The 56,173-nt window shown below is 65.6% G+C and carries 54 protein-coding genes, 1 pseudogene and 1 riboswitch (2 of these 56 running past the window's edge); of the genes and pseudogenes, 29 read left to right on the top strand and 26 right to left on the bottom strand.

Annotation, left to right across the window (positions count from 1 at the left end; genetic code table 11):
* Both QA635_RS21205 and QA635_RS21210 read left to right on the top strand, forming a co-directional pair.
* A protein-coding gene (locus tag QA635_RS21205; protein WP_283061294.1) for an SRPBCC family protein crosses the window boundary here: on the top strand, positions 1–225 show its end. It extends 435 nt beyond the left edge of the window; only the last 225 of its 660 coding nucleotides appear in the window; the start codon falls outside the window, past its left edge; it ends in the stop codon at positions 223–225.
* 93 nt (positions 226–318) lie between these two features.
* Positions 319–687: an ArsR/SmtB family transcription factor gene (locus QA635_RS21210; RefSeq protein WP_283061296.1), complete on the top strand. Its 369-nt coding sequence runs from the start codon at positions 319–321 to the stop codon at positions 685–687.
* Between the two features lie 34 nt (positions 688–721).
* Here QA635_RS21210 and gltA read toward each other — a convergent pair whose 3' ends face one another.
* Positions 722–2,023, bottom strand: coding sequence for a citrate synthase (gene gltA / locus QA635_RS21215; protein ID WP_225647497.1), 1,302 nt, complete (start codon positions 2,021–2,023; stop codon positions 722–724).
* 160 nt (positions 2,024–2,183) lie between these two features.
* Positions 2,184–3,605, bottom strand: a complete 1,422-nt coding sequence (gltX, locus tag QA635_RS21220; RefSeq protein ID WP_283061297.1) for a glutamate--tRNA ligase — start codon at positions 3,603–3,605, stop codon at positions 2,184–2,186.
* A gap of 177 nt (positions 3,606–3,782) precedes the next feature.
* Here gltX and QA635_RS21225 point away from each other — a divergent pair, with 177 nt between their 5' ends.
* The 3 genes from QA635_RS21225 to QA635_RS21235 all read left to right on the top strand — a co-directional run bounded on the left by QA635_RS21225 (position 3,783) and on the right by QA635_RS21235 (position 6,544).
* On the top strand, positions 3,783–5,462 hold the full coding sequence (locus QA635_RS21225) for a glutamine--tRNA ligase/YqeY domain fusion protein (RefSeq protein WP_283061298.1): 1,680 nt from the start codon (positions 3,783–3,785) through the stop codon (positions 5,460–5,462).
* 45 nt (positions 5,463–5,507) lie between these two features.
* Positions 5,508–5,894 (top strand): YybH family protein, encoded by a 387-nt coding sequence (locus QA635_RS21230; protein ID WP_283061300.1) that lies wholly within the window; start codon positions 5,508–5,510, stop codon positions 5,892–5,894.
* A 287-nt stretch (positions 5,895–6,181) separates the two neighbouring features.
* Positions 6,182–6,544, top strand: coding sequence for an SPW repeat domain-containing protein (locus tag QA635_RS21235; protein WP_225647504.1), 363 nt, complete (start codon positions 6,182–6,184; stop codon positions 6,542–6,544).
* A 315-nt stretch (positions 6,545–6,859) separates the two neighbouring features.
* Here the strand turns inward: QA635_RS21235 and QA635_RS21240 are convergent, their stop codons facing one another.
* Positions 6,860–8,188, bottom strand: coding sequence for an MFS transporter (locus QA635_RS21240; RefSeq protein WP_225159022.1), 1,329 nt, complete (start codon positions 8,186–8,188; stop codon positions 6,860–6,862).
* 432 nt (positions 8,189–8,620) lie between these two features.
* Here QA635_RS21240 and QA635_RS21245 point away from each other — a divergent pair, with 432 nt between their 5' ends.
* Positions 8,621–10,906, top strand: coding sequence for a ComEC/Rec2 family competence protein (locus QA635_RS21245; RefSeq protein WP_283061302.1), 2,286 nt, complete (start codon positions 8,621–8,623; stop codon positions 10,904–10,906).
* Here QA635_RS21245 and QA635_RS21250 read toward each other — a convergent pair.
* The 9 genes from QA635_RS21250 to QA635_RS21290 form a co-directional block, all read right to left on the bottom strand.
* On the bottom strand, positions 10,903–11,130 hold the full coding sequence (locus tag QA635_RS21250; RefSeq protein WP_092077331.1) for a hypothetical protein: 228 nt from the start codon (positions 11,128–11,130) through the stop codon (positions 10,903–10,905). The genes QA635_RS21245 and QA635_RS21250 overlap by 4 nt on opposite strands.
* Positions 11,131–11,275: 145 nt before the next feature.
* Positions 11,276–11,704, bottom strand: coding sequence for a hypothetical protein (locus tag QA635_RS21255; RefSeq protein WP_026192810.1), 429 nt, complete (start codon positions 11,702–11,704; stop codon positions 11,276–11,278).
* A 255-nt stretch (positions 11,705–11,959) separates the two neighbouring features.
* Entirely contained in the window at positions 11,960–12,664 is a 705-nt protein-coding gene (gene lexA / locus QA635_RS21260) for a transcriptional repressor LexA (RefSeq protein WP_016841600.1), read from the bottom strand.
* Positions 12,665–12,907: 243 nt separating this feature from the next.
* On the bottom strand, positions 12,908–14,119 hold the full coding sequence (locus QA635_RS21265; protein ID WP_283061306.1) for a molybdopterin molybdotransferase MoeA: 1,212 nt from the start codon (positions 14,117–14,119) through the stop codon (positions 12,908–12,910).
* Between the two features lie 26 nt (positions 14,120–14,145).
* The gene (locus tag QA635_RS21270) at positions 14,146–14,772 is read right to left on the bottom strand and encodes an HAD family hydrolase (RefSeq protein WP_283061308.1); all 627 of its coding nucleotides are present in this window, start codon (positions 14,770–14,772) and stop codon (positions 14,146–14,148) included.
* A gap of 435 nt (positions 14,773–15,207) precedes the next feature.
* Positions 15,208–15,363 (bottom strand): hypothetical protein, encoded by a 156-nt coding sequence (locus tag QA635_RS21275; protein ID WP_168855882.1) that lies wholly within the window; start codon positions 15,361–15,363, stop codon positions 15,208–15,210.
* A gap of 87 nt (positions 15,364–15,450) precedes the next feature.
* Positions 15,451–16,722 (bottom strand): serine hydroxymethyltransferase, encoded by a 1,272-nt coding sequence (locus QA635_RS21280; protein WP_283061309.1) that lies wholly within the window; start codon positions 16,720–16,722, stop codon positions 15,451–15,453.
* 36 nt (positions 16,723–16,758) lie between these two features.
* Positions 16,759–16,844, bottom strand: a riboswitch (ZMP/ZTP riboswitch).
* Between the two features lie 85 nt (positions 16,845–16,929).
* Positions 16,930–17,592, bottom strand: coding sequence for a response regulator transcription factor (locus QA635_RS21285; protein WP_283061310.1), 663 nt, complete (start codon positions 17,590–17,592; stop codon positions 16,930–16,932).
* Positions 17,589–19,019 carry a sensor histidine kinase gene (locus tag QA635_RS21290; protein ID WP_283061311.1) on the bottom strand — a complete coding sequence of 477 codons (1,431 nt, stop codon included), beginning with the start codon at positions 19,017–19,019 and terminating at the stop codon, positions 17,589–17,591. The genes QA635_RS21285 and QA635_RS21290 overlap by 4 nt, the downstream gene beginning before the upstream one ends.
* 236 nt (positions 19,020–19,255) lie before the next feature.
* On the opposite strand from QA635_RS21290, the gene QA635_RS21295 reads away from it, so the two are divergent.
* The 3 genes from QA635_RS21295 to QA635_RS21305 all read left to right on the top strand — a co-directional run bounded on the left by QA635_RS21295 (position 19,256) and on the right by QA635_RS21305 (position 21,798).
* A complete protein-coding gene (locus tag QA635_RS21295; protein WP_283061312.1) occupies positions 19,256–20,191 on the top strand; it encodes a DUF3280 domain-containing protein in 936 nt (311 codons plus the stop codon).
* Between the two features lie 131 nt (positions 20,192–20,322).
* Positions 20,323–21,234 (top strand): amino acid ABC transporter substrate-binding protein, encoded by a 912-nt coding sequence (locus QA635_RS21300; RefSeq protein WP_141343143.1) that lies wholly within the window; start codon positions 20,323–20,325, stop codon positions 21,232–21,234.
* A gap of 414 nt (positions 21,235–21,648) precedes the next feature.
* A complete protein-coding gene (locus QA635_RS21305; RefSeq protein ID WP_018271828.1) occupies positions 21,649–21,798 on the top strand; it encodes a hypothetical protein in 150 nt (49 codons plus the stop codon).
* A 54-nt stretch (positions 21,799–21,852) separates the two neighbouring features.
* Here the strand turns inward: QA635_RS21305 and QA635_RS21310 are convergent.
* A pseudogene (locus tag QA635_RS21310) lies at positions 21,853–22,038 on the bottom strand (hypothetical protein); the annotation flags it as partial.
* Between the two features lie 307 nt (positions 22,039–22,345).
* On the opposite strand from QA635_RS21310, the gene QA635_RS21315 reads away from it, so the two are divergent.
* Together QA635_RS21315 and QA635_RS21320 are read left to right on the top strand one after the other, a co-directional pair.
* Positions 22,346–23,698, top strand: coding sequence for an NADH:flavin oxidoreductase/NADH oxidase (locus QA635_RS21315; RefSeq protein ID WP_283061315.1), 1,353 nt, complete (start codon positions 22,346–22,348; stop codon positions 23,696–23,698).
* 153 nt (positions 23,699–23,851) lie between these two features.
* Positions 23,852–25,210 carry a S41 family peptidase gene (locus QA635_RS21320; protein WP_283061316.1) on the top strand — a complete coding sequence of 453 codons (1,359 nt, stop codon included), beginning with the start codon at positions 23,852–23,854 and terminating at the stop codon, positions 25,208–25,210.
* Between the two features lie 187 nt (positions 25,211–25,397).
* Here the strand turns inward: QA635_RS21320 and QA635_RS21325 are convergent, their stop codons facing one another.
* The 5 genes from QA635_RS21325 to QA635_RS21345 form a co-directional block, all read right to left on the bottom strand.
* Positions 25,398–28,130 (bottom strand): bifunctional diguanylate cyclase/phosphodiesterase, encoded by a 2,733-nt coding sequence (locus QA635_RS21325; protein ID WP_283061317.1) that lies wholly within the window; start codon positions 28,128–28,130, stop codon positions 25,398–25,400.
* Positions 28,131–28,287: 157 nt separating this feature from the next.
* A complete protein-coding gene (moaC, locus tag QA635_RS21330) occupies positions 28,288–28,815 on the bottom strand; it encodes a cyclic pyranopterin monophosphate synthase MoaC (protein WP_283061319.1) in 528 nt (175 codons plus the stop codon).
* A gap of 4 nt (positions 28,816–28,819) precedes the next feature.
* Entirely contained in the window at positions 28,820–29,641 is an 822-nt protein-coding gene (gene trpC, locus QA635_RS21335) for an indole-3-glycerol phosphate synthase TrpC (protein WP_283061321.1), read from the bottom strand.
* Positions 29,642–29,656: 15 nt separating this feature from the next.
* Positions 29,657–30,670: an anthranilate phosphoribosyltransferase gene (gene trpD / locus QA635_RS21340; RefSeq protein WP_028334043.1), complete on the bottom strand. Its 1,014-nt coding sequence runs from the start codon at positions 30,668–30,670 to the stop codon at positions 29,657–29,659.
* Between the two features lie 70 nt (positions 30,671–30,740).
* Entirely contained in the window at positions 30,741–32,642 is a 1,902-nt protein-coding gene (locus tag QA635_RS21345) for a peptidylprolyl isomerase (protein ID WP_283061323.1), read from the bottom strand.
* Between the two features lie 241 nt (positions 32,643–32,883).
* Between QA635_RS21345 and tpiA the strand changes: the two genes are divergently transcribed.
* Positions 32,884–33,636 (top strand): triose-phosphate isomerase, encoded by a 753-nt coding sequence (gene tpiA / locus QA635_RS21350; RefSeq protein WP_283061325.1) that lies wholly within the window; start codon positions 32,884–32,886, stop codon positions 33,634–33,636.
* Positions 33,637–33,853: 217 nt separating this feature from the next.
* Here tpiA and QA635_RS21355 read toward each other — a convergent pair whose 3' ends face one another.
* Together QA635_RS21355 and QA635_RS21360 are read right to left on the bottom strand one after the other, a co-directional pair.
* The gene (locus tag QA635_RS21355) at positions 33,854–34,384 is read right to left on the bottom strand and encodes a GNAT family N-acetyltransferase (protein ID WP_283061329.1); all 531 of its coding nucleotides are present in this window, start codon (positions 34,382–34,384) and stop codon (positions 33,854–33,856) included.
* 3 nt (positions 34,385–34,387) lie between these two features.
* Positions 34,388–34,954, bottom strand: coding sequence for a helix-turn-helix domain-containing protein (locus tag QA635_RS21360; RefSeq protein WP_283061330.1), 567 nt, complete (start codon positions 34,952–34,954; stop codon positions 34,388–34,390).
* A gap of 204 nt (positions 34,955–35,158) precedes the next feature.
* Here QA635_RS21360 and secG point away from each other — a divergent pair, with 204 nt between their 5' ends.
* Together secG and QA635_RS21370 are read left to right on the top strand one after the other, a co-directional pair.
* Positions 35,159–35,548 (top strand): preprotein translocase subunit SecG, encoded by a 390-nt coding sequence (gene secG, locus QA635_RS21365; protein ID WP_283061332.1) that lies wholly within the window; start codon positions 35,159–35,161, stop codon positions 35,546–35,548.
* A gap of 167 nt (positions 35,549–35,715) precedes the next feature.
* On the top strand, positions 35,716–37,347 hold the full coding sequence (locus tag QA635_RS21370; RefSeq protein WP_057016524.1) for a CTP synthase: 1,632 nt from the start codon (positions 35,716–35,718) through the stop codon (positions 37,345–37,347).
* A 23-nt stretch (positions 37,348–37,370) separates the two neighbouring features.
* Here QA635_RS21370 and QA635_RS21375 read toward each other — a convergent pair whose 3' ends face one another.
* From QA635_RS21375 to QA635_RS21385, 3 genes are all read right to left on the bottom strand, one after another.
* The gene (locus QA635_RS21375; RefSeq protein WP_283061333.1) at positions 37,371–38,033 is read right to left on the bottom strand and encodes a class I SAM-dependent methyltransferase; all 663 of its coding nucleotides are present in this window, start codon (positions 38,031–38,033) and stop codon (positions 37,371–37,373) included.
* Between the two features lie 216 nt (positions 38,034–38,249).
* On the bottom strand, positions 38,250–39,629 hold the full coding sequence (locus tag QA635_RS21380) for a sensor histidine kinase (RefSeq protein ID WP_283061334.1): 1,380 nt from the start codon (positions 39,627–39,629) through the stop codon (positions 38,250–38,252).
* Positions 39,626–40,300: a response regulator gene (locus QA635_RS21385; protein WP_283061335.1), complete on the bottom strand. Its 675-nt coding sequence runs from the start codon at positions 40,298–40,300 to the stop codon at positions 39,626–39,628. Before QA635_RS21385 ends, QA635_RS21380 begins: the two co-directional genes overlap by 4 nt.
* Positions 40,301–40,468: 168 nt before the next feature.
* On the opposite strand from QA635_RS21385, the gene QA635_RS21390 reads away from it, so the two are divergent.
* Complete coding sequence (locus tag QA635_RS21390) at positions 40,469–40,795, top strand: NIPSNAP family protein (protein ID WP_283061336.1); 327 nt, start codon at positions 40,469–40,471, stop codon at positions 40,793–40,795.
* A gap of 188 nt (positions 40,796–40,983) precedes the next feature.
* On the opposite strand, the gene QA635_RS21395 is transcribed toward QA635_RS21390, so the two are convergent.
* Positions 40,984–41,316 (bottom strand): PAAR domain-containing protein, encoded by a 333-nt coding sequence (locus QA635_RS21395; protein WP_283061338.1) that lies wholly within the window; start codon positions 41,314–41,316, stop codon positions 40,984–40,986.
* A 165-nt stretch (positions 41,317–41,481) separates the two neighbouring features.
* Here QA635_RS21395 and kdsA point away from each other — a divergent pair, with 165 nt between their 5' ends.
* From kdsA to glsA, 3 genes are all read left to right on the top strand, one after another.
* Positions 41,482–42,339, top strand: coding sequence for a 3-deoxy-8-phosphooctulonate synthase (kdsA, locus tag QA635_RS21400; protein WP_283061339.1), 858 nt, complete (start codon positions 41,482–41,484; stop codon positions 42,337–42,339).
* 15 nt (positions 42,340–42,354) lie between these two features.
* Positions 42,355–43,548, top strand: coding sequence for an MFS transporter (locus QA635_RS21405; protein WP_283061340.1), 1,194 nt, complete (start codon positions 42,355–42,357; stop codon positions 43,546–43,548).
* Between the two features lie 166 nt (positions 43,549–43,714).
* On the top strand, positions 43,715–45,565 hold the full coding sequence (gene glsA / locus QA635_RS21410; protein WP_283071740.1) for a glutaminase A: 1,851 nt from the start codon (positions 43,715–43,717) through the stop codon (positions 45,563–45,565).
* Positions 45,566–45,574: 9 nt separating this feature from the next.
* Here glsA and queF read toward each other — a convergent pair whose 3' ends face one another.
* Together queF and QA635_RS21420 are read right to left on the bottom strand one after the other, a co-directional pair.
* Complete coding sequence (gene queF / locus QA635_RS21415; RefSeq protein ID WP_283061341.1) at positions 45,575–46,036, bottom strand: preQ(1) synthase; 462 nt, start codon at positions 46,034–46,036, stop codon at positions 45,575–45,577.
* Between the two features lie 69 nt (positions 46,037–46,105).
* A complete protein-coding gene (locus tag QA635_RS21420; protein WP_028339706.1) occupies positions 46,106–47,089 on the bottom strand; it encodes a Vgb family protein in 984 nt (327 codons plus the stop codon).
* Between the two features lie 174 nt (positions 47,090–47,263).
* On the opposite strand from QA635_RS21420, the gene eno reads away from it, so the two are divergent.
* From eno to lpdA, 11 genes are all read left to right on the top strand, one after another.
* Complete coding sequence (gene eno / locus QA635_RS21425) at positions 47,264–48,547, top strand: phosphopyruvate hydratase (RefSeq protein ID WP_057016595.1); 1,284 nt, start codon at positions 47,264–47,266, stop codon at positions 48,545–48,547.
* 47 nt (positions 48,548–48,594) lie between these two features.
* Positions 48,595–49,731, top strand: coding sequence for a zinc-binding dehydrogenase (locus QA635_RS21430; protein WP_283061344.1), 1,137 nt, complete (start codon positions 48,595–48,597; stop codon positions 49,729–49,731).
* Between the two features lie 170 nt (positions 49,732–49,901).
* Positions 49,902–50,453, top strand: coding sequence for an NADPH-dependent FMN reductase (locus QA635_RS21435; protein WP_028339709.1), 552 nt, complete (start codon positions 49,902–49,904; stop codon positions 50,451–50,453).
* A gap of 140 nt (positions 50,454–50,593) precedes the next feature.
* Positions 50,594–50,905 (top strand): FtsB family cell division protein, encoded by a 312-nt coding sequence (locus tag QA635_RS21440; protein WP_028334062.1) that lies wholly within the window; start codon positions 50,594–50,596, stop codon positions 50,903–50,905.
* A gap of 166 nt (positions 50,906–51,071) precedes the next feature.
* The gene (pdhA, locus tag QA635_RS21445; protein ID WP_057016533.1) at positions 51,072–52,091 is read left to right on the top strand and encodes a pyruvate dehydrogenase (acetyl-transferring) E1 component subunit alpha; all 1,020 of its coding nucleotides are present in this window, start codon (positions 51,072–51,074) and stop codon (positions 52,089–52,091) included.
* 44 nt (positions 52,092–52,135) lie between these two features.
* A complete protein-coding gene (locus QA635_RS21450; protein WP_283061347.1) occupies positions 52,136–53,530 on the top strand; it encodes a pyruvate dehydrogenase complex E1 component subunit beta in 1,395 nt (464 codons plus the stop codon).
* A gap of 5 nt (positions 53,531–53,535) precedes the next feature.
* Positions 53,536–53,841 carry a DUF5076 domain-containing protein gene (locus QA635_RS21455; protein ID WP_018271806.1) on the top strand — a complete coding sequence of 102 codons (306 nt, stop codon included), beginning with the start codon at positions 53,536–53,538 and terminating at the stop codon, positions 53,839–53,841.
* A gap of 2 nt (positions 53,842–53,843) precedes the next feature.
* On the top strand, positions 53,844–55,208 hold the full coding sequence (locus tag QA635_RS21460) for a pyruvate dehydrogenase complex dihydrolipoamide acetyltransferase (protein ID WP_283061348.1): 1,365 nt from the start codon (positions 53,844–53,846) through the stop codon (positions 55,206–55,208).
* Positions 55,209–55,220: 12 nt separating this feature from the next.
* Entirely contained in the window at positions 55,221–55,397 is a 177-nt protein-coding gene (locus QA635_RS21465; RefSeq protein ID WP_168858567.1) for a hypothetical protein, read from the top strand.
* Positions 55,398–55,640 carry a hypothetical protein gene (locus QA635_RS21470; protein WP_283061349.1) on the top strand — a complete coding sequence of 81 codons (243 nt, stop codon included), beginning with the start codon at positions 55,398–55,400 and terminating at the stop codon, positions 55,638–55,640.
* Positions 55,641–55,657: 17 nt separating this feature from the next.
* Positions 55,658–56,173: the start of a dihydrolipoyl dehydrogenase gene (gene lpdA / locus QA635_RS21475; protein WP_283061351.1), read on the top strand. The gene runs 906 nt beyond the window's last position; the window shows 516 of its 1,422 coding nt (coding positions 1–516); it begins with the start codon at positions 55,658–55,660; the stop codon falls past the right edge of the window.

A 56,173-nucleotide genomic window follows, 5' to 3' on the forward strand; every position in this document is an offset into this window, starting at 1 on the left:
GGGCTCGCGCTCTATCTGGCCATGCCGCCCGGCGAGGAATTCGACCGCGCCGCCGCGTCCGCCTGGCCAGCCACCGACGACGGCAAGGAATTCATCCGCCACGCCAGCGAGGACTGGTGCAGGGCCTCGATCGCGGCGGGCACGGAGGAGGCTGCGGCGCGCAGATCGGCCGCAAACACCACGGCGGCCTATTGCGGCGAGCCGGAGCCGGGGAGCGGAGGCTAGAGCATGATCCGGAAAAGTGTGAAGCGGTTTTCCCTCGCGACAAACGCGAAGCGTTTGCGCGGAGATCATGCTCAAACCAAGAGCTAAAGCGGGATGACGATGCAGTCTCATCGCGCTTTAGCGACCTTGCACGCCTTCGACATCCTCGGCGATCCCGTCCGCCGGCGTATCCTGGAACTGCTTGCGACCGGCGAGCACAGTTCGGGCGACGTCGTTGCGGTCGTGCAGCGCGAGTTCGGGATCACCCAGTCGGCGGTGTCGCAGCAACTGCGGATCTTGCGGGACGCCGGCTTCGCGTCGGTGCGCGCCGACGGCACGCGCCGCATCTATGCGGTCGAGCCGGCGCGGCTGCGCGAGGTCGACGACTGGCTCGACCGGTTCAGGGCGTTCTGGCTGCCGCGCCTTGACGCGATCGCGACCGAAGTCGCGCGGGGCAAACGAAAACGGCGCCATCAGGAATGATGGCGCCGTCCCGGATTCGCTTCAGCGATGCCGCTTACTTGCGCTTGTCGATCTGCACATAGTCGCGGCGCGCGACGCCGGTGTAGAGCTGGCGCGGACGGCCGATCTTCTGCTGCGGGTCCTCGATCATCTCGCTCCACTGGCTGATCCAGCCGACGGTGCGGGCGACCGCGAACAGCACGGTGAACATCGAGACCGGGAAGCCCATCGCCTTCAGCGTGATGCCCGAATAGAAGTCGACGTTCGGGTAGAGCTTGCGATCGATGAAGTAGGGATCGCTGAGCGCGATCTTCTCGAGCTCCATCGCGACCTTGAGCATCGGATCGTCGCCGTGGCCGGTCTCCTTCAGCACCGCGTGACACATCTTCTGCATGATCTTGGCGCGCGGATCGTAGTTCTTGTAGACGCGGTGGCCGAAGCCCATCAGGCGAACTTCGCTGTTCTTGTCCTTCACCTTGGCGATGAAATCCGGAATGTTTTCGACCTTGCCGATGTCGTAGAGCATGTTGAGCGCGGCCTCGTTGGCGCCGCCATGCGCCGGGCCCCACAGGCAGGCGATGCCGGCCGCGATGCAGGCGAACGGGTTGGCACCCGAGGAGCCGGCGATGCGTACCGTCGAGGTCGAGGCGTTCTGCTCGTGGTCGGCGTGCAGGATGAAGATCTTGTCGAGCGCGTCGGCGAGCACCGGGTTGATCTTGTAGTCCTCGCAGGGCACCGCGAAGCACATGTTGAGGAAGTTCTCGGCAAACGAGAGCGAGTTCTTCGGATACACGAAGGGTTGGCCGACGGTGTACTTGTAGGCCATCGCCGCCAGCGTCGGCACCTTCGCGATCATCCGCATCGAGGCGATCATGCGCTGGCGCGGATCGTTGATGTCGGTCGAGTCGTGATAGAACGCGGCGAGAGCGCCGACCGCGGCGACCATGATCGCCATCGGATGAGCGTCGCGGCGGAAGCCCTGGAAGAACCGCGCCATCTGCTCATGCACCATCGTGTGATGGATCACGCGATGGTCGAAGTCCTTCTTCTGCGCCGGGGTCGGAAGATCCCCGTACAGCAGCAGGTAGCAGGTCTCGAGGAAGTCGCCGTGCTCGGCGAGCTGCTCGATCGGATAGCCGCGGTATTCGAGCACGCCGGCGTCGCCGTCGATATAGGTGATCTTCGACTGGCAGCTGCCGGTCGAGGTGAAGCCGGGGTCGTAGGTGAACACCCCGGCCTGGCCGTAGAGCTTGGCGATGTCGATGACATCAGGCCCAACCGTGCCGCTCAGGATCGGGAAATCGTAGTTCTTGTTGCCGATGGTGAGTGTGGCTGTCTTGCTGGATTTTGCGTCCATCGTGATATCCCCGATGAATTCGTTGCGAAAACCGACCTTGCCCAGTCGCTAAATTGCGGCCCATGGCGGGGCGGAACGGCTTGTGGAGAAAGCGTCCAGAATTGGGTAGCTCATTGCCATGTGCGCTGCAAGATGGACCCTGGAGGGGGTCCATGCAGGATCACGCCGCCTGATCGGCGAGGCGGGCAAGGCACTCCTGGCGTCCCAGCACGGCCAGCACGTCGAATATGCCCGGCGACGTCGTACGTCCCGTCAGCGCCACCCGCAGCGGCTGGGCGACGGCGCCGAGTTTCAGGTTGTTCTGCTCGGCGAAATTCCGCATCGCGGTCTCGGTGGTTTCCGCCGTCCAGTCGTTGACGGCTTCCAGCGCGGTGCGCAGGCGGCCGATCAACGCGCGCGTTTCCGGCGTCAGCAGCGCCACAGCTTTCGGGTCGAGCGCGAGCGGACGATCGGCGAAGATGAAATAGGCGCCCGAGATCAGCTCGATCAGCGTCTTGGCGCGCTCCTTCAGGCTCGGCATCGCCCGCAGCAATTGCGCGCGGGTGGTGTCATTGAGCTTGGCCTTCAGCGCGGCGCCCTCGGGAACATAATCCAGCACGCTCTCGAACTGGGTCACGAGGGATTGATCGTCGCTCTGCCGGATATAGTGACCGTTGAGGTTCTCCAGCTTGGCGAAATCGAACCGTGCCGCAGAACGGCCGATGCCCGAGAGGTCGAACGCGTCGATCATCTCCTGGGTCGAGAAGATCTCCTGATCGCCATGGCTCCAGCCGAGCCGGACGAGGTAGTTGCGCAAGGCGGCCGGCAGGTAGCCGAGGGCGCGGTAGGCGTCGACGCCGAGCGCGCCATGGCGCTTCGACAGTTTCGAGCCGTCGGGACCGTGGATCAGCGGAATGTGGGACATGCTCGGCAGTTCCCACTCCAGGGCGTCGTAGATCTGCTTCTGGCGCGCGGCGTTGATCAGGTGGTCGTCGCCACGGATGATGTGGGTGACGCCCATATCGTGGTCGTCGACCACGACCGCGAGCATGTAGGTCGGGGTGCCGTCGCCGCGCAGCAGGACGAGGTCGTCGAGGTTCTCGTTCTGCCAGACCACGCGGCCCTGCACCTGGTCCTCGATCACGGTTTCGCCGCTCTGCGGCGCCTTGAGGCGGATGGTCGGCTTGATGCCGGCGGGCGCGGTGGCCGGATCGCGGTCACGCCACATGCCGTCATAGAGGCGGGTGCGGCCCTCGGCGCGCGCCTTCTCGCGCATCGCGGTGAGCTCTTCCGGCGAGGCATAGCAGTAATAGGCGCGCCCGGCGGCGAGCAGGCTCTCGGCGACCTCGCGATGGCGGGCGGCGCGGCTGAACTGGTAGATGACCTCGCCGTCCCAATCGAGCTCGAGCCATTTCAGGCCGTCCAGGATGGCGTCGATCGCCTCCTTGGTCGAGCGTTCACGGTCGGTGTCCTCGATCCGGAGCAGCATCTTGCCGCCGAGCTTCCTGGCATAGAGCCAGTTGAACAGCGCGGTGCGGGCACCTCCGATATGGAGGAAGCCGGTCGGAGAGGGGGCGAAGCGGGTAACGACGGGTTTGGTCATGATCGAGCGAGACGTATGCTGAGACGGCGGTGGTGTATATCAGGAACCGAACATAACTAAACCCCCGGCTGACCTTTTGCCCACCAAACCAGGCCTCAAACCAGACTTGAAACCAGACTTGGCCGGACGGCACGAATTTGGCAGAAGGTTGAGCTGACTCCTCCAAGGAACCCTTTGATGACGACTGACACGACGGCAGAGGCAGGGCGCGACTTCATCCGCGACATCGTCCAGGCCGATCTCTCCTCCCACAAGCACAACCGGATCGTGACCCGTTTCCCGCCGGAGCCGAACGGCTACCTGCATATCGGTCACGCCAAGTCGATCGCCCTGAATTTCGGCATCGCGCAGGAGTTCGGCGGCCAGTGCAATTTGCGCTTCGACGACACCAATCCGACCAAGGAGGAGCAGGAATACATCGACTCCATCCAGGCCGACGTCCATTGGCTCGGCTACGACTGGGGAGCCAACCTGTTCTTTGCGTCGGACTATTTCGAGCGCCTGTACGATTGGGCCGAGGGCCTGATCAAGGCCGGCTATGCCTATGTCGACGATCAGTCGCAGGAGGAGATCCGCACTTCCCGCGGCACGCTGACCGAACCCGGCAAGAACTCGCCGTTCCGCGACCGCTCGGTCGAGGAGAACCTCGACCTGTTCCGCCGCATGAAGGCCGGAGAGTTCTCGAACGGCGCCCGCGTGCTGCGCGCCAAGATCGACATGGCCGCCGGCAACATCAACCTGCGCGATCCGGTGCTCTACCGCATTCTGCACGCCCATCATCCGCGTACCGGCGACAAGTGGTCGATCTATCCGAGCTACGACTACGCGCACGGCCAGTCGGACGCGATCGAGGGCATCACCCATTCGATCTGCACGCTGGAGTTCGAGGATCACCGCCCGCTCTATGAGTGGCTGCTCGACAAGCTGCCGGTGCCTTCGAAGCCGCGCCAGTACGAAATGGCACGGCTCAACCTGACCTATACGCTGCTGTCCAAGCGCGTGCTGACCCAGCTCGTCCGTGACGGCCACGTCTCGGGCTGGGACGATCCGCGCATGCCGACCATTGCCGGCTTGAAGCGGCGCGGCGTGCCGCCGGCGGCGGTGCGCGAATTCATCAAGCGCATCGGCGTCGCCAAGGCCAACAGCGTGGTCGATGTCGGGATGCTCGAATTCTGCATCCGCGAGGAGCTGAACCGCACGGCGCTGCGCCGCATGGCGGTGCTGCGGCCGCTCAAGGTGGTGATCGAGAATTATCCGGAAGGGCAGGTCGAGGAGATCGAGGCGATCAACCATCCCGACAATCCGGAAGCCGGCACCCGCAAGATCGCGTTCGGCCGCGAGCTCTATATCGAGCGCGACGACTTCATGGAGAGTCCGCCGAAGAAATTCTACCGCCTCTCGCCCGGCAACGAGGTGCGGCTGCGCTACGCCTACTTCATCAAGTGCACCGGCGTGGTGAAGAACGACGCCGGCGAGATCGTCGAACTCCGCGCGACCTACGATCCCTTAACCAAGGGTGGCAACGCGCCCGACGGCCGCAAGGTCAAGGCGACGATGCACTGGTTGCCGGCGGCGCAGTCGAAGCCGGCGGAGATCCGCATCTACAACCAGCTGTTCGCCAATCCGAGCCCGAACGCGGCCGATTTCGCCGCCGACCTCAATCCGCAGTCGCTCGAAGTGCTGAAGGATGCGCGCGTCGAGCCGGCGATCGCCGAGAGCAATTCACCCGATCCGGTGCAATTCGAGCGGCAGGGCTATTTCGTGCGCGACGCGGATTCGACGCCGGACCAGCTGGTGTTCAACCGCACCATCGGCCTGCGCGACACCTTCGCCAAGGAAGTCGGCGGCAAGGGCTAGCCGAGAGGAAGCGCGTCCCGCGCGGACAAGCGGACGGGGGGATCGATGCCTGACGAATCCGACGAGATCGCCTCCGCCATCATCGCCAGATGGTCGGCGGGTTTCAGCAGGCTCGATGCAAATGCGTTAAGCGCGCTCTATTCGAAGAGCGCGTTCTTCTTCGGCTCGAACCCGACGCTGTATCGCGGCCGCGACGGCGTCAAAGCCTACTTTGACGGTCTGCCGCGCTGGCACGCGCCGCGCGTTCAGTTCAGCGATGTCAGGGCAGAGCGGGTCAACGCCGATCTCGTCAACATGGCGGGCATCGCGTCATTCTTCCTCGACGGCGATGCGCCCTCGCTCGCCGTCAAGATCACCTGGGTGATCGCGCACGAGGACGGCGACTGGAAGATCGTCTGCCACCACGTCTCGTCGCAGACGCCGCTGATCTAGGCCTGGCGCTGGAGCTGACACAAAAAGTCGAGGGCCGGCGGGCCCTCGTAGTCAGGGAGGGTGCGCGGGGCCGGGCGCCTCGCGGCTGCACCCAACTCGCAGGCTATCCGGATCGCGCTGCATTGCGAGGAGGGACCAAGGTCGTAGGCTGCGGAGCGCGGCTTCCGGGCGCCCGGACGGCAGCATGGTCGTCGGCTCGCGGATAAGCAGCGGCAACACATCGCAGGTCGGATAGATGCTTTTTTGTCCGCGCCGCACCATATCTTCGGAAGAAGGAGGTGAGGATCATGCGCATTCAACACTGGCAGGATGCTGCCAGCCTGTTGGTAGGCGCCTGGCTGGTCGCATCGCCGTTTGCACTGGGCTTCTCCGGGGCAGCTCTCTGGATCTCCATCGCGCTCGGATTGGGCGTCGTGCTGTTCGCCCTGGAGGCATTCATCATTCCGTCCTATCTGGAGGAATGGGGCGAGATGCTGATGGGGTTGGCTCTGGTGGTCGCACCCTGGACGTTCAACTACCAGCAGGGATCGGTCACGACGAGCAGCGTGCTCGCCGGGGTCGCGGTGATCGTGCTCGCGTGCTGGGAGCTGACGATGGATCGTGATTTCGCCACCTGGTGGCACGATCGCTGGCATCACCGAGCTGGCTGAGAGGAAGCTGACTGAGACGTTGGCCTGACCGCCAACCAAAGGCGGCCGGAGCGGGGATTTGCGTGGCGCGGGATCCCCTCTGCCGCCCGATGCAGGTTCTACCGAGACATCACGCCAGAGACGGCGGGTACGGGACGATTCAGAAGCGTCGTCCCGCACTCGCTGGACGGCGGCCATGGCGCCTGCAGGGTGAGAGCGTTTTCGGGCGACGTGGATACCGGTTCGCGTAAGGAAAACGCGTCAAAACAAGATTCCAGGGGCCCGTTCCGATCCCATCGGAACGGGGTCTAGTCGCCCGTCAGCAAGGTGACTCCGTCACGATGCGGCTTTCGCCTCGATCTGCTCCCAAATTCTGGTCTTGCGTGTCTCGGGCATGATGAAGACGGCGATCACGAAGCACACCGCGGGAACGACAATCGGGTAGATCAGCGCATAGCCGATGCTGCCGGTCGCCGCGAAGGCGGCTGATGTGATGAACGGCACCAATCCGCCGCCCCAACCATTGCCGATATGATACGGCACCGAGACCGAGGTGTACCTGATCCTGGCCGGGAAAAACTCCGCCAGGAACGCGCCGACCGGCCCATACACCATCCCGACGTAACAGACGAGGATGAAGATGATGAAGACGGCGACCGGATAGTTGATGTGTCCCGGCTGCGTGACCATGCCGAGCCACAGATACAGCGGATAGTAGGTGATCGCGGCAAGCAGCATTCCTCCGAGGATCACGGACTTGCGGCCGATCTGATCCGACAGCCAACCAAAGAAGATCAGGCTCGGCGTTGCGATCAACAATGCGGCTCCCACGATGTAGGCCGAGGTAACCGCATCGACCTTGGAGACCTGCTGCAGGAAGTACAGTGCCCAGAATTGACCACTGTACCAGACCACGCCCTGTCCAATCAGGACGACGATAGCGATCAGGATGTACTTGATGTTGGCGCTGAGGAAAGCTTCCCGCCAGGGATTCCTGGTCATCTGTCCGCGCGCCTTGATCTCCTGGAAAATCGGCGTCTCCTGGAGTTGGAGGCGGATGTAGATGGCGATGGCCACCAGCAGGAACGAGACCAGGAACGGTACGCGCCACGCCCATTCGTCAAAGGCCTGATTGCCGGCCCAGGTTCGGGTCAGAACGATTACGGCCAGCGACACCACGATCCCGAGCGTCGGCGAGGTTTGTAGCCAGCCCGTGTAGTAGCCGCGGTGGTCATCCGGAACATGCTCGGCGACGTAGGTGATGGCGCCGCCATATTCGCCGCCCAGGCAGAGACCCTGGATCATCCGCAAGCCGAACAGAACGAATGCGGCCGTCAGGCCGATCGATTCATAGGTTGGGATGAGTCCGATCGCGCCCGTTCCCAGGCCCATTCCGCTCAAGGTAACAAGGAATGTATATTTGCGGCCGACCCGATCGCCCATCCATCCGAACAGGAAGGCCCCCAGCGGGCGGATCAGGAATCCCGCAGTGAACAGCGCGATCGTGCTCAGCAGGGCTGCGACGGGGTGGGATTGCTCAAAGAACTTGACCGACAGAACTGCGGCCAGGCTGCCAAAAATATAAAAGTCGTACCATTCAATGATGTTTCCCACTGACGCAGCGACAATCACGCGGCGAAAATCGCTTGGTACTTGAATTGCCATGTGCTGCTCCTCTCAAAAGCAAACGCTACTCCTCGCGTTTTTCAGCGATCTATCCGCTCGCGGAGTGCGCGTGGTGCGCGGCGTTACAGGCGAGATTTGCGCGTTCGTCCGCAACGCCTGATCTCAGGGGAGTTGTGGCCACCTGAGAGGAGCTCCAGCGGCCTTCAAGTGCCGCGAGCCGTCACTGCCTCATCCCCGTCTCTTTGGGAGTGGAGGCATCGGAACAGTCTATTCCTAATGTGATCGGTATCTTAGTGAGACTTTCGGCTCGATCGATTTGACGCAGGCGGCAGCCGTGGCCCGGCGCGAGCTAGGCAAGGCGCAGGACGATCCAGGTACCCGAGCGTTGCCGGTCCGTATTCTGCATCCGTTCCGCTAGTCGGGTGACGGGGCCATCCGCTAGCCTGCCGCCCGGCAGGGATCGCAAGCGGAATGGCGGAGCAGGGCACGACGCCGGGCGGCAAACGCGGCTACGCGGGGACGTGGCCGCCGCGCACGGCTGCGCCGGTCGGCGGCTTTCTCCCGGCGCGCGCCGGCATCTGGAAGCCTCTCGTCGAGACATTGCGGCAATGGGCGCGCGCCGAGGCCGGCGCTGGCCGCCTGTTGCCCTGGGTGCCGGTGGCGTTCGGCACCGGCATCGCGTTCTATTTCGCGGCCGAACACGAGCCGGTGCTGTCGGTCGCGGCCACCGTCGCAATCCTGCTCTGCCTGCTGGCGCTGCTGCTGCGGCGGCGCAGCGTGTTTCCCGTCATCGTGATGCTGGCCGCGGTCGCCGCGGGCTTTGCGACGGCGACCTGGAAGACGGCGCGCGTCGCTCACACGGTGCTGGCGCGGCCGATGTTCTCGGTGGCGCTGACCGGCTTCGTCGAGACGCGCGACATCCGCGAGAAGACCGATCGTTTCGTGCTGCGCGTGGTTTCGATGGAGAGCCCGCGCGACATGACGAAGCTCGATCGGGTCCGGCTCTCGGTGAAGAAGGGCACCGCGCCCGACGTCGGCAGCTTCGTTGAGTTGAAGGCGCGGCTGATGCCGCCGCTCGGGCCACAGCGCCCGGGCTCCTATGATTTCGGCCGTGACCTCTATTTCCAGGGCATCGGCGCCTCCGGCTTCGTGATGGGCGCGGTCAAGACCAGGGAGCCGCCTGCGACCGGCGGCTTTGCGCTGCGCTACGCCGCCTTCATGCAGGGCCTGCGCGACGCCATCGACGCGCGGATCCGCACCACGCTCGACGGCGACCAGCGCGCGATCGCAACCGCGCTGCTCACCGGCCGGCGCGACGCGATCTCGACGCCGGTCAACGATGCGATGTTCATCTCGGGGCTCGGCCATGTGCTGTCGATCTCTGGCTACCACATGGCCGTGGTCGCCGGCGTCGTGTTCTTCGCGGTGCGCGCGCTGCTCGCGCTGTTTCCGGCGCTGACGGCGGGGCATCCGATCAAGAAATGGGCCGCGGCGGCCGCGCTGGTCGCCGCGGCGTTCTATCTGTTGCTGTCGGGCGCGGAGGTCGCGACGCAACGGTCGTTCTTCATGACCGCCGTGGTGCTGCTCGCCGTGATCGTCGACCGCCGCGCGATCACCTTCCGGACGCTGGCGGTGGCAGCGCTGATCGTGCTCGCGATCGCGCCGGAGGCGCTGGTGCATCCCAGTTTCCAGATGTCGTTCGCGGCGACGCTCGGGCTGGTGGCGCTGGTGCAGATCGGACTGCCGAACCTGCTGGCGTCGCCCGACCATTCGCCGACCGCGCGCGTCGCGCTGTGGGGCGGGCGCGAGCTCACGATGCTGATGCTGGCCTCGCTGGTGGCGGGGCTGGCGACGACGCCCTATGCCGCATTCCATTTCCACCGCGTGACGCCCTACGGGCTGCTCGCCAACCTCGCGGCGATGCCGGTGGTCTCGGCGGTCGTGATGCCGGCCGGCCTGCTGGGGCTCGTCGCCATGCCGTTCGGCTTCGACGGCGTGTTCTGGGCGATCATGGGTCTTGGCATCGACTGGATGATCCTGGTGACGCAATGGGTCGCCGCACTGCCGGGCGCGGTCGGCCGCATGGCGGCGTTCGGCATCGGGCCGCTGATCGCAGCGAGCGCCGGCATCATCCTGCTCGGGCTGCTGCGCACGCCGCTGCGCTGGTCAGGCGCGGTGCTGCTGCTGGTGGCCTCGGTCTGGGCGCTCAGGGTGCCGCAGCCGGACGTGCTGATCTCGGGCGACGGCCGCAATGTCGCGGTGCGTGGCGGTGATGGACGGCTGCATCTGATGCACAGCGCCAAGGATGCATTTTTGGTCAAGGAGTGGCTGGCGGCGGACGCCGACGCGCGCACCGCCACCGATGCGTCGCTCGGCGAGGGCGTCTCCTGCGATGCCGGCGGCTGCGTGACCCAGGGACCCGGCGGCGCCTTCGTCGCGCTGGCGACCCGGCCGGAGGCCCTGGTGGACGACTGCGAGCGCGCAGGCCTGATCGTGACGACGCGGCCGGCGCCGCAGGGCTGCGCGGCATCGGTGATCGATGCCGAGCGGCTGCGCCGCCACGGCGCGCTGGTGCTGCGACGGAGCAGGGACGGCTACGCCGTCGATGCAGTCAAGCCCGGCGGGATCGACCGGCCGTGGTCGCCGGCGGTTCCCGGCGACGGCGAGAGCGAGACGACGCTGCGCGCGCCTGCCGCCGCGCCGCGGCCCGCGGTGGATGCGACGCCGGCCGAGACCGATCTGCAGGGCGATGATTAGCCGTGGTCCGGCGAGGGCGCGCTCGGCAGCTCGAACAGGCCGAGATGGTATTCGTCGGAATCGGGGCCGGCGTCGGGCTTCTTGACGAGAGTGAAGGAAGCCTCGGGAAATTGCTCCCAGACTTTCAGGTCGTCGGCCGTTACCGTCAGCCAACCGAACCGGAACATGTAGCGGCCCGGTTCCGTGACGCGTCCAGCCTTTTGCCATGTGACCTTATCGACCACCGCGCACGTCCTCCGTGCCCGATGATGCGCCAAGGTGCCGGCCGACGCAAATCTCCTTCTGCGCCCCGGAAGCGGGAGTCCGGGGTCGCCCGAAATTGCTTAGGTCATCCGCCGCCGAATAGCTCATTCCGCGGCGACGATGCGCTCAACCCAAAAACAGCGTTGCGAATGCGGAGGGCCGCCGCTCCACAACCTTCGGCTTCTGCTCGACCGGCGGATGCAGCGCCGGCAATTGCAGCACGCTAACGCGCTGTCCCTCGACCAGCTGGGTCACCAGCACATGGCTGCCGTCGGGGAATTCGACCGCGTCATGATGCCGATCAGGCACGTCGGGCTCGACTTCGTTGAACACGCCGACGCGATAGTTCAGCGTCTTGGTCCAGATCCAGCGGCTGTCGTAGCGAACGTTCTCGGCGAAAGCGAGCTCGGTGCCCGGCAGCATGCAGACCGCGACAGTGGGGTCATTCTCCGAAGCAAAGCCGCGGGTCGACGTGCCGCGGAACGTCGTCGTGATCAGCGTCTCTCCGACAATGGCGGGGCGCGATGCCACGGCGTGCAGACTATAGTCACACATCGGATGGCTCCTCATTTCGAGGTAGCGACCCGTGCCTCTCCTTGAGGCATTAGGGCCTCTACCAGAGTGGACGATAGCGAACGAGCGTCTGCTCGTTTCTGGGCGATTGTACGACTGGTCCGAGATCGCTCCGATCACAAACACGCGACGCTGCGGAGAGGTATCGGAGCGCATCGGGCAAGCCGTACGCTACACTATCATGCAAGGAACGATCCGACGTGTTGCTCGTTCCCGGCCGCCGCAAGTATTTGCAATTCAGTATTTGCGATAAAGGCCGATCAGCTTGCCCTGGATGCGGACCCGGTTCGGCGGCAGGATGCGCACTTCATAGGCGGTGTTGGCCGGCTCGAGCGCGATCGATGCGCCGCGGCGGCGGAAGCGCTTCAGGGTGGCTTCCTCCTCGTCGATCAGCGCCACCACGATGTCGCCGGTATTGGCGACGTCGTTGCGCTGGATCAGCGCCATGTCGCCGTCGAGGATGCCGGCATCGACCATCGAGTCGCCGCGCACCTCGAGCGCGTAGTGCTCGCCGGCGCCGAGCATGTCGGGCGGCACGCTGATGGTGTGGCTGCGGGTCTGCAGCGCCTCGATCGGCGTACCGGCGGCGATCCGGCCCATCACGGGGACCGCGACCGGACGGTTGCCGTCGTCCTCGGCAATCGGCGGCGTGCTGGCGCGCCGGCCGAGGGTGCCTTCGATGACGCTGGGCGTGAAGCCGCGGCGACCGTTGCCGCCGCCGGCCGAGAGTTCGGGCAGCTTGATGACCTCGATGGCGCGGGCGCGGTTCGGCAGGCGGCGGATGAAGCCGCGCTCCTCCAGCGCAGTGATCAGGCGGTGGATACCGGACTTCGAGCGCAGGTCGAGCGCATCCTTCATCTCGTCGAAGGAGGGCGGTACGCCGGCCTCTTTCAGACGTTCATTGATGAAACGCAGTAGTTCGTACTGTTTGCGCGTGAGCATCTCGAGTATTCCCCCGGTTGATAGCGTCGTTCGATTCCGAGACTCTTCTGGTGGGGCCTGCAGGCCGGGCCTGACCTCAGGAGCATGTGCTCAATGCACCTGCTTCCACGCGGCTTCCCGAATGTAGGCACCAGTACTCGAAACAAATCATGAACGGACACTATATGTTCGATATGTGTTCCGCAACCACTTAATTTCCGGTGAACGTGTCGGGCAACGCACAATCGGCGGGGCGCGAAAACCCTATTCGGGCAGTGTCAGGATCTCGCATTCGCTGCCTTTGACGGCCGCCGCCGCGAACGGCGGGCGCACGAGAAGTGCCCGTGCCGCAGCGAGATTCCCGAGCAGCGACGAGTCCTGCTGCGTCACCGGTGTTGCGATCAGCGTGCCGTCCTCGCGCGCTTCGAGGCGCGCACGCAGATAGTCCTCGCGCTGGTCGTTGGCGGCGAGGTCGCGGCCGAGCAGGGCGCTAGCACGGCGATGATGAATCACTTTCCGGCCGCTCAGCGCCCGAATCAACGGCACCAGGAACAGGAAGGCGCAGACATAGGACGACACCGGATTGCCGGGCAGGCCGATCACCCGCATCGCGCCGAGCCGGCCATGCATCATCGGCTTGCCGGGCCGCATCGCAATCCGCCAGAACGTCATGTCGACGCCCTCGGCTTCCAGCGACCGCTTGACGAGATCGTGGTCGCCGACCGAGGCGCCGCCTGTCGTGATCAGGACATCGGCACCGGCCTCGCGCGCCCGGCGGATGCCCGCCGTGGTCGCCTCCACCGTGTCGGCGGCAACGCCGAGGTCGACGGTCTCGGCGCCCTCGGCGTGCGCCAGCGCCCGCAGCGCGTAGCCGTTGGAATAGACGATCTGGCCGGGGCCGGGCTGCGAGCCCGGCATCACCAGCTCGTCGCCGGTCGCCAGCACCGCGACCTTCGGGCGGCGGCGCACCGCAAGTTCCGGATAGTTCATGGCGGCCGCCAGCGACAGCGCGCGGTCGGACAGGCGGCTGCCGCCGGCGAGCAGCACCTCGCCCGCACGGAAGTCGACCCCGGCCTGGCGGATGTGCCGCCCGACGCTGGCGGCCTCCGAGATCGTGATGTGGTCGCCGTCGACGGCGGTGTCTTCCTGGATGATCACGGCGTCGGCGCCATTGGGGATCACGCCGCCGGTGAAGATCCGCACCGCCTCGCCGGCGCCGACCGTCCGCTCGAACGGCCGGCCGGCGGCGACTTCGCCGATCACCTTGAGCCGGGCCTTTAGATCAGCCGCATCGGCGGCGCGCACCGCATAGCCGTCCATCGCCGACATCGGCTGCGGCGGCTGGGTGCGGAGCGCCGCGAGGTCGTGCGCAAGCGTGCGGTGGTAGGCGGCATCGAGCGCGATCATCTCCTCCGGCAGCGGTTCGGCGCCGGCGAGGACGGCGGACAGGGCATCGGCAACCGGCATCAGGGCCACGCTCAGAGCTCCTCAATTCCTAATGTTCAAATTCCAAGTGCGGTCAAAGCCCTTGCCACGTCATCCGTCGACGTCACGTGGATAGCATGAAGGCCGCGCGCCCGCGCACCTTCGATATTGGCGGCCAGGTCGTCGAAGAACAGGATCCGCGACGCCGGCACGCCGATGGCTTTTACCACATGATCATAGGCCTCGGCGTCGGGTTTGCGGAAGCCGATGCTCGAGGACAGGAAGACGTTGCGGAAATGGCTGAGCAGCTCGGCATGGCTGACCGAGAAATGCGCGACATGGGCCGGATTGGTGTTGGAGAAGGCGTAAAGCGGCATCCGCTTGGCGGCCGCCGCGAGCAGCGGGGCGATGCCCGGCATCTCGCCGGTGAAGATCGCATTCCAGCCTTCGAGGAACTGGGCGTCCGTGATGTCGATGCCGAGCGTTTGGCGCAGGCTTTCGAAGAACGCCGCGTCGTCGATCCGGCCGATCTCGTAATGCTTGAAACTGTCGTCGACGACAAAGCGCGTGGCGAGCTCGGCGGGCGCACAGCCTGCATGCTGCGCCCAGTGCGCCATCACCTTGTCAAAGTTGATGTCGAGCACGACGCGGCCGATATCGAACAGCAACACGTCGACGGAGTTGGGAGTGAATTGCGAGGTCATTGCGTGAAACCGTGTACGAGAATTGCGGGCAGGCGGCAATGTCCTCGATTTCAGTGACGGGTGCGTGGATTGCACGTGGCGTTGCATTCATCGCGATACCGTTCCCGCGCACACCACCGTCGTCCCGGCGAAGGCCGGGACCCATAACCACCGCATTTGATCAGGAACGGGATCGTGGCCCCAGCGTCGCGCAACAATTGAGATTTGGGGTAATGGGTCCCGGCCTTGGCCGGGACGACGGCGGGTGTCGTCGCTTGTGCGTCAAACATCCGCATTCTCGCGACATGATCTGTCCGAGCCTTGCTCTTTTCACCCTATATTTTTGCTGCGGGGTTTGGCTTGCCGCGTCGGGCAACTCAGTGGCACGCGCGCGCGCTTTCAGGGTACCAAGCGACTTGATGCCTGCCGGCGGCTTGGTGCCCGCCGGCGTCGCTCTCACAGCCTGGACAGCGCCAAGCCGAGGTAACCGATCAGCGCACCGGTGCTGAGAATGATGACGACGAGCGCCTGTTCTGAGCGTGCTTGCAAGGTTTTCCGGGTCACGGCGTTGGACGCTCCGTCTTCGAGATCATGCGGTCCAACGAACAGCATCAATTTCCGTTCCGGTCCTTCCCCCGGGAACCTTCACGACCTGCCGAGTGACGCGACGGACGCGGAACAGGAACGCGGCTCGGCTGCCTATGAGGGCGGCGCGATCCCCGGAACGGGGAAAGCGCGGCACATCTCGACGCTGTTCGACCTCAGTCGCTTGACGACCGCTGCATCTCCCTTCGACCGGAGGGATTCCGCAATGAGTTCGGCGATGAGGCGCATTTCGGGCTCGCCCATGCCGCGCGTGGTCGCCGCCGGCGTCCCGAGGCGGATGCCGCTCGGCCTGAGCGGCGGCCGCGGATCGTCGGGAATGATCTGCTTGTTTGCGGTGATCCCGACGGCGTCGAGGATGTTCTCGGCCGCGCCGCCGTCCAGGCCGACGCTGGCCACCGTATCCACAACCATCATGTGATTGTCGGTTCCGCCGGTGATCAACGTCATGCCGCGTTCCATCAACGCTTCGGCCAGGACCTTCGCGTTGCGCATGACCAGTCTTGCATAGGCCTGAAAATCGGACGTCGATGCCTTCTTCAGCGTGACCGCGGTTCCGGCCACAACGTTCATGTGCGGACCTCCCTGCAGTCCCGGAAACACCGACGCGTCGATCTTGCCGGCGAACTCCCGGCGACAGAGAACGATGCCGCCGCGCGGCCCGCGAAGCGTCTTGTGCGATGTCGTCGTCATCACGTCGAAACCCGCATCGAGCGGATTGCGCAAGGCGTTGCCGGCGATCAGGCCGCCGTAATGGCTGACGTCCGCCATGGTCAGCGCACCCACCTCATCGGCGATGCTCTTGAAGGACGCATAATCCAGATCGCGCGGATAAGAGCTGTAGCCGCACAGCACCAGCTTCGGGCGGACGTGCCGGGCCATGGCGCGGAGCTCATCGAAATCGATGGCGCCGCCGTTTGACGGCTGCGTCTTGTAGCGGGCGAAGTTGAAGAGCCGCCCCATGTGCGACACCGGCGCGCCATGGGTGAGATGGCCGCCGTGTGACAGGTCCATCGCCAATATCGTATCGCCGGGCTGCAGCAGGCCGAGATACACGGCCTGGTTCATTGGCGACCCGGACAGAGGCTGAACGTTGGCATGTTCGGCGCGGAACAGCGCGCAAGCGCGCTGTCGGGCAAGGTTCTCTACCTGGTCGGTAAATTCCTGGCCGCCGTAATAGCGGCGTCCCGGATAGCCCTCGGAATACTTGTTGGTGAACACCGATCCCAGCAGCTCGAGCACCTCGGGATAGGTGTAGTTCTCCGACGGAATCAGCTCGACGCCGTCTTGCTGGCGGCGCTCTTCGCCCTCGAGCGCAAGGGCAACTTCCGAATCGTTGAGATGGAGTTCGTTGCGGAATGACGGCATGGTCCGGGCTCCCTAAGACGCTGGATCATCAGCTGAACGGGTTGCCCAGGCGAACGGCGTTGGAACCCTTCGCGCTTCACCGTGGTCAATTCCACGTAAGCTCGCCAGTCGCGCGAGGGGCGAATGAGCCTGCGAAGCTCATCGCGAGCAGAGGCTATCCAATCTCAGGCGGGCTCGCAAGGGTTGGTCGCTGGCGCCGACGCGGGCTCAGCGTTCGCCGAGATCGAGCTGCGTCAGGATGCCTTGCCGCAGCGCGAGGCGGACCAACTCGATATCGGTGCCGACGCCGAGCTTGTCCTTGATCAGGGAATGCAGGTTCGCGACCGTCTTGGGGCTGAGGTGCAGCGCCTCGGCGATCTCCTCGGTGGTGTTTTCCGCGAGCAGCATGCGCAGCACCTCGAATTCCCGCGCGGTCAGGAGGTCGGCCGCCTTGGTCTCGCCGGCAAGGTGGCTGAGCGCGAGCTCGTGGTCGATATCCGGGCTGATCGCGATCTTGCCCGACAGCGCATCCATCACGGCGTGCACCAGCGTCTCCGGCGGGCTGGTCTTGGTGACATAGCCGCTCGCGCCGGCGCGGATCGCCTGCACGGCAAAGGCCGCGTTCTGGTGCATGGTGAACACCAGGATTTTTGCGCGCCTGTCCCACTGCCGGAGGCGGCGGATGGCCTCGATGCCGCCGATGCCGGGCATCGACAGGTCCATGATGACGAGATCGGGCCCGGTCTCCTTGTAGAGGCGATAGGCCTCGACACCGTCGGAGGCTTCGGCGACGACGCTGAGGCCCGGCTGCTTCTGCAGCATCGCCCGGTAGCCTTCCCGAACGACGGCGTGGTCGTCGACCAGCATGATGGTGCGCGCCGTATGGCTCATGCCGCACGCTCCACCACCGGTGCGGCCGCTCGGCTAACCGCGACGGGAACGATGACGCGGAGCGAGGAGCCGTTGGGCTGTCCGGTCTCGAAGCTGAGCCGTCCGCCCAGCGCGGCGACCCGTTCGCGCATGCCGAGCAGGCCGAGGCCGGACCTGAGCTGGGAATCGCCTTTGGGATCGGGATCGCCGGGCTGGCCGTCATCGTCGATCGCGAGCACGATCGCGCTGTCGCCGCCGCCGGGCGCCGCCTCGCGCATCTCAAGCCGCAGCATCACGCGCGTGGCGCCGGCATGCTTGGCGGCGTTGGTGAGCGCCTCCTGCACGATGCGGTAGAGATTGGCGCTGACGGAGGCGGCAAGGCGCTCGAACGATCCCGATATAGTGATCTCGAACCGCGGCTGTCCGCGGCTGCGGCCGTTCCAGCCGGCGACCAGGCCCTCGAGGCTGGCCGCAAGTCCGAGTTCGTCGACGTCGGGCGGGCGGAGCCGGAAGAGGGCGCCGCGCAACGTCTCCATCATGTCGGTCGCTGTCCGCGCGATGCCGTCGCATTCGGCGAGCAAAGGCGGGCAATCCGCCGCCGCGGTCTGGCGCGCTGAGGCGGCGAGCGCACGGATGGCGGCCAGCGACTGCCCGAACTCGTCATGCAGCTCGCGCGCGAGGTGGCGGCGCTCCTCGTCCTGCACCAGGATCAGTTTCTGCGTCAGCGCGTTGCGGTCGGACAGCGCGGCGGCGAGGCGCTCGGCGAGCTGGTTGAAGACGTCGCCGATCGCGGACAGTTCGGCGAGATCGAACGGCGGCAGGCGCGCGGCGAGGTCGCCCGCAGCGATCCGCTCGAGCCCGTCGCGGATCTGCCGCGTCGGACGCAGTGCGCGCGCAAGCGCCGCATAGACCAAAGCGCAGAGCAGCGGCAGCGCGATCATGAACACCGCCATCAGCCGGCCGGCATCGTGCCAGGCCTCGGCGGTCGGCACCGCCGGATCGATCCAGGCCACGGCCTCGCCGATGGCGTTGCCGCGCGAAACCACTTGCCGCACCGCCTCGCGGCCGGGATCGAACAGGCGGCGATAGAGCGCCGCAAAGGCCAGCGGCGGCGCGGCCGTGTCAGTCTGCGCACCGCCGCAGAAGCGTTGGCTGATCTCGCCGCTATTGCTGCGAAAGGCGAGGCACAGTCCCGGCGTCATGACCGTAGCGGCAACGCTGTCGAGATCGGGAAAGTCGGAACGCGCATTGTTCAGCCACTGGATCTTGCTCTGCTGCAGCTCCAGCGTCTTGGCGGCGACATCGGCAACGGCCGCGATCCGCCCGCGCACCGAGCGGTCGGCCTCGATCAGGAAATAGCCGGAGATGACGGCAAAGCAGAGCGTTGAGACGATAGCCACGCGCAACGTCAGCCGCAGTTTCAGATCGCTTCCGGACCAATTCCACATTGGCGTATCCTCAAGATCGAAGGCGGGCTTCGGCGCGCGATCGCGAGCAGGGCCGTCACGCACATTAAACGGCAGAACGGAGGCGCCGAGAAGCGCTGCCATAGCCGTTCTTCGGGCGCGGACCATCGTCGTGAAATTTTCCCGGCACCGGGCGGGAGGCACTCCGCTGCGGCGCGGCGGCCAGTTGGCCCAGGATGCGACCGACCCGCCCGCCTAGCACCCGAAAGGCCCAGACCATGCGTCAATCCCGTCTTGTCTTGCACGCCCTCGCGTTGATCGGCCTTCTGGCCGGACCTTGTCCGCTGCGCGCCGAAGCCGGCACGCCGGTGGCATCCCCGCTCGGCGTCAGCATCGACGATTTCAGCTATGTCGACACCTCGGGCGAGGTCATCGATCAGACTGCCGCGCACCAGAAGCGGCTCGACGCGTTCATGCGAGCGCTGCGCGCCGACGTCGCCGCGGAGCCGCGCTATCGCCTGGTGCCAGCAGCGGCGCCCGCAGGCGAGGCCCGGATCAAGGTGGTCGGTGGCGTGCAGAAGATGAGCACGCTGGTGCAGTGGGCCAAGGTGGCGGTCGTCGATGTCGAAGCGAGCCGCGTGCTGTACGAAAAGCTCTACACGTTTCGCGGCGACAATGACGAGGCATGGGACCATGCGCGGATGTTCGTGTCGCGCGAGGTGCGCGGCGTCCTCGCGGCCGTGCCGCCGCCGGCACAGGCCGCCATGGTCGCGCCGATCGGGCTTGCGGTGTTCGAATTCGAGCTTGAGGACACCTCTGCGGCGCCGACATCCGGCCTTGCCGACGCCGATGCAGCCTACCTCGCCGATGTGACCAAGGGCGTGCGTGACCGGCTTGCGCAGTCGGGCCGCTACCGCCTGGTCGATACCGGCGGCGCGACCGCCGAGCCCGTCAAGGCGCGCGCGCTGCGCGACTGCGACGGTTGCGAGGCGGCGATCGCGCAACAGCTCGGCGCCGATCAATCGCTGATCGGCGTGATCAGGCGGGTCAGCCGGACCGAATACACGATCGGCTTCCAGCTGCGCGATGCCCGCAGCGGCGCGGTCGTCTCACGCGGCGACAGCGGCCTGCGGATGGGCGCCGATTATTCCTGGACCCGTGGCGCGGTCCGCCTGGTCGGCGATCGCCTGCTCGAGGGTGGGGCGCAGCGCTAGGGATGCGTCGCGGCTGCGACTTTGGCAGCCGGACCATAGCAAAGTGCGATAGCTGCTAGACACACCGTCATCTGGCTCCGGGCTCATGCGTGCGCTATCACCGCCGCCTGATCACCGCACAGGAGTCGCCGATGCGTTTGCCCGCCATCTTCTTCGCCCTCACGCTCGCCGCAAGCCCCGCGGCGGCCGAGGAGCTGTCGGGCACGCTGCAGAAGATCAAGGAGACGAAGAAGGTCACGCTCGGCTTTCAGGAGGCTTCCGTTCCCTTCAGCTATCTCGACGACAATCAGCGGCCGATCGGCTTTGCGCTCGACATCTGCCTGAAGATCGTCGATGCCGTGAAGAAGGAGCTCGGCGTATCTGACATCGCGGTCGACTACCTCCCGGTGACTTCGTCGAACCGCATTCCGCTGATGGTCAACGGCACGATCGATCTGCATTGCTCGGCGACCACCAACAGCGCGGACCGCCAGAAGCAGGTGACCTTCACCAACACGCACTTCCTCAGCGCGACACGGTTTGCCGCCAAGAAATCTGCAGGGATCAACACGATCGACGATCTCAAGGGCAAGTCCGTCACCGCCGTTGCGGGCTCGGTGAACCTCACGCAGCTCATCAAGGTCAACACCGAACGCAAGCTCGGCATCAACGTTCTCCCGGCCAAGGACCAGGCCGAGGCGTTCCTGATGCTGGAGACCGATCGCGCCCAGGCCTACGCGCTCGACGACGTCCAGCTCGCCGTCGCCATCGCGCGGTCGAAGCAGCCCTCGCTCTACATGATCAGCGAGGAGGCGTTCTCGAAGGCCGAGCCGTTCGGCATCATGCTGCGCAGGGAGGACACCCCGTTCAAGGCGCTCGCCGACCGCGCCACGGCGGAGCTCTACAAGAGCCCCGAGATCGAGGTCATGTACAGGAAATGGTTGGAAGCGCCGACCCCGCCGAAGGGTATCAATTACAACGTGCCGATGTCGCCGGCGCTGCGCCACGCGTTCGCCCATCCGAGCTCGAGCTTTGATCCCGATGTGTACGAGGTCGGCAAGTAGCGTCATTTGCGGGCGCGCCCGCGCAAATCGATCGTGGCTCTCGGAGATCGTTCACTCACCCCGCAACCAACAGCAGTCCGCGTGCACCTCCAATGATTTGCGGCCCCAGCGTGACGGCTGGGGCCGCAGGAGGTGGTGTGTGCCTCTGGGGCAATGAATCAGAGGACAGCCACTGAACCGCACATCGATGACAATGTTCCAACCGGCTGCGGCCGGCCGTGCCATGCTGCCATGCAGACTGAGAAGCTTGCAGACCGCGCCAGGACCGTACCATCATGACGTCGGCCGGCCCGAATCGAAAGCGGGCCTGGTGGACGTCTCCAGCGTCGGCCTTCGGCCCCAAAGGGTGCCGGGGTCACATTTCTGCTTGCAGCTGATTTTTTTCGCTATGCCGATTGTTCTGCGGAGCCGACATTGAACCACGACGCATTGGCCAAGCTCACCGTCACCATCATTGTCCTGGTCGCGTTGCTGGTATGGCGGGTTGCTGACCAGAAGAAATCGATTGAATGCGGCGCAAATTGCCCAACCGATCTCTCCGCGAGCCGGAAGGCCGCTCAATAATATCTGAGCGACTCGATCCCGGTTCACGGCCACCTGGTCAGCATGGCGCGCAGCCTAGCGCTTTGCGGGTGGGCCGCTCTTGTTGCCTGGTTGTCCCTTGATGTTCGACGGATCCTGTTCCTGGACATGCAGGTTCTGCGAGTTCGAACCGACCGTGCCCTGCTTGGCGGGCGGCCCGCTCTTGTTGCCCGGCGCGCCGGCGATCCCGGTTCCGGAACTTTGAGCGCTCGGAGACGTCGTGGCATTTGGGGAACCGGCGGCCGTGTCGGGGCGTCCCGGAGGCGTTGCGGCCGCGCCGGGCCTGTCCTGATCGCCGACATAGCCGGATTCACCGGAGTTGCGGGTCTTGGCACCCTTGTCGGCCTCGTTTTGCAGGTTCTGGGCAACCGCGTGTTGCGCCAGTATCGGGCCGGTTGCCATGGCACCGGCGATGAGCAGTGCGATTGTGCGGGTCCTCATGAGTGTCCCTCCTCTGGGTTGCCGGGGACAACACGCATCGCGATCATCATTTCCTGTGCGCGCGAAAAATCGCCGCGAGGGAACAGGCATGGCGAAGGTGCCGCGGCTCGCTACAGCGCTGCCATGCCGCGATCCGTTTGAGCGGCCGCCCGCGTGCCTCTATCGGCCATTGCGCGGTGCGTATATCGTCCGCGCCAAACACAAGATCGGTCCCGCACGCTGGGTAACGACGCATAATGAGGAAGCGATGTCCGACATGCTGCTGTTTTCGCCAATGACCATCCGCGGCGTCACGCTGAAGAACCGCATCGTGGTGCCGCCGATGCACCAATATTCCGCCGAGAAGGGCTTTCCGACCGACTGGCATCTGATGAATGCCGGCAAGTTCGCCGCCGGCGGCGCCGGTCTCGTGATCGTCGAATCGACCAAGGTCGAGCGGCGCGGCTGCGGCACGATCGGCGATCTCGGCATCTGGGACGACAAGTTCATCGCGCCGCTCAGCCGCCTCGTCGGCTTCATCAAGCAGCAGAACGCGGTCGCCGGCATCCAGCTCGGCCATTCCGGCCGCAAGGCGCGTGCGAGCCGGCCCTGGGAGGGGGATCGTCCGCTCGAACGCACCGCCGAGATCGAGGACTGGGATGCCTGGACGCCGGTGGCGCCGAGCGCGATCGCCCATAGCGAGCGCTGGCCGGTGCCGCGCGCGCTGGACACGCATGAGGTGAAGGATCTCGTCGCGGCCTGGGGGCAGGCGGCACGACGCGCGCATCAGGCAGGGTTCGAGGTGCTGGAACTGCACGGCGCCCATGGCTATCTCGTGCACGAATTCCTCTCCGGCCGCTCCAACCAGCGCAGCGACGAATATGGCGGCTCGGAAGCCAACCGGATGCGCTTCCTGATCGAGGTCACCGAGACGGTGCGGGCGCACTGGCCGGATCACAAGCCGCTGTTCGTGCGGCTGTCGGTCGAGGACAATGCCGGCTGGGGCCCGGAGCAGAGCGCGCGGCTCGCCAGGATCCTGAAAGCGAAGGGCGTCGATGTGATCGACTGCTCGTCGGGCGGAATCAGCGAAATGGCGCCGATCCTGGGCAAGGAGATCAAATACAACTATCAGGTGCCGCTCGCGGAATATGTCCGCGCCCATGCCGATATCATGACCATGGCGGTCGGCCTGATCATCCACGGGGACCAGGCCGAACAAATCCTGCGTGATAAACAAGCAGATTTGATCGCGGTCGGCCGGGAAATCCTCAATAACCCGAACTGGCCGATGGACGCCGCGCTCAAGCTCGGCGTCGAGGGGCCGTTCCGCAATGTTCCTCCGCAGTTCGGCTACTGGCTGGGCACGCGGGCCAAGCGCGGATTCGGCACCCAGCCGTCGACCTGGCAGAACGGGTTGCGGGAGACTGGGCCAAAAGCCGACGAAAGGCTGACAGGGGGCTGACAAGGGACCGATCCGGGCACCGTGACAGGACCGTAATGGTCCGGTGACAGGGCGGCCTTGATCCGACCAAAAAGCCGTTGTGTGGTGCCCCGCGTCGGGGTGGGGCCGAATGTTGCGAAACGTTGCCGGCCGTTAGCGAAGGGATCACGGATAATGCGCAAACATGTTGGCTTCTTGCTCGGGACGGTCGCGGGCGCGTGTCTCACCTTGCTAGTGGCCTCGCCGCAGGGCGCGCATCTGTTCGCCGTCGCCAACGCCGCCGCGCATTCCGACAACAGCAACACCTATTCGCAGCTCAATCTGTTCGGCGAGGTGTTCGAGAAGGTCAAGACCGACTACGTCGAGAAGCCCGAGGACTCCAAGCTCGTCGAGGGCGCGATCAACGGCATGATCTCCTCGCTCGATCCGCACTCCCGCTATATGAACGAGAAGGGCTGGGCGGAGATGCAGGAGACCACGCATGGCGAGTTCGGCGGGCTCGGCATCGAGGTCACCATGGAGGACGGCTTCGTCAAGGTGGTGGCGCCGATCGACGACACGCCGGCCTCGCGCGCCGGCATCATGTCGGGCGACGTGATCACCTCGATCGACGATGACCAGATCCAGGGCATGACGCTCGACCAGGCCGTCAACAAGATGAAGGGCGCGCCCAACAGCTCGATCCGGCTGAAGATCATCCGCAAGGACGCCGACAAGCCGATCGAGGTCTCGATTACGCGCGAGATCATCCGCGTCCGCCCGGTGAAGTATCACGTCGAGGGCGGCGACATCGGCTATATCAGGATCACCTCGTTCAACGAGCAAACCACCGAAGGGCTGCGCAAGGCGATCGGCGATATCCAGAAGCAGATCCCGCAGGACAAGCTCGCCGGCTACGTCATCGACCTCCGCAACAATCCCGGCGGCCTGCTCGACCAGGCGGTCTCGGTGACCTCGACCTTGATGCAGCGCGGCGAGGTGGTCTCGACTCGCGGCCGCAATCCCGAGGAAACCCAGCGCTTCACCGCGCATGGCGGCGACATGACCAAGGGCAAGCCGCTCGTCGTCTTGATCAACGGCGGCTCGGCCTCGGCCTCCGAGATCGTCGCCGGCGCGCTGCACGACCACAAGCGCGCGACCCTGATCGGCACCCGCTCGTTCGGCAAGGGCTCGGTGCAGACCATCATTCCGCTCGGCACCGGCAATGGCGCGCTGGCGCTGACCACGGCGCGCTATTTCACGCCGTCGGGCCATTCGATCCAGGCACTCGGCATCAAGCCCGACATCGAGGTGCTGCAAGACGTGCCGGACGAGTTCAAGACCCGCTCGGAGATCAAGGGCGAGGCCTCGATGCGCGGCCATCTCTCCGCCGAGGGCGCCGAGCAGACCGGCTCGCAATCCTACGTGCCACCGGATGAGAAGAACGACAAGGCGCTGGCCGCGGCGTTCAACCAGCTGCGCGGCGTCACCGTCAACGCCGACGCCAAGAACGCCGACACCAAGGCCGCGCAGAAGCGGCCGGTGCCGAACTAGAACCTGTAGCCCGGATGGCCCCATCCGGGCTACGCAGCTGGCAAAATATCGAAAACAACCCCATGCAAAGGAGCCCCTGGTGGCTGGCGCTCGACCAGGCAATTTGACACGTCGGGCAATTACAGGGTATATTTCCAAAATTCCGAAATCGTGCAGGCGCCCCTCGGGCTCCGACTTGCGAGCAGCCTTACGCCGCGCCGGCGATCGGCTTGCGTCGCCGCGCCGTGCTCGCACCCGCAGCGGGGCCGCGGCGATGCCCGGCCAGCAGCTGGCGGATCTGCGCGGCGGGCTTTGGCGGGCTGAACAGATAGCCCTGCATTTCCGAGCAGCCGAGCTCGCGCAGCAATTGCTGCTGCTGCGCGGTCTCGACGCCTTCCGCCGTCGTCGTCATGCTGCGCTCGGCGGCGATGTTGACGACGGCCTCGACGATGCCGGCCGAGCCTTGCGGATCGGCGATATCGGTGACGAAGCAGCGGTCGATCTTGATCTTGTCGAACGGGAACCGCTTCAAATAGCTCAGCGACGAATAGCCGGTGCCGAAATCATCGAGCGCGATCCTGATCCCGATGGCACGGAGCTGGTGCAGTGCGGCCAGCGCGGTCTCGTCGTCGCGGATCAGCACCGCCTCGGTGATCTCGAGCTCGAGCCGGCTCGCTGACAGCCCCGACGATGCAAGCGCTGCGATCACCTTGAGCGCCAGCGTGCCGCTGCGGAACTGCACCGGCGAGACGTTGACGGCGAGCCTGACGTGGTCGGGCCAGTTCACGGCTTCCTTGCAGGCCGTCATCAGCACCCACTCGCCGAGCTGGTTGATCAGGCCGGTCTCTTCCGCAATCGGCACGAATTCGGCCGGCGAGATCATGCCGCGCTGTGGATGGCGCCAGCGCACCAGCGCCTCGCAGCCGGTGATCTCGTTGCTGCGCAGGTCGACGCAGGGCTGGTAATGCACTTCGAGCCCGCTGCCGGCGGCGATCGTCTGCCGCAACTCCATCTCGAGCTCGCGGCGGGCGCGGGCGTCGGCATCCATCGCCGGCTCGAAGAAGCGGAAGACGCGCCGGCCGGCCGACTTCGCCGCATACATCGCAAGATCGGCGTTCTTCATGATCTGGTCGAGATCGGTGCCGTCCTTCGGCGCCAGCGCGATGCCGATGCTGGCGTCGGTCGTGACCTGGTGGCCGAGGCATTGATAGGGCGCGCGGATCACCTCGTAGATGCGCGCGACGAGGTCGGTCACCTCGGCCTCGCTCTTCACCCCGGTCTGCACGATCGCGAACTCATCGCCGCCGAGGCGGGCGACGAAATCACCTTCGCCGATCACGCCGCTCAGCGTCCGGGCCACGGACTTGAGAAGCTCGTCGCCGACCATGTGGCCGAGCGAGTCGTTGACGCCCTTGAATTCGTCAATGTCGATATAGAGCACCGCAAGCTGGCTGTCGGGCGTGACATGCGGCAGCTCGCGTCTGATCTCCTCGTGGAACAGCGCGCGGTTCGGCAGGTCGGTGAGCGCATCGTAGTGGGCGAGATGCGTGATGCGCTCCTCGGCGCGGCGGCGCTCGGTGACGTCCTCATGGGTCGCGAGCCAGCCGCCGTCGGCCAGCGGCTCGTTGACGACCTGGATCGAGCGTCCGTCGGGCGTCGTGATCACCATGGTGTTGCGGATGCCGACGTCGCGCAGCACGAGATTGACGTAGCGCTCGACGTCGCCCTGGAACGAACCGGTCCGGTGACGATGCACGATGACGTCGCGGAAGCTGCAGCCGGGCTTGATGATGTCGGCCGACAACCCGTACATCTCGATATAGCGCCTGTTGCAGATCACCAGGCACTGCGCGGCATCGAACAGCAACAGGCCCTGCGTCATGTTGTTGACGGCGGTGTCGAGCCGCAGCTTCTCCAGCGTCAGGCGCTGCTGCTGGGCGCGATGCTGCTGCACCAGCTTGCGCACCACCAGCGTCAGCAGGATCGCGATCGCCAGCACCGAGATGCTGGTCACCGCGATCAGGATGCCGATCTGCTCGCGCCAGCTGGCGAGCGCCGCCTCCGTGGTGCTCGTCGCGACGACGACGATCGGGAATTTGGTCAGTGCCCGCGACGACACCAGGCGGTCCTTGCCGTCGACCGGGCTGGCGAGCCGCGTCGTGCTCTGCGGCAGCTCGAACACCTGCTGCTGATTGACCGGACCGTTGCGGAAATTCCTCCCGATCAGCTCCTCGACATGGGGATAGCGCGCCAGCAGCGTGCCGTCGCGATGATGCATCGAGATCGCGGCGCCGTCGCCGAGCGCCACCGTGGAGAAGAACTTCTCGAAGGCTGCCGGCTCGATGCCGCGGCCGACCACGCCGAGGAATTCGCCATGCGGACCGGTGACCTTGCGGACGATAACGGTGGTCCAGTTTCCAGTGATGCGGCTGACCACCGGCGCGACCTGCATGTCGGGCGAATAGGGGCTCGACTTGAAGATCTGGAAGTAGGGGCGGTCGGCAATGCTGGCCTGCGGCAGCGGCCAGGCGCCCGAGCTGTTGATCAGAACGCCGTCGGCGTCGAACACGTTGAGGCTGCCGACATTGGACAGCGCGTCCATCTTGGATTTGAGCATCGCATGGATGTCGGCTGCCGACATCCGGCGCTTGTAATTCTCCTGCGTCGCGATTGCATTGTCGCGCATGAACGCGATCAGGTCGCGCTGGACGACTTCGAGATCGTCGAGCTGCTGGTCGAAATGCCGCGCCAGCAGCAGCACGGTGTTCTCGAGCTCACGCTCGCTGTTGTGCAGGGCGCGATCGCGGAAATTCTCCGCCATCAGCGTGGCGCCGATCGCGATCGCGGCCATCAGCACGGCGCCGCCGAGGATCAGCCAGCGGATCGGACCGCTGCCGATCACCGATCTGATGTTGAACGTGGCGCTGCCGTTTGGAGTCATTTGCCGCAATCGCTTCCAGGTGTTTCACCCGGAAGTAGGTCTCGTGCACCCCCGGCCCGCGAAAGTCGTATCCAATCGAAATGGAGCGCGGGTTAGCGAGATTGGTTAATGAAACCTTGCGGGCATTTGCGACAGGCCGTCGCTTGCGCACCGGCGATCAAGCGCCGGCGCGATAGTGCCCGGACTTGCCGCCGATCTTCTCGACGAGGTGGATGCCCTCGATGCGGATGCCGCGGTCGACCGCCTTGACCATGTCATAGATCGTCAGGCATGCGACCGAGACTGCGGTCAGGGCCTCCATTTCGACGCCGGTCTGCCCCGTCACCTTGACGCTGGCGCGGACGATGCAGCCGGGCAGCTTGCGGTCGGGTGTGATGTCGATCGTGACCTTGGTCAGCGCCAGTGGATGGCAGAGCGGGATCAATTCCGAGGTTCGCTTCGCCGCCATGATGCCGGCGATGCGCGCCGTCGCAAGCACGTCGCCCTTCTTGGCCTGGCCGGTTTCGATCAGCGCCAGCGTCGCCTTGCTCATCACGACGCGGCCTTCGGCGACCGCGGTCCGCTCGGTCGCGGGCTTGGCCGAGACGTCGACCATCCGCGCCTCGCCCTTGGCGTCGATATGGGTGAGGGCGGTGCCGGAGCCGGACGGCTCGGCCTTGGTCTTGCCCTTGCTGTTCCGCGCCATTGCGTCAGCGCGTTGCGGTGGCGCGCGGCGCGGCCTGCCGCGTCAGCAAGGCCCGGGTCGCCGCGGTGACGTCCTGCTGCCGCATCAGGCTTTCACCGACCAGGAAGGTCGACATCCCGACCCGTTCGAGCCGCGCGAGATCGTCCGGCGTGAAGATGCCGCTCTCGCCGACCATCAGGCGGTCGCGCGGGATCAGCGGCGCCAGCGCCTCGCTGGTCGCGAGCGTGGTCTCGAAGGTGCGCAGATTGCGGTTGTTGACGCCGATCATCGGCGAGCGAAGTTTCAAGGCACGGTCGAGCTCGGCGCGGTCGTGAATCTCGACCAGTACGTCCAAGCCGTAGCCGAGCGCGGCGTCCTCGATCTCCCCGGCCGCCGCGTCGTCGAGCGCGGCCATGATGATCAGGATGCAGTCGGCGCCATGGGCGCGCGCTTCCGCTACCTGGTAGGTGTCGAACATGAAATCCTTGCGCAACACCGGCAGGCTGGTCGCCGCGCGGGCCGCAACCATGAAGTCGAGATGGCCCTGGAACGAGGGCGCGTCGGTCAGCACCGACAGGCAGGCCGCGCCGCCGGCCTCATAGGCCTTTGCGAGCACAGGCGGATCGAAGTCGGCCCGGATCAAGCCCTTCGAGGGCGAGGCCTTCTTCACTTCCGCAATCAGAGCGTAGTCGCCGCGCGCATGCTTGTCCTTGAGGGCGCGGACGAAGCCGCGCGGGGCCGAGGCCGATTTGGCCTGCGCCTCGACCTCGGCGAGCGGATGGGAGCGCTTCGCGGCGGCGATCTCCTCGCGCTTGTAGGCCTCGATCTTGGTCAGGATGTCCGACATCGCTTAGCGCCTTGCTTAACCGTTCGAAACCGCGACCAGATGCTTCAGCCGCGCCGCGGCAGCGCCGCTGTCGAGCGACTGCGCGCCGATCGCGACGCCTTCCTTGAGGTCCTTGGCGCGGCCGGCCACGATCAGCGCGGCGGCGGCGTTGAGCAGGGCGACGTCGCGATAGGCGCTCGGCTTGCCCTGCAGCACGCTGGAAAGCGCGATCGCATTGGCATCGGCGTCACCGCCCTTTAGCGCCTCGCCGCCGACGCGGCCAAGGCCGGCATCCTCGGGCGTGACCTCTGATGTCCTGATCTCGCCGTTCTCGAGCGTCGCAACGAAGGTCGGGCCGGTGAGGGTGATCTCGTCGAGGCCGTCGGAGCCATGCACGACCCAGACCTTGTCCGAGCCGAGGTTCTTCAGCACCTGCGCCAGCGGCTGCACCCATTGGCGGGAGAACACGCCGACCATCTGCCGCTTGACGCCGGCCGGGTTCGACAGCGGGCCGAGCAGGTTGAAGATGGTGCGGGTGGCGAGTTCGACCCGGGTCGGACCGACATTCTTCATCGCCGGATGATGCGCGGGCGCGAACATGAAGCCGATGCCGGCTTCCTTGACGCAGCGCCCGACCTGTTCGGGCGTCAAATCGAGCTTCACGCCGAGCGAGGCCAGCACGTCGGCGGCGCCCGAGCGCGACGACAATGCGCGGTTGCCGTGCTTCGCCACGGGCACGCCGGCGCCGGCCACGATGAAGGCTGCGCAGGTCGAGACGTTGACCGAGCCGGAGCCGTCGCCGCCGGTGCCGACGATATCGACGGCCTCCGCCGGCGCCGTGACCGGCAGCATCTTGCCGCGCATCGCGGTGACGGCGCCGGTGATCTCCTCGACGGTCTCGCCGCGCACTCGCAGTGCCATCAATAGCCCGCCCATCTGCGAGGGCGTGGCTTCGCCCGACATCATGCTGTCGAAGGCGGACGCCGCCTCTTCACGCGTCAGCGTGGCGCCGGTGGCGACTTTTCCGATGATCGATTTCAGGTCGTCCATTCGCTGGCTCAGGGTCTGTTGTTGGAGCTTGATCGCCGCGCAGCGCGTCGTCGCGCTGTCCCGATCATGCTCAATTATTTGCGCCTGTCACCTGTGCGAAGGCTGCCTGGTTGATGGTCACACCGATATCGGACTCGATCTTCGTGACATATTGCGCGACCTGCTCGTCGCTGAGCGACCGCCGCAGCGCCTCGGTGAGCTGCTTGGCAGCATCCGACGCGAAGTCCACCGGCGGCACCGTCACGTTGGTGACGCGGAAGACCACCCACTGGCTGCCGCCGGCGACGGAAGTCTGTCCATCGCCGTCCTTGGCGGTCCGGAATGCGGCCGCAATCACGCCTGCCGGCACGGCAGGCAGCGAGGCCTCGCGGTTGAAATTCGCCGCGGTTTCGACCTTGACGCCGGCGGCGGCGGCTTCGTCGGCGAGCTTGGCGCCGCTGTCGAGCTTCTGGACGATCTCGGTCGCCTTGGCGCGCAGCTTGGTGGAGATCTGGTCTTCGCGCCACTTGGCCTCGACCTGGTCGCGAACCTCGTCGAGGCTGCGCTCGCGCGACGGCGTGATGCCGAGCACGTCGTACCAGACATAGCCGCCGTTGAACTGGATCGGGTCGTTGTCGACGCCGATGTCGCTGTTGAAGGCCTGCGACACCACGTCGAGACCGCGCGGGATATTGGTCGCGACCTGGCCGTTCGGCAGCCGCCCGGAGCGATCGACCGCATCGATGGTGACGGGAGTCAGCTTCAGCTTCTGTGCGGCTTCGACCACGCTGGCGCCGCCGCCGCGCTCGTCTTCCATCTTGTCGCGCAGGTCGGCGACCTTGGTGCGGGCGCGCTCGGAGGCGATCTCGTTCTTCACCTGCTGGGCGAGGCTCTCATAGCTCGGGGTCGCGCCGGGCTCGACCTTGCCGACCTTGACCAGCGCGACGCCGAAGCGGCCCTGCACCGGCTGGCTGACTTCGCCTGCGGCCAGGGAGAAGGCGGCATCGGCGACGGCCGGATCGAGGATCGCCGACTTCGCGACCAGGCCGAGATTGACATCGGCCAGATTGAGGTTGCGCTCCTTGGCGATGTCGTCAAACGACGCGCCCGACGCAATCCGCCCGCGCGCGGCCTGCGCCTCGCCGGCGTCCGGAAACACGATCTGCGAGACCTCGCGCTTCTCCGGCGTGCTGAGCCGGTCCTTGCGCTCCTCGAAGATCTTCCTGGCGTCCTCGTCCGACACCGTTTCCCACTTGCCGATCTCCTCGGGCGTGATGGCGACGAAGGAGATCTTGCGGTATTCGGGCGCGCGGAACTGGGCCTTGTGGTCCTCGAAATAGGCGGCGAGCGCCTCGGGCGAGGGCGGATCGATGGTGCCGGCCTGCGCGGCCCCGAGCGTGATGTAGTCGATCGAACGCTGCTCGTTCTGGAACCGGGTCAGCGCCTCGACCAGCGATTTCGGCGGCTCGATCCCGGACGAGATGGTGCCGGCGATCTGCCGCCTGAGGCCAACGCGGCGCTGCTCGGCGATGTAGCGGCCTTCGGTATAGCCATAGTTGCGGATCACGGCCTGGAAACGCTGCGGGTCGAACTGGTTGTTGAGGCCCTTGAAGTTCGGATCGTTGTAGATCGCGCGCAGCACCTCGGCGTCGGACACGTTGAGGCCCATGCGGCGTGCTTCCTCGTCCATCGCGGCTTCCGCAAGCGTCTGCTGCAGCACCTGGCGGTCAATGCCGAAGGCGCGCGCCTGGTCCGGCGTCAGCGGGCGGCCGAACTGACGGCCAAGCTGCTGCAGGCGGTCGGTATAGATCTGGCGGAACTGCTCGGCCGAAATCTCGGTCCCGCCCACCTTGGCGAAGGTCGACTGGCCAAACCCCTTGAAAATGTCGGCAATGCCCCAAATTCCGAAACTGACGATCAAAACGCCCATCACCACGGCCATAATCGTCTTGCCGAGCCAGTTTGATGAGGCTTTCCGCATTCCTCGAAGCATGGGTCCAACTTGTTTTACAGGAGGGGAACCGGGTCGTGCCCAATGGGGAGCCGAAAGTCGAGGCTTTTGTCCCGCAGCAGGGCGTCACCGGGTTGAAAACCCATCATAAAGTGGCCGAAGCGCCCCCGCAACCTTGGCCGCGCGGGTGGAAGCGTCGCACGGTGTGCGCGAAGCCGCGCTCTGGAAGTCGCCGCCCGGCTCTGGTAGCGCAGGGACACGCTTGAACGATGGGAAATCCGACATGACCGACGCCATCCGGCCGCTGATCGCCGGCAACTGGAAAATGAACGGCCTGAAATCCTCTTTTGTCGAGTTCGACGCGATGCTGGCGGGCGCCGGCGATGTCGCCGGGAAGGCTGATCTCCTGGTCTGTCCGCCCGCGACATTGGTCGGGGCGTTCGCCGACAAGGCGCGCGGCTCGAAGGTCGCGGTCGGCGCCCAGGATTGCCATCCCAAGGCATCGGGCGCCCACACCGGCGATCTCTCGGCGGAGATGTTCAAGGATCTCGGCGCGGTTGCGATCATCGTCGGCCATTCCGAGCGGCGCGCCGACCACGGCGAGACCGACGCCTTGATTCGGCAGAAGGCGGAGGCCGCCTGGCGCGCCGGGCTGACCGCGATCGTCTGCATCGGCGAGACACGCGAGCAGCGCGACGCCGGCAAGACGCTCGATGTCTGCGGCACCCAGCTTGCGGGCTCGTTGCCCGACGGCTCGACCGCGGCCAATCTGGTGGTGGCCTATGAGCCGGTCTGGGCGATTGGCACCGGCCTAACCCCGACGGCCAAGGATGTCGAGGAAGTTCACAGGTTTATCCGAGGTCAGCTCACCGATCGCTTCAAGGGCGAGGGAAACAGGATCAGGATCCTCTATGGCGGCTCGGTCAAGCCGTCGAACGCGGCCGAGCTGATGGCGGTCGCCAATGTCAACGGCGCGCTGGTCGGCGGCGCCAGCCTGAAGGCATCGGACTTTTTGGCGATCGCTGCGGGGTGTTAGGGCTGCCCCTTTCGCACCGAGCACCGTCATCCTGAGGAGGCCGCAACGCGGCCGTCTCGAAGGATCGACGGCCCGGCTGGTGGCCGTCGACCCTTCGAGACGCGCGGAGCCTGTCATCGGGCCGCGCTTTGCGCGGACCCGTTGGCGCTCCTCAGGGTGACGGGATTGGCAGTGTTGCGCAGACAGCTGCCATCGGCATCTCTGCTTGGCTACGGATTCAGGCCGCCGCCGCGCCGATCCGCTTCCAGTAGATCATCGTCCCGGTGAGGCCGCCATGCGGCTTCAGCGCGTAGTCGGGGATGATGCCGGTGAACTGAAATCCCAGCCTTTCATAAAGTGGCGCGGCGCCATCCTCTTCGGCGGTGTCGAGCACCAGCAGTGTGCGTCCGTGCGTGATCGCAAGCTGCTCGGCGGCGCGCATCAATTCCGTCGCGACGCCGCGATGGCGGTGGGCGACGCGCGTCATCATCTTTGCAATTTCCGCCCGATGCGGCTGGTTGGGCGGGAGCTTGAGCAGCAGCGTCACCGTGCCGATCAGATCACTGCCGGTGAATGCGCCGAGCACGATGCGCTCGCCACGCGCGGCGGCGCCGAGCGAGTCCTGCCAGAATGCATCGGCGTCATCCGGCGACAACGGATGCATGAAGCTCACCGAGCCGCCGGCGGCGACGGTCTCGATCAACAATTCGCTGAGCGCGCTGCGAATCCCGGGCGCATCGGCGAGTGGCTTGATGGCAAAATGCGACATGCATCAGCTCCGGGCCAGGGTGACCACATAGGTGCAGGAGGCGTTGGTCTCGTTGGCGAAGGTCGTCTCCGCCGGCGGTCCGAATCCGAGGCAATCGCCGGCGGCGAGCACGTGGCGTGCGTCGCCTTCGGTGATGACGAGGCTGCCGCTGAGCACCCAGACCAGTTGGCGGATATGCGCGTAGGAGGAGGCGGGCAGGGTCACGGTCTGCTTTGGCGGCAGCTCGACCCGCACCAGTTCGACTGGATGGTCGGGACGGCTGAACACCTGGCGGCGCAGATAGCCGGTTTCCGGATCGCGCCAGACCGGTTGCGCGGCGGCGCGCGACAGCCGTTCGCCCTGGCCTTCGGCGCGCAACATCAGGCCGGCCAAAGTGAGGTCGAACGCCGAGGCGAGGCGCACCAGCACGACCGCGGTGGGGCTGACTTCGGCGCGCTCGATCTTGCTGATCGTGGCCTTCGAGACGCCGGCGCGCTCGGCAAGGTCGGCCAGCGACCAGCCTCGGCCATCGCGTTCGAGCCGGATCCGCTGCGCCAGGCGTTGGCTCAGATCGTCTACCAAAGTATCCATCTGTCTACTATAGTAGAAATTGCCGGTTCCCGACAAGGCCCGGCCGGGCCGCCACCGGCGCCGCTTGTGATCGTCGACAGTGCGACTATCTCGGGGGTGACAATGCCCGGTGCAATCGTGTAACAGGGCGCGACTTCACGAAAACCGTAAAGCCGATAGCGCCGTTTGTCTGGCCGCTTGGCGGCTTGTGACGGAAGGCTTGCGATGCAGACTGTCGTTATCATTGTCCACCTCATGATTGTCGCCGTCATGATCGGCGCCGTGCTGTTGCAGAAATCCGAAGGCGGCGGCCTCGGCATGGGCGGCGGCGCCGGCTTCATGTCGAGCCGCGGCACCGCCAATTTGCTGACGCGGACCACGGCGATCCTCGCGGTGGGCTTCTTCGTGACCAGCCTGTTCCTGTCCTGGTACGCAGGCTACGACCGCAAGCCGAGCTCGATCGTCGGCACCGGTGCACCGGCGCAGACGCAGCCGGCCGGCGGCACGCCGATGAACGCGCCGACCTCGGGTGGCATCCTCGATTCGCTGAAGAAGGCCGACGAGCAGCAGGGGCAGCAGGCCCCGAGCGGTCCGCAGGCGCCACGGTCGCAATAAAGCAGGGTGGCCATGCAGGATGCCCCGCTGGCATCCTGCATCAGAAACCCCCATCAATGCTCTGAAATCGCTTCCAGTTTGATGCAACCCACAGCCCGGCGAATTGTTTGCCGGGAACAGCCGATTCGTTTTGCGAATCGCCGGAGTCGGATTAAAGGTAAAGTCCCATGGCGCGGTACATATTCATCACCGGCGGCGTGGTCTCCTCGCTCGGCAAGGGTCTGGCTTCAGCGGCGCTCGGCGCTTTGCTGCAGGCCAGGGGCTACAAAGTCCGCCTTCGCAAGCTCGATCCCTATCTCAACCTCGATCCCGGAACGATGTCGCCGTATCAGCACGGCGAAGTGTTCGTGACCGACGACGGCGCCGAGACCGATCTCGATCTCGGCCATTACGAGCGCTTCACCGGTCGTCCGGCCACCAAGGCCGACAACATCACGACCGGGCGAATCTACCAGGACATCATCACCAAGGAGCGCCGCGGCGATTATCTCGGCGCCACCATCCAGGTGGTCCCGCACGTCACCAACGCGATCAAAGAATTCGTGCTGTCGGGTAACGACGAGTTCGATTTCGTGCTGGTCGAGATCGGCGGCACCGTCGGCGATATCGAGGGCCTGCCGTTCTTCGAGGCGATCCGCCAGCTCAAGAACGAGCTGCCGCGCGATCACGCCGTCTACATTCACCTGACGCTTCTGCCGTACATTCCAAGTGCCGGCGAACTCAAGACAAAGCCGACGCAGCACTCGGTGAAGGAGCTGCGCTCGATCGGCATCCAGCCGGACATCCTGCTGTGCCGCACCGACCGCGAAATCCCCAAGGAAGAGCGGCGCAAGCTCGGCCTGTTCTGCAACGTGCGCGAGAGCGCCGTGATCGAGGCGCGCGACGTCGACAACATCTACGCCGTACCGGAGGCCTATCACGCCGCCGGCCTCGACGACGAGGTGCTGGCCGCGTTCGGCATCACCGCGAAGATTCCGCCGGCCCTGCAGAGCTGGCACGTCATCAACGAGCGCGTCCGCAATCCGGAAGGCGCGGTGACGATCGCCATCGTCGGCAAATACACCGGCATGAAGGACGCCTACAAATCGCTGATCGAGGCGCTGTCGCACGGTGGCATCGCCAACAAGGTGAAGGTCAATCTCGACTGGATCGAGAGCGAGGTGTTCGAGAACGAGGACCCGGCGCCGTTCCTCGAGCACGTCAACGGCATCCTGGTGCCCGGCGGCTTCGGCCAGCGCGGCGCCGAGGGCAAGATCCGCGCGGCGCAGTTCGCGCGCGAGCGTGACGTGCCGTATTTCGGCATCTGCTTCGGCATGCAGATGGCGGTGATCGAGGCGGCGCGCAATCTGGTCGGCATCGAGGACGCCAACTCGACCGAGTTCGGCCCGACCAAGGAGCCGCTGGTCGGCCTGATGACGGAATGGCTGCGCGGCAACGAGCTCGAGAAGCGCTCGCAGAGCGGCGATCTCGGCGGCACGATGCGGCTCGGGGCCTATCCGGCGGCGCTGAACCGCGGCAGCCGCGTCTCGCAGGTCTATGGCGGCGCGACCGAGATCTCCGAGCGGCACCGCCACCGCTACGAGGTCAACACCGCCTACAAGGACCGCCTCGAGCAGCACGGCCTGCGCTTCTCCGGCATGTCGCCCGACGGCGTGCTGCCGGAGATCGTGGAGTACGAGGACCATCCCTGGTTCATCGGCGTCCAGTTCCATCCCGAGCTGAAGTCGCGGCCCTTTGAACCGCATCCCCTCTTCGCGTCGTTCATCGAGGCGGCAGCCAAGCAGAGCCGGCTGGTTTAACTGAGCGGCCGTCAGCTGCGCCGTTACACGGCGCAGTCCTCGCTGGCCCGGCGTTCCTTCTTGATCGGTGAAACGTTTGCATCAGCCGCCGGCGTACCGTCGCGCGTCATCAGCTTGTATTGCGGACGTCGCGTCAGCCGGTAGACCGCGGCCGGCGGCACGTTGAGGATGGCGCGGTCGATCAGCGTGGCGCGCAGGCCGAGCCGGTCGAGGATCGGCCGCGGCACCGGGCAGCGCATGCCGTAGGTGAATTGATAGAACGCGCCGCCGGGACGCAGATAGCTGAACGCGCCGCCGACGATCGAGATGACCTTGCGCGGCGACATGTTGAGCAGCGGCAGTCCGCTGACGACGGCGCCGACCGGCGCGCCATCGTAGAGCCGCTCCGAGGCGAGGCGCGCCGCGTCCATCCACAGCACCCGCGCGCCGGGAAAGCGCAGCTGCAACAGCCGCATGAAATCCGAGCCGTATTCGATCAGCGTCAGATCCTGCTGGCGCACGCCGCGCTTCAACAGCTGATAGGTGAACGCGCCCGTGCCCGGACCGAGCTCGAGCACCGGGCCGGTGTCGGCGCTGATGTCGCGCGTGATCAGTTCGGCGAGCGCAGCGCCCGACGGCGCGATGGCGCCGACGCGGCCGGGGGCCGCCATCCACGCCGTGAAGAAAGACAGCAGATCATGTGACATTGGGATTCCCAGCAAAGTGTCGCGGCGCTTCGACTCAGATGCGAAGCGTGACGCCTTGTTTGCGGGAGCTGCATTGCGACAACATTGCGCGAGGGCCCATTCCGATTGAATCGGAACGGGGCTCTCGATTCTAATTTTGACGCGTTTTTCTTCACGCGAACCGGTGCCCATCCCGCATCGAGTGCGGGACAGGCTTCGCTCGAAAACGCTCTGGGATCACGACACGAACGGCGCCGGCGGTAAGGTGAGGCGAAAGCACGCGCCGCCCTTCGGACCGTCGAGCACGGAGACGTGACCGCCGTGCAGCCTTGCGATCTCGCGCACCATGTTGAGGCCGAGGCCGGCGCCGCGGTCGAGCGGCGCGAGCCGATAGAACGGGTCGAAGATCCGCGTGCGCTGATCCTGGGGAATGCCGTCGCCTTCATCCGATACGTCGATCGTCGCGGCGCTGCCGACATGGATGGTGATGGTGCCGCGGCGGCCGCCATGCTGGATGGCGTTCTGCACCAGATTGGTGAGCGCGCGCTCCAGCGCGGCGCGGTCGCCCAAGGTCTCGACCCGATCGGTTGCGGCATCGAGCGACAGCTCATAGCCGGCCGCGATCGCGAGCGGCGCGAGGTCGGCCGCGACATTGCGGGCGACCGCGACGAGATCGACGCGGACGAACGGATTGCGGCACTGGTCGAAGCGCTGGATGTCGAGCAGTTGCTCGGCCAATGTCGCAAGCCGCGCCGAATCCTCGAGCAGGCGGGTTTTCTCCGGGCCTGGCGGCAGCGACTCCAGCCGCGTGTTGAGGATCGCGATCGGCGTGCGCAATTCATGCGCCGCGTCGGCGACGAAGCGCTGGTGCCGGGAATAGCCGTCGTCGAGCCGCTTCAGCGCATCGTTGATGGCGGTCACCAGCGGCGCCACCTCGAGCGGCAGATGGTCCGCCGACAGCCGGCTGCCGCGCTGGCGGAAATCGATCCGGCGGGCTTCGTCGGCGGTGGTATCGAGACCGGCGAAGGCGCGCTTCACCACCATCGGCGTCGCGATGAAAGTGGCGCATGCCATCAGGAAAAGGCCGGGCAGGGCGATGGCGAGGAATGCCAGCGTCGTGGCGAGCGCGGTCTTGCCGCTCGACATTGGACCTTGCGTCGCTGTGAGCACCTGCACAGGGCCGGCGTCGGAATTGACGCGCTTCAGCCGCGCCGGCGGCTTGCGCGGATCATCCTCGAACATCTGCCAGCCGAGCCGCGCCTGGCTGATCTGGTCGAGTGCGCCGCCGATCCTGGCAAATTCCGGCGGCACCGCGCCTTCCGTCAGCGAACGGCCTTGCCGGTCGCGCACCAGGAACCAGAGGTCGGGCGTGTCGTCACGAAGCTTTTGCAGTTCGGCCGTCGGGCGCAAAATCAACTCGCCCTTGCCGTCGCGCGCGACCGCACCCTGCACGATGGAAATCACATGATCCTCATCGCGCGGAACGATCAGGAAACCGGTGGCACACAACGCGCTGATCAGGCAGACGATCAGCATCGCAAGCAGCAGCGCCTGCAGCGTCACCAGCCGCCAGCTCAGTTGCGAGCGCAGGCAATAGTGTTCGGCCTGTTCGCTCATGACGTTTGCTTCAGAAGATAGCCGACGCCGCGGATGCTATGGATCTCGACGCCGGCGTTGGCGTCCGCGAGTTTGCGCCTGAGACGCGAGACGTGCGCGTCGAGCGCGTTGGACTGGATCTCGTCCTCGAAATTGTAGACCGCTTCCTCCAGCGTCGCGCGCAGCACGGTGCGGCCCATGCGGCGCAGCAGCGTCTCCAGCACCAGCAGCTCGCGCCGCGGCAGCTCGAGCGGACGGCCGTCGACGCTGGCCTCGCGATGGCTGCAATCGAACGCCACCCGGCCGGCCCTGATGATCTCGAGCTGCAGTCCGGCCGGACGGCGCAGCACGGCGCGCAGCCGCGCCATCAGCTCCTCGACCGCGAACGGCTTGGCCAGATAGTCGTCGGCGCCGCTGTCGAGGCCGGTGATGCGGTCGGTGAGATCGCCGCGCGCGGTCAGCACGATGATCGGGACGCCGTCGGCCTTGGCGCGCAGCTTCGGGATCAGCGTGAGGCCGTCGCCGTCCGGAAGCTGGCGGTCGAGCAGGACCGCGCCATGCACGTCGGCACAGATCGCTTCCTCGGCCTCGGCAAGGTTCGGCACGTGGTCGACCACCATGTCGTAGCCCTTCAGCGCCTGCGACAGCGCCGCCGCCATTTCGGCCTCATCCTCAACCAGCAGTATCCGCATGTCCTTTGGGTCCGGCTCCTGAAGGCAGGTTTTAGGGCAAGTAACATTGCAACAACATTGCGGAAATGGCCGCCCGTCGCGAGCAGGGGTGCCATGTTGTCACTCCCTCAAGACAGTCCGGAAGGCGCTGGCTATAACCGCCCGCACACCAATCTGGGAGGACTGCCAATGATCTACGAGACCCGCGTCTATCGCTGCCTGCCGGGCCGGTTGCCGGCGCTGCTCAAGCGCTTCGAGACCATCACGCTGAAGCTCTGGGACAAGCACGGCATCAGGCAGGCCGGTTTCTTCACGACGCTGGTCGGGGAATCCAACCAGGACCTGACCTATCTGCTGGCCTGGGAATCGCTCGCCGAGCGCGAGAAGAAGTGGACCGCGTTCCAGACCGATCCGGAGTGGATCGCCGCGCGCGCCAAGACCGAGGAGGACGGCCAGATCGTTCTCACCATCGAAAACCAGCTTCTGATGCCGACGGCGTTTTCGTCGGTCAAGTGACGCCCGTTGCGGCTATGTTCCCGTCATTGCGAGCGAAGCGAAGCAATCCATTGGCACCACATATGCGGAGCGATGGATTGCTTCGTCGCTTCAGCGCAAAATTGCTTCGCAATTTTGTCGCGGGCTCCTCGCAATGACGGGGAGGGATCTTTACTCGGCCCCTTGGGAGGAAAAATGTTTCAGCGACGCTATTGCGGGCAGCCGGACGTCTGATCGCCCTGGGTCACCATCGGCTTGCCGTTGATGAAGACGCCGTGGCTGCCGGAGGTCGTCTTGCCGCCGCAATGCGTGCGATCGCCCATGACCACCGCCGGCTTGCCGTTGATCAGGACGTTGGGCACGCCCTCGACGAGCGGGCCGCCATTGCTGGTGGTGTCGCCGCTGCGGGCCGCCGGTTTGCCATTGACGGTGACGCCGGTGGCGCCGCTGGTGACGACCCCGGGCTGGCCGTTGGTCTGCCCATAGGCCAGGCCCGACATCGCCGACAGGGCGGCGGCTCCGATCATCAGCGGGATGCGCATGGCTTCCTCATGGGAATCTGTTCCGCGCCAGTTTATAGGCGTTGTTTGGGCGGGATTGTGTTAGCACGGCGCACCCACGGCGTCAGCGCAACCCCCTCATCGTGCGGGATGGCTTGATCCGTCCCGCGCGGGACTGCATGGTCGCCGGCAAAAGGATGCAGCATTTTGACCAATCAGGTTTCCGCGCAAGCCGCCGCGCCGATCGTTGCCGTCGGATCGGCCAAGTTCGGCAATGCCTTGCCGATTTCGATCATCGCCGGTCCCTGCCAGCTCGAGAGCCGCGCGCACGCGCTGGAAGTGGCGTCCGCGCTGAAGGAGATCGCGGCCCGGCTCAAGATCGGTCTGGTGTACAAGACCTCGTTCGACAAGGCGAACCGCACCAGCGCGACCGCGGCGCGCGGCATCGGATTGGCGCAGGCGCTGCCGATCTTCGCCGAGATCCGGGCTTCGCTCGGACTGCCCGTGCTCACCGACGTACATGAGGCGACCCAGTGCGCCGAAGTGGCGCAGGCAGTCGACGTGCTGCAGATTCCGGCCTTCCTGTGCCGGCAGACCGATCTCTTGCTGGCCGCGGCCGCGACCGGCAAGGTCGTCAACGTCAAGAAGGGCCAGTTCCTGGCGCCGTGGGACATGGCCAATGTGGTCAGCAAGATCACCGGCGCCGGCAACGCCAATGTGCTGGTCACCGAGCGCGGCGCGTCGTTCGGCTACAACACGCTGGTCTCGGACATGCGCGCGCTGCCGATCTTGTCGCGCACCACCGGCGCGCCTGTCATCTTCGACGCTACCCATTCGGTGCAGCAGCCGGGCGGCAAGGGCACCTCGTCGGGCGGCGAGCGTGAATTCGTGCCGGTGCTGGCGCGCGCCGCGGTCGCGGTCGGCGTCGCCGGCGTGTTCATCGAGACCCATCCTGATCCGGATCACGCGCCGTCGGACGGCCCCAACATGGTGCCGCTCCGTGACTTCGAGTCCCTCGTCAAGCGGCTGATGCAGTTCGACGCGCTGGCGAAGACGGCGGCCTGACCGGCGGACAACGACATGACCGCAACCAGCGGCATGCCGCCGGCCCTCAACGTGATCACGCTGGCGACCTTCGCGGCGAGCCTGTCGGTGCGCGCGCTCGATCCGGTGCTGCCGCATGTCGCCGAGGATTTCGGCGTCAGCATCGCGACCGCGGCGAGCTTTGCCGCGGTGTTCGCCTTCACCTTTGCCGCGGTGCAGCCGGCGATCGGCGCCGCCGCCGATTTGTTCGGCAAGGCGCGGCTGATGACGATCTGCCTCGGACTGCTCGGCGTTGCCAACATCCTCGGCGCGCTCTCGACCTCGTTTCCGATGCTGTTCGTGACCCGCATCCTCGCCGGCATCGGCTCGGGCGGTGTGTTTCCGGTGGCGCTGTCGCTGACCAGCGATCTGGTCGGTCCGGACAAGCGGCAGCTCGCGATCGGGCGAACGCTGGCCGGCTCGATGACCGGCAATCTGCTCGGCGCCACGGCCTCCGGCCTGATCGGCGACTTCCTCGGCTGGCGCGGCGTGCTCGCGGTGCTCGGCGGCCTCGTGATCATCGTAGCATTGGCGGTTGCTGCCGGCTTCCGCGGCGCCGCGCTGAACCGTCCGCCGCGCACCAGCCTGAAGGCGCTGCGCCACGGCTATCGCACCATCTTCACCAATCCGAACGCGCGCATCTGCTATTCGGCGGTGTTCATCGAAGGCTGCTGCGTGCTCGGGCTGTTTCCCTTCATCGCTTCATTTCTGTTCGAGCTCGGCGAGACCTCGCTGTCGATCGCCGGCATCGTGATCGCGGGCTTTGCGATCGGCGGATTGCTCTACACGCTGACGGTCTCTCGGCTGCTGCCGTTGATCGGGGTGAGGGGCATGATGATCGTCGGCGCAACGCTGGTCGCGATCCAGCTGGTCGGTGTTGCCTTCGGACCGCACTGGAAGCTGCAGATGGCGAGCCTCCTGGTGATGGGCCTCGGCTTCTACATGATCCACGGCTGCCTGCAGGTGTTCGCCAGCGAGCTGTCGGTCGAGGCGCGCGCCACCGCGCTGTCGCTGCACTCGTTCTTCTTTTTCATGGGCCAGACCGTCGGCCCGATCGCTTACGGCTTCTGCCTGCAACACGTCGGCAAGACCGCGACGTTGGTGTCAGCCGCCGCCGTGATGGTCGTGCTCGGCTTTATCTGCGCGCGGTTTCTGCGGCAGACCAGGCCCGCCGATGCGCAGACAACCTAGGCGTCCACGGGCCCACCGGCGGTGGCAGACACAACATGCAGGGAAGCGGGGTGCAGCGTCAGGATGACGCATGTCGCAGCAGCGTTCGGACGACGGCGCATGGCATGAGGATTGCTTATTTCTCGCCATTTGAGGTGAGAGCGTGGACGTCCAGACTGGCTGGCCTATTCGAGGGAATGCGGAGGTCAGGACAACGGGATATGGCACCGAGCCTCCACTTCAGCGTTTTCTGGCCTCCTGCCACCAAGAATTCAAATCGGACAATTCCGGCGCGCTCGCCGACTACATTCCGGAGCTGAAACGGGCCAACCCGGCGCATTTCGGCATCAGCCTCGTCACCATCGATGGCCATGTCTACGAAGTCGGCGACAGCGCCGCTCCTTTCACCATCCAGTCCGTTTCGAAGGCGTTCGTGTTTGCGCTGGCCCTCGATCTCGTCGGCGAAGCGCGCGTCGCGTCGGCGATCGGCGTCGAGCCGAGCGGTGAGGCATTCAACTCGATCCGGCTGACCAACGACAACAAGCCGTTCAATCCGATGGTCAACGCCGGCGCGATTGCCTGCTCCGGGCTGATCCACGAGGTCGATGGCCGCGCCGCATTCGAGCGCATCCGGGACAAGCTCGGCCAGTTTGCCGGCCGCGAACTCGACGTCGACGACGCGGTCCATGCGTCGGAGACGGCGACCGGCAACCGCAATCGTGCGATCGCCTGGCTGCTGCGCAACTACCTCGTGCTACAGGACGGCGTCGATGCCGTGCTCGATATCTATTTCCGGCAATGCGCAATTCTCGTCACCGCGCGCGACCTCGCGGTGATGGCCGCAACGCTCGCCAATCGCGGCGTCAATCCGGTCACCGGCGTCCAGGTGGTGACGCCGCATGTCGTCGCGCGCACGCTGTCGGTGATGACGAGCTCAGGCATGTACGACTATGCCGGCGAGTGGATCTATCGCGTCGGAATGCCCGCCAAGAGTGGGGTCGGCGGCGGCATCGTCGCAGCGCTCCCGTCGCAATTGGGGCTCGGCACCTTTTCGCCGCTGCTCGATGGGCACTTCAACAGCGTGCGAGGCCTGAAGGTTTGCGAGGCGCTGTCGGCGCGATTTGATCTGCATATGCTCAACCGCAGCGGCGACGTCCGCACCTGCATCATCGCCGACTACGACATCTTCGGCATCACCTCCCGCCGCAGCCGCCAGCCGCACGAACAGCAGATCCTCGATGACCGCCACAGCGACACCCGCGTCATCGAGCTGGTGGGGGCGCTCAACTTCGCGTCGATCGACTACGTCACTCGCCGGCTGTCCAGCGAGCCGCCCGGCGCGCCGCTGCTGATCCTAGATTTCCACCGCGTGCCCGACATCACGGCAGCCGGCGCCCAGCTGCTGGCTGAGACAATCGCCACGCTCGGAAATTCCGGTGTCACCACGATCATCTCCGGTGTCGAGACGACGTCGCCGGTCTGGGCCACGATCCGCGCGCAGATCGAAGAGCCGAAGCGGTTGCGGCATTTTCCGCTGCTCGACGACGCCGTTGAATGGGCCGAGGATCAACTGATCTACCGCTATGGCGGCTTCACCGAGACCAAGGAGACCGCCCATCTCGGCGAGCAGGCGCTGTTGGCCGATCTCGCGCCCGAGGAGATCGCTGCGCTCGCCGAACTCTCGACGCCGCGCCGCTACGACGCCGGCCAGCGCATCGTCGTGGCCGGCGAGCCGGCCAATTCGTTGTTCTTCCTGCAAAGCGGGATGGTGAGCGTGAAGCTGCCGAGCGGCGTGCGGCTTGCCTCGCTCGGGCCGGGCATGGAGTTCGGCGAGATGGCGATCATCGAGAGCCACCGCAGCGCCGACGTCTGGGCGGACACCCCGGTCAAATGCCTCGAGCTACCGATCGACAGCTTTGCCGACTATCGTCAGCTCCACCCGCAGATTTCGATGAAGATCATGCGCAATCTTTCCGCACTGCTGGCGCGCCGCCTGATCCTCGCCAATGCCAAGGTCGATCTGCTGAGCGCCTATTGAGACGCCGGATCACCCGCGCCCACGATAGGGCGCGACGCCCTGATCGGGAACCCAGACGCCCTTCGGCAGCCGGCCGGTCTGGAAGAACACGTCGATCGGGATGCCGCCGCGCGGATACCAGTAACCGCCGATCCGCAGCCATTTCGGCTTGATTTCCCCGACGATGCGCTTGCCGATCATGACGGTGCAATCCTCGTGGAAGGCGCCGTGATTGCGGAAGCTCGCCGCATAGAGTTTCAGCGACTTAGATTCCAGGAGCCATCGGCCCGGCACATAGTCGAGCACCAGATGGGCGAAGTCCGGCTGGCCGGTGATCGGGCAGACCGAGGTGAATTCCGGGATAGCGAAGCGCACCAGATAATCCGTGCCGGCCTGCGGATTGGGGACGCGGTCGAGCACCGCCTTGTCCGGGCTATCCGGCCACGCGACGGCACGGCCGAGTTGCAGGATTTTCTTCGCCATGGGCCTCATCCTTGTGGGAGCGGCCGAAATGAACGGAAGCGGGCGGTTCGTCAACCGTCCGCGTGCGGGGGCAGGGTGCTACGCGGGCGCGGCAGTCTGGATCAGGACCAAGCGGTCTTGGCCGGATTCACAGCCCCAGACCTCGCCGGGCCGGCCATCGAGTTGCCGAACATTCGCGCCGGCGCGGTCGCTCGGAAAGGCGTTGAAGGTCGCGCCCACCGGATCGAAGCGCATGATCGCGTTGGCCGAGAAATCGGTAAGCCAGACCTTGTCCTTGTCGTCGACATAGACGGCATAGGTCCGTGGATTGCTGCCGGGCAGCTTCCAGGCCCTCCACGTCCCGTCGGCGGGATCGTGCACCGACACGTTGCCGCTGTTCCATTCGCTGACCCAGATCCGCCCCCGCGAATCCGACCACACCCGTCGCGCGCCCTGTTTCGGCGTCGGCGGCTGGACCACGCTGGCGTTGCCGGTCGCAAGGTCAATCCGTGCGATATAGCTGCCGGCAAGCGAGGCGTACCAGATGTCGCCGTTTGGGGTCACGGTGATGCCGTAGGGGCCGACGCCGCGCGGTGCCTCGAACACCTTCATCTCACCGGATTTCGGATCGAGCCGGCCGTAGAAGCCGGACTGGCCGGTGAACCAGTAGACGCCGCGCTTGTCGAACACGCCGGTGTTGAGATTGGCGTCAGCGGCTTTCTCAGGCAGGCGGAACAGCGTCACCTTGTGGTCGCCGGGGTCGACGCGGGCGATCGCATTCTGCCCGCCCTCGGTTACCCATGGCGCGCCGTCGGGGCCGATCGTGACGCCGTGCGGGGCCGCACCCTTGCCGAGGCTGACCAGCTTGAACGCACTGTCGCGCGGATTGAGCCGGCCCAGCGCACCGCTGCGCTGGCCCGTGAACCAGACGGTGCCATCGGGCGCCGGCGTGACATCGTGCAGGCCGGTCCCGGCGTCGACGTTGAAATATTTCACCCGGAACGGCGTCTGGGCATCCTGCGCCTGCGCTCTCGTGGTCAAAATCGCGGCAGTGGTGGAGGCGAGAAACTGGCGACGGTTCATTGCGTTATCCCGGCTTCGTGAAACAATGGGCCAGCACGCGAAGGTAATCCCCGACAGCATAAACCCACCACATTGCACCGTCAGACGGGCCGGGCGGGCGGGCCGTTCACATTTGCTTGCGCGCCGTGTATGACGCGGCGCATCAGCCAACCCCATATCGAGAAAGAGCACGTCATGACTGACATCGTCGACATCATCGGCCGCGAAATCCTTGATAGCCGCGGCAACCCCACGGTCGAGGTCGATGTGGTGCTGGAGGATGGGTCAATCGGTCGCGCGGCCGTGCCGTCGGGCGCCTCCACCGGCGCGCATGAGGCGGTGGAACTGCGCGACGGCAACAAGGCGCGCTATCTCGGCAAGGGCGTCGAAAAGGCGGTCGCCGCCATCAACGGTGAGATCTTCGAGGCGCTCAGCGACCAGGCCGTCGAGGAGCAGGTCGCCATCGACCAGATCATGATCGAGCTCGACGGTACGCCGAACAAGAGCCGGCTCGGGGCCAACGCCATCCTCGGCGTCTCGCTGGCCTGCGCCAAGGCCGCCGCCGAATCCTTCGACATGCCGCTGTATCGTTATGTCGGCGGTACGTCGGCGCGGACGCTGCCGGTGCCGATGATGAACATCATCAATGGCGGCGTGCACGCCGACAACCCGATCGACTTCCAGGAATTCATGATCCTGCCGGTCGGCGCCACCTCGTTCGCCGAGGCGCTGCGTTGCGGTTCGGAAATCTTCCACACGCTGCGCGGCGAGCTGAAGAAGGCCGGCCACAACACCAATGTCGGCGACGAGGGCGGCTTCGCGCCGAACCTGCCGTCGGCCGACGCCGCCCTCGAATTCGTCATGAACGCGATCGGCAAGGCCGGCTACAAGGCGGGCGACGACGTCGTGCTCGGCCTCGACTGCGCCTCGACCGAATTCTTCAAGGAAGGCTCCTACGTCTATGGCGGCGAGAACAAGACCCGCTCGCGCTCCGAGCAGGTGAAGTATCTCGCCGATCTTGTCGGCCGCTATCCGATCGTCACCATCGAGGACGGCATGTCGGAGGACGACATGGACGGCTGGAAGGAGCTGACGGATGCGATCGGCAAGAAGTGCCAGCTGGTCGGTGACGATCTGTTCGTCACCAACGTCACCCGGCTTGCCGACGGCATCAAGAACGGCCGCGCCAATTCGATCCTGGTCAAGGTCAACCAGATCGGCACGCTGACCGAGACGCTTGCGGCGATCGAGATGGCCTACAAGGCCGGCTACACCGCCGTGATGTCGCATCGCTCCGGCGAGACCGAGGACTCCACGATCGCCGATCTTGCGGTCGCCACCAATTGCGGGCAGATCAAGACCGGCTCGCTGGCGCGCTCCGACCGCACCGCCAAGTACAACCAGCTGCTGCGCATCGAGCAGCAGCTCGGCACCCAGGCGAAATACGCGGGGAGGGCGGCCTTGAAGGCGCTGGCGTAGCGCCCCAGCTTGAACGGGATCCAACAAAACGCAAAAGGGAGGTCGGGATGAGCGATGGCAAGAGCGGTCTGCAGCTGCGTTCGCTGCTCAAGAAGAATGGCGAGCTGGAAATATCGCTGGTCAATGTCCCGACCCCCGAGCCCGGTCCCGACGAAGTCGTGGTCCGGGTCGAGGCGACCCCGATCAATCCGTCCGATCTTGGTCTGTTGATCGGCCCGGCCGACATGTCGGCCGCCAAGGTCTCCGGCAGCAAGGAATTGCCTGTGGTGACTGCGCGCGTGCCGGAAGCGGCATTGCCGGGCCTCGCCGCACGGCTCGATGAGTCCATGCCGGTCGGCAATGAAGGTGCCGGCGTCGTGATCAGGACCGGTTCATCGGATGCGGCGAAAGCGCTGATGGGCCGCACGGTCGCGATGATCGGTGGCGCGATGTATGCGCAATACCGCACGCTGCGCGTCAACGAATGCCTGCCGCTGCCCGACGGCACCACGCCGGCGGAAGGCGCATCCTGCTTCGTCAATCCGCTGACCGCGCTCGGCATGACCGAGACGATGCGGCGCGAGGGGCACAAGGCGCTGGTGCACACCGCGGCCGCGTCCAATCTCGGCCAGATGCTCAACAAGATCTGTCTCAAGGACGGCATCGGCCTCGTCAACATCGTGCGCAACAAGGAGCAGGCCGACATCCTGCACAAGATCGGCGCCAAGCATGTCGTCGATTCCTCCACGCCCGATTTCATGGACAAGCTCACCGGCGCGCTGGTCGACACCGGCGCCACCATCGCCTTCGATGCGATCGGCGGCGGCAAGCTCGCGGGCCAGATCCTGGTCGCGATGGAGACCGCGATCAACAAGACCGCCAAGGCCTACAGCCGCTACGGCTCGAATGTACACAAGCAGGTCTATGTCTATGGCAGCCTCGACACGCGCTCGATCGAATTGCCGCGCGGCTTCGGCATGGCCTGGGGCGTCGGCGGCTGGCTGCTGTTCCCGTTCCTGATGAAGATCGGTCCGGAGGCCGGCAACAAGCTGCGCCAGCGCGTGGTGGCCGAGTTGAAGACGACTTTCGCCAGTCACTACACCAAGGTGGTCTCGTTGCAGGAGACCCTGCAGCTCGACAACATCGCCGTCTACAACAAGCGCTCGACCGGCGAGAAATTCCTGATCAACCCGAACAAGGGCTGAGGATCGAAACGCAGGGGCCGTCCCGATGGGGGCGGCCTTTTTGCTTTGCATAGACCAATTCCGCGAAACGCTGCGTTTCCGGAATTGGACGATCCATGCACTTGCATCTTTCTTGGTGCGCCGGTAGGTGATGGCCACCAGTTTCACGCGCAACCCGAGGGGAATTTGCTATGGCCTATAACATCGTCACCATCGTCGGCAGCATCCGCAAACAGAGCTTCTCGCTCAAGATCGCCAATGCGCTGGCCAAGCTCGCACCGGCGTCGCTGAAGCTCGATGTGACGACGCTTCAGGAAATTTCCTTCTTCAACCAGGACCTCGAGGCCGCGCCGCCGGCGGACTGGCTCGCCTTCCGCGAGAAGCTGCAGAAGTCGAACGGCGTGCTGTTCGTGACCCCCGAATACAACCGCTCGATCCCGGGCGTGCTGAAGAACGCCATCGACGTCGCCTCGCGGCCCTACGGCAAGAGCTCGTTCATCGGCAAGCCGATCGGCATCATCGGCAATTCGCCCGGACCGCTCGGCGGCGTCAGCGCGGTGAAGCACCTGCAGAACATCCTGCCGGGCATTTCCGGCCCGATCCTCGGTCAGCCGGAAGCCTATCTCAACGGCGTCGGCGATGCCTTCGACGACAACGGCGAACTGACCAAGGAGTCGCTCAAGGGCGTGCTGCAGCAGTATCTCGACGCCTTCGCGGCCTTTATCGAAAAGCAGAACCGCTGAGCAAAGAGTCCCGTTCCGAATGAATCGGAACGGGCTCTGAACTTGTTCTGACGCGTCTTCCTCACGCGAACCGGTATCCACTTCGCTCGAAAACGCTCTGGTTCAGCGTTCGTTAACCCCATGGCCGCATGCTCGCGGCCATGGTTTCCCGCACACGCCTCAAATCGATTCTGACCGGGCTCGCCCTCTATACGCTGGCGGCGCTGATGGTCGGCTATTTCGGCGTCAACGCCTACACCGGCAAATACGGCTTGAACGCGCGGCAGGAGCTCGATCAGGAGATCATCGCGCTGACCTCCGAGCTGGCGCGGCTGAAGAAGGAGCGGGCCGAGGGCGAGCAGCGGGTGTCGCTGCTGCGGTCGGACCGGGTCGATCCCGACATGCTGGACGAGCGTGCGCGCTTCCAGCTCGACTACGCCAATCCGCGTGATCTCGTTCGGATCAACAAGTAACTGACGACGCGTTCTCAAATTTCAAAATCATTCGCGCGCTATCACAAAAATGTCGCGCTGCGCTGCAGTGCGGCATAGCAAAATTCCATCGGGCGAACGCAATCCTTCCAAGGCGATTTGAGTTGGGTTAGAGAGGGTTCTCCGACTTCTCTCACCCGGAATTGCCATGGCCGCACCCAAGAAAAGCGTCGCAAAAGAATCAGGGCAGGAGAAGGCCGGCTCTCCCCCCGAATTCACCAAAGAGCAGGAGCTCAAGGCACTGCGGGACATGCTCCTGATCCGGCGCTTCGAGGAGAAGGCCGGTCAACTCTACGGCATGGGTGCGATCGGCGGGTTCTGCCATCTCTATATCGGCCAGGAAGCGGTCGTGGTCGGCATGCAGATGGCGCTGAAGCCGGGCGACGAGGTCATAACCGGCTACCGGGACCACGGCCACATGCTGGCCTGCGACATGGAAGCCAAGGGCGTGATGGCCGAATTGACCGGACGCCGCGGCGGCTATTCCCGCGGCAAGGGCGGCTCCATGCACATGTTCAGCAAGGAGAAGCATTTCTACGGCGGTCACGGGATCGTGGGCGCGCAGGTCTCGCTCGGCACCGGCCTTGCGTTCGCCAACCGCTATCGCGGCAACGATAACGTCAGCGTGACCTATTTCGGCGACGGCGCGGCCAACCAGGGCCAGGTCTATGAAAGCTTCAACATGGCGGAGCTGTGGAAGCTGCCGGTGATCTATGTGATCGAGAACAACCGCTATGCGATGGGCACCTCGGTGTCGCGCGCATCGGCCCAGCAGGATTTCTCCAAGCGCGGCGCCTCCTTCAACATTCCGGGCAAGCAGGTCGACGGCATGGACGTGCGCGCCGTCAAGGCCGCCGCCGATGAGGCCGTGGCCTGGTGCCGCGGCGGCAACGGTCCGATGATTCTGGAGATGCAGACCTACCGCTACCGCGGCCATTCGATGTCCGATCCGGCGAAGTACCGCACGCGCGAGGAGGTCGAGAAGGTGCGTCACGACCAGGACCCGATCGAGCAGGTGCGCAACCGCTTGCTGGCCTCGGGCGCCAGCGAGCAGGACCTGAAGGCGATCGACGCCCAGGTGCGCGAGATCGTCAACGAGGCCGCAGACTTCGCGCAGCACGATCCGGAGCCGGATCCGGCCGAGCTCTACACCGACATCTACCGCTGACCCCACCGCGCAGACGAATTTCAAGACCGATTTCGGGAGCCGATATGCCCATTCAAGTGCTGATGCCTGCGCTGTCGCCCACCATGGAGAAGGGCAACCTCGCCAAATGGCTGAAAAAGGAAGGCGAGACCATCAAGTCCGGTGACGTCATCGCCGAGATCGAGACCGACAAGGCGACGATGGAGGTCGAGGCAACCGACGAGGGCACGCTCGGCAAGATCCTGATTCCGGAAGGCACCGCGGACGTTGCGGTGAACACGCCGATCGCCACCATTCTCGTCGACGGCGAAAGCGCCGCCGACCTCGCCAAGGCGCCGGCGGCACCAGTGCCGCAGCCGAAGCCCGCCGAGGCCGCGCCTGCCGAAGCCAAGGCGGAAGCGCCGCAGCCCGCGGCGAAGACGCCGGCCGCGCCTGCGACCGAGCCGCTGCCCGATCCGGAAATCCCCGCGGGGACCGAGATGGTCACGCAGACCATTCGCGAGGCGCTGCGCGATGCGATGGCCGAGGAGATGCGCCGCGACGGCGACGTCTTCATCATGGGCGAGGAGGTCGCGGAATATCAGGGCGCCTACAAGGTGACGCAGGGCCTGTTGCAGGAATTCGGCGCCCGCCGCGTGATCGATACGCCGATCACCGAGCACGGCTTTGCCGGCGTCGGCGTCGGCGCGGCGATGGCGGGCTTGAAGCCGATCGTCGAGTTCATGACCTTCAACTTCGCCATGCAGGCGATCGACCAGATCATCAACTCCGCCGCCAAGACGCTCTATATGTCCGGCGGCCAGATGGGATGCTCGATCGTGTTCCGCGGCCCGAACGGTGCCGCTGCGCGCGTCGCCGCGCAGCACAGCCAGGACTATGCGGCGTGGTACTCGCAGATCCCGGGCCTCAAGGTGATCGCGCCGTATTCGGCCGCCGATTACAAGGGCCTGCTCAAGGCCGCGATCCGCGATCCCAATCCGGTGATCTTCCTCGAGAACGAGGTGCTGTACGGCCACACCGGCGAGGTGCCGAAGCTGGCTGATTTCGTGGTGCCGATCGGCAAGGCGCGGATCGCCCGCGCCGGCAAGGACGTCACCATCGTCTCCTGGGCCATGGGCATGTCCTATGCGCTGAAGGCTGCCGACGAACTCGCCAAGGAAGGCATCGAGGCCGAGGTCGTCGATCTCCGCACCATCCGTCCGATGGACACCGAGACCATCATCAACTCGGTCAAGAAGACCGGCCGCGCGGTGACGGTGGAGGAGGGCTGGCAGCAGAGCGGCGTCGGCTCCGAGGTCGCGTCGCGTATCATGGAGCACGCCTTCGACTATCTCGACGCGCCGGTGGCGCGCGTCTCCGGCAAGGACGTGCCGATGCCTTACGCTGCCAATCTCGAAAAGCTCGCTCTGCCCTCCGTCGCCGAGGTGGTCGCCGCCGCCAAGGCCGTATCCTACCGGTAACGCCGATGGCCGGTCCCAAGGAGCAGCCGCTGCCGCCTGACGTGATGGGCCGCGACGACGCCATCGAGGTGCTGCGCGCCTTCGTCGTCGACGGCGGCCTGTCGATCGCGTTCCAGCGCGCTTTCGAGGAGCCGGACATGTGGGGGCTGATGCTGGTCGACATCGCCCGCCATGCCGCGCGCGCCTACGCGCGCGAGAGCGAATACACCGAGGACGAGGCGCTCGCGCGCATCGTCGAGATGTTCGAAGCCGAAATCGCCCGGCCGACCGACATGGGCCAAACCAAACCGCGGTCGCAACAAGGTCACTGACAATGCCGATCAATATTCTCATGCCCGCGCTGTCGCCGACGATGGAAAAGGGCAACCTCGCCAAGTGGCTCAAGAAAGAGGGCGACAAGGTCAAGTCCGGCGACGTGATCGCGGAGATCGAGACCGACAAGGCGACGATGGAAGTCGAGGCGGTCGATGAAGGCACGATCGCCAAGATCCTGGTGCCCGAAGGCACCCAGGACGTGCCGGTCAACGACGTCATCGCTGTCATGGCCGGCGACGGCGAGGATGTGAAGGCGGCAGCCAGCGCCGGAGCGGGCGCCGCACCGGCCGCCAAACCCGCCGAGGCGCCGAAGCCCGCTACCCAGGCCGCGCCTGCGGCGGCTCCCGCACCGGCGGCGGCGCCTGCGCCGAAGCCGGCCGCAGCGCCGGCAGCGGCGCCTCAGGCCGCTGCACCAGCCGCGCAAGCCAACGGCCACGCCCGGGTGTTCTCATCGCCCCTGGCGCGCCGGTTGGCAAAGGAAGCCGGCATCGATCTTATCCGCATCACCGGCACCGGCCCGCATGGCCGCGTCATCGCGCGCGACGTCGACGAGGCCAAGTCCGGCAAGGGCCTGAAGGCGCCGGCGGCAGCGCCCGCCGCGGGACCGAGCATCGCGCCGTCAATGTCGGACAAGCAGATCCTCGCGCTGTTCGAGCCGGGCTCCTACGAGGTGGTGCCGCATGACGGCATGCGCCGCACCATCGCGCAGCGTCTCACCGCCTCGGTGCAGAACGTCCCGCACTTCTATCTCACCATCGACTGCGACATCGGCAAGTTGCTCGCCGCGCGCGAGGAGATCAACGCCGCAGCGCCGAAGGACAAGGAGAAGAAGCCGCTCTACAAGATCTCGGTCAACGACTTCGTCATCAAGGCGATGGCGGTCGCGTTGCAAAAGATTCCGAACTGCAACGTCAGCTGGACCGAAGGCGGCATGCTCAAGCACAAGCATTCCGACGTCGGCGTCGCGGTGGCGATGCCGGGCGGCCTGATCACGCCGATCATCCGCAAGGCCGAGACCAAGACGCTCTCGACCATCTCCAACGAGATGAAGGATTTTGCCGCCCGCGCCCGGGCCCGCAAGCTGAAGCCGGAGGAATATCAGGGCGGCACCACCGCGGTCTCCAACCTCGGCATGTACGGCATCAACCACTTCACCGCCGTGATCAATCCGCCGCATGCCTCGATCCTCGCCGTCGGCACCTCGGAGGAGCGTCCGGTGGTGCGCGGCGGCAAGATCGAGATCGCGCACATGATGAGCGTGACCCTGTCGTGCGATCACCGTGCGATCGACGGCGCGCTCGGTGCCGAGCTGATCGGCGCCTTCAAGCAGCTGATCGAAAACCCCGTGATGATGATGGTGTGACGGGCATCCGCCATGTACGCGATCGTCGGTCCGTACGTCCTGCTCGCCGCCATCGCCGTCGCGTTGCTCGTCGCGGTCAACCGCGACCTGATATCGACGATCCAGTTCAGGATCATGATGATCGGCGCCGCGGTGCTGGCGCTGGCGTGGTCCGTGTTCCTCGGTGCGGTATGGCGGGAGTACGGATGAATGGCCAGCATGGCTCGCACGCGCTGGCCCTGGATCTCGCTGTTGCTGTCGGCCGCACTGGTGCTCAATCCGGTCGGATTGGATCTTCTACACTCCGCGTTCTTCGCCGGCGAGCAGCTGGCGCGGAACATCGCCCAGCCGATCGTGCTGACGGCCCTGGCCATCATGGCCCTGGTGATCGGACTCGAATGGCTGGTCAGGTCATTGATCGCAAGAAGCCGCGCCCGCGGCGTCACACGTTGAGTTGAACGGGAGCCGCCATGGCCGACACATCCTTTGACGTCATCATCATCGGCTCCGGCCCCGGCGGCTACGTGACCGCGATCCGCGCCGCGCAGCTCGGCCTCAAGACCGCGATCGTCGAGAAATCCTATCTCGGCGGCATCTGCCTGAACTGGGGCTGCATTCCGACCAAAGCGCTGCTGCGCTCCGCCGAGATCTATCACTACATGCAGCACGCCAAGGATTACGGGTTGTCGGCCGACAACGTCTCGTTCGATCCGAAGGCGGTGGTGCAGCGCTCGCGCGGCGTCTCGAAGCGCCTCAATGACGGCGTCGGCTTCCTGATGAAGAAGAACAAGGTCACGGTGATCTGGGGCGAGGCCACGATCGACGCGCCCGGCAAGATCACGGTGAAGAAGTCGGCGGTCGAGGCGCCGAAGGGCGCCAGCGGCGAGGGCAGCTATCAGGCCAAGCACATCATCGTGGCGACCGGCGCGCGGCCGCGCGTGCTGCCCGGGCTCGAGCCCGACAAGAAGCTGATCTGGACCTATTTC

The sequence above is a fragment of the Bradyrhizobium brasilense genome, from assembly GCF_029714345.1.
In the GTDB taxonomy this organism is placed as follows: Bacteria; Pseudomonadota; Alphaproteobacteria; order Rhizobiales; family Xanthobacteraceae; genus Bradyrhizobium; species Bradyrhizobium australafricanum.

Excerpts from the sequence above, each read along its gene's own strand:
- QA635_RS21315 (WP_283061315.1), top strand. The coding sequence starts at position 22,346 with ATGGCGAAGGTGCCGCGGCTCGCTACAGCGCTGCCATGCCGCGATCCG.
- QA635_RS21285 (WP_283061310.1), bottom strand. The coding sequence starts at position 17,592 with ATGAGCCATACGGCGCGCACCATCATGCTGGTCGACGACCACGCCGTC.
- QA635_RS21370 (WP_057016524.1), top strand. The coding sequence starts at position 35,716 with ATGGCGCGGTACATATTCATCACCGGCGGCGTGGTCTCCTCGCTCGGC.
- QA635_RS21270 (WP_283061308.1), bottom strand. The coding sequence starts at position 14,772 with ATGACCTCGCAATTCACTCCCAACTCCGTCGACGTGTTGCTGTTCGAT.
- queF (WP_283061341.1), bottom strand. The coding sequence starts at position 46,036 with ATGAGGCCCATGGCGAAGAAAATCCTGCAACTCGGCCGTGCCGTCGCG.
- QA635_RS21280 (WP_283061309.1), bottom strand. The coding sequence starts at position 16,722 with ATGCCGTCATTCCGCAACGAACTCCATCTCAACGATTCGGAAGTTGCC.
- moaC (WP_283061319.1), bottom strand. The coding sequence starts at position 28,815 with ATGGCGCGGAACAGCAAGGGCAAGACCAAGGCCGAGCCGTCCGGCTCC.
- gltA (WP_225647497.1), bottom strand. The coding sequence starts at position 2,023 with ATGGACGCAAAATCCAGCAAGACAGCCACACTCACCATCGGCAACAAG.
- QA635_RS21420 (WP_028339706.1), bottom strand. The coding sequence starts at position 47,089 with ATGAACCGTCGCCAGTTTCTCGCCTCCACCACTGCCGCGATTTTGACC.
- QA635_RS21255 (WP_026192810.1), bottom strand. The coding sequence starts at position 11,704 with ATGTGTGACTATAGTCTGCACGCCGTGGCATCGCGCCCCGCCATTGTC.
- QA635_RS21465 (WP_168858567.1), top strand. The coding sequence starts at position 55,221 with ATGTACGCGATCGTCGGTCCGTACGTCCTGCTCGCCGCCATCGCCGTC.
- QA635_RS21360 (WP_283061330.1), bottom strand. The coding sequence starts at position 34,954 with ATGGATACTTTGGTAGACGATCTGAGCCAACGCCTGGCGCAGCGGATC.
- QA635_RS21210 (WP_283061296.1), top strand. The coding sequence starts at position 319 with ATGACGATGCAGTCTCATCGCGCTTTAGCGACCTTGCACGCCTTCGAC.
- QA635_RS21290 (WP_283061311.1), bottom strand. The coding sequence starts at position 19,019 with ATGTGGAATTGGTCCGGAAGCGATCTGAAACTGCGGCTGACGTTGCGC.
- QA635_RS21395 (WP_283061338.1), bottom strand. The coding sequence starts at position 41,316 with ATGCGCATCCCGCTGATGATCGGAGCCGCCGCCCTGTCGGCGATGTCG.
- QA635_RS21295 (WP_283061312.1), top strand. The coding sequence starts at position 19,256 with ATGCGTCAATCCCGTCTTGTCTTGCACGCCCTCGCGTTGATCGGCCTT.
- pdhA (WP_057016533.1), top strand. The coding sequence starts at position 51,072 with ATGGCCGCACCCAAGAAAAGCGTCGCAAAAGAATCAGGGCAGGAGAAG.
- QA635_RS21440 (WP_028334062.1), top strand. The coding sequence starts at position 50,594 with ATGGTTTCCCGCACACGCCTCAAATCGATTCTGACCGGGCTCGCCCTC.
- QA635_RS21225 (WP_283061298.1), top strand. The coding sequence starts at position 3,783 with ATGACGACTGACACGACGGCAGAGGCAGGGCGCGACTTCATCCGCGAC.
- QA635_RS21455 (WP_018271806.1), top strand. The coding sequence starts at position 53,536 with ATGGCCGGTCCCAAGGAGCAGCCGCTGCCGCCTGACGTGATGGGCCGC.
- QA635_RS21325 (WP_283061317.1), bottom strand. The coding sequence starts at position 28,130 with ATGACTCCAAACGGCAGCGCCACGTTCAACATCAGATCGGTGATCGGC.
- QA635_RS21435 (WP_028339709.1), top strand. The coding sequence starts at position 49,902 with ATGGCCTATAACATCGTCACCATCGTCGGCAGCATCCGCAAACAGAGC.
- tpiA (WP_283061325.1), top strand. The coding sequence starts at position 32,884 with ATGACCGACGCCATCCGGCCGCTGATCGCCGGCAACTGGAAAATGAAC.
- QA635_RS21320 (WP_283061316.1), top strand. The coding sequence starts at position 23,852 with ATGCGCAAACATGTTGGCTTCTTGCTCGGGACGGTCGCGGGCGCGTGT.
- gltX (WP_283061297.1), bottom strand. The coding sequence starts at position 3,605 with ATGACCAAACCCGTCGTTACCCGCTTCGCCCCCTCTCCGACCGGCTTC.
- QA635_RS21230 (WP_283061300.1), top strand. The coding sequence starts at position 5,508 with ATGCCTGACGAATCCGACGAGATCGCCTCCGCCATCATCGCCAGATGG.
- QA635_RS21380 (WP_283061334.1), bottom strand. The coding sequence starts at position 39,629 with ATGAGCGAACAGGCCGAACACTATTGCCTGCGCTCGCAACTGAGCTGG.
- QA635_RS21345 (WP_283061323.1), bottom strand. The coding sequence starts at position 32,642 with ATGCTTCGAGGAATGCGGAAAGCCTCATCAAACTGGCTCGGCAAGACG.
- QA635_RS21385 (WP_283061335.1), bottom strand. The coding sequence starts at position 40,300 with ATGCGGATACTGCTGGTTGAGGATGAGGCCGAAATGGCGGCGGCGCTG.
- QA635_RS21275 (WP_168855882.1), bottom strand. The coding sequence starts at position 15,363 with ATGCTGTTCGTTGGACCGCATGATCTCGAAGACGGAGCGTCCAACGCC.
- trpD (WP_028334043.1), bottom strand. The coding sequence starts at position 30,670 with ATGGACGACCTGAAATCGATCATCGGAAAAGTCGCCACCGGCGCCACG.
- lexA (WP_016841600.1), bottom strand. The coding sequence starts at position 12,664 with ATGCTCACGCGCAAACAGTACGAACTACTGCGTTTCATCAATGAACGT.
- QA635_RS21300 (WP_141343143.1), top strand. The coding sequence starts at position 20,323 with ATGCGTTTGCCCGCCATCTTCTTCGCCCTCACGCTCGCCGCAAGCCCC.
- QA635_RS21470 (WP_283061349.1), top strand. The coding sequence starts at position 55,398 with ATGGCCAGCATGGCTCGCACGCGCTGGCCCTGGATCTCGCTGTTGCTG.
- trpC (WP_283061321.1), bottom strand. The coding sequence starts at position 29,641 with ATGTCGGACATCCTGACCAAGATCGAGGCCTACAAGCGCGAGGAGATC.
- QA635_RS21355 (WP_283061329.1), bottom strand. The coding sequence starts at position 34,384 with ATGTCGCATTTTGCCATCAAGCCACTCGCCGATGCGCCCGGGATTCGC.
- QA635_RS21245 (WP_283061302.1), top strand. The coding sequence starts at position 8,621 with ATGGCGGAGCAGGGCACGACGCCGGGCGGCAAACGCGGCTACGCGGGG.
- QA635_RS21450 (WP_283061347.1), top strand. The coding sequence starts at position 52,136 with ATGCCCATTCAAGTGCTGATGCCTGCGCTGTCGCCCACCATGGAGAAG.
- QA635_RS21240 (WP_225159022.1), bottom strand. The coding sequence starts at position 8,188 with ATGGCAATTCAAGTACCAAGCGATTTTCGCCGCGTGATTGTCGCTGCG.
- QA635_RS21235 (WP_225647504.1), top strand. The coding sequence starts at position 6,182 with ATGCGCATTCAACACTGGCAGGATGCTGCCAGCCTGTTGGTAGGCGCC.
- QA635_RS21430 (WP_283061344.1), top strand. The coding sequence starts at position 48,595 with ATGAGCGATGGCAAGAGCGGTCTGCAGCTGCGTTCGCTGCTCAAGAAG.
- QA635_RS21405 (WP_283061340.1), top strand. The coding sequence starts at position 42,355 with ATGACCGCAACCAGCGGCATGCCGCCGGCCCTCAACGTGATCACGCTG.
- QA635_RS21375 (WP_283061333.1), bottom strand. The coding sequence starts at position 38,033 with ATGTCACATGATCTGCTGTCTTTCTTCACGGCGTGGATGGCGGCCCCC.
- secG (WP_283061332.1), top strand. The coding sequence starts at position 35,159 with ATGCAGACTGTCGTTATCATTGTCCACCTCATGATTGTCGCCGTCATG.
- QA635_RS21390 (WP_283061336.1), top strand. The coding sequence starts at position 40,469 with ATGATCTACGAGACCCGCGTCTATCGCTGCCTGCCGGGCCGGTTGCCG.
- QA635_RS21460 (WP_283061348.1), top strand. The coding sequence starts at position 53,844 with ATGCCGATCAATATTCTCATGCCCGCGCTGTCGCCGACGATGGAAAAG.
- eno (WP_057016595.1), top strand. The coding sequence starts at position 47,264 with ATGACTGACATCGTCGACATCATCGGCCGCGAAATCCTTGATAGCCGC.